The sequence below is a fragment of the Thermomonas fusca DSM 15424 genome, assembly GCF_000423885.1.
Lineage (GTDB): Bacteria > Pseudomonadota > Gammaproteobacteria > Xanthomonadales > Xanthomonadaceae > Thermomonas > Thermomonas fusca.
The window spans coordinates 57672-114848 of the sequence record NZ_AUIV01000014.1; the positions used below are offsets into that span (position 1 = coordinate 57672).

At 69.1% G+C, this 57177-nt stretch carries 49 protein-coding genes, 2 tRNA genes and 1 pseudogene (2 of these 52 running past the window's edge); 27 read left to right on the top strand and 25 right to left on the bottom strand.

The window, feature by feature from the left end; all coding sequences use genetic code 11:
- From thrA to G582_RS16040, 10 genes are all read left to right on the top strand, one after another.
- Positions 1-399: the 3' end of a bifunctional aspartate kinase/homoserine dehydrogenase I gene (gene thrA, locus G582_RS0108155; protein ID WP_028839415.1), read on the top strand. The gene continues 2088 nt to the left of window position 1, outside the view; only the last 399 of its 2487 coding nucleotides appear in the window; its start codon lies beyond the left edge, outside the window; it ends in the stop codon at positions 397-399.
- Between the two features lie 5 nt (positions 400-404).
- A complete protein-coding gene (locus tag G582_RS0108160; RefSeq protein WP_051247042.1) occupies positions 405-1328 on the top strand; it encodes a homoserine kinase in 924 nt (307 codons plus the stop codon).
- Positions 1325-2617: a threonine synthase gene (gene thrC / locus G582_RS0108165; protein ID WP_028839417.1), complete on the top strand. Its 1293-nt coding sequence runs from the start codon at positions 1325-1327 to the stop codon at positions 2615-2617. Before G582_RS0108160 ends, thrC begins: the two co-directional genes overlap by 4 nt.
- 96 nt (positions 2618-2713) lie before the next feature.
- Positions 2714-2790: transfer RNA gene (locus G582_RS0108170), tRNA-Arg, on the top strand.
- A gap of 115 nt (positions 2791-2905) precedes the next feature.
- Complete coding sequence (gene amaB / locus G582_RS0108175; RefSeq protein WP_028839418.1) at positions 2906-4438, top strand: L-piperidine-6-carboxylate dehydrogenase; 1533 nt, start codon at positions 2906-2908, stop codon at positions 4436-4438.
- 9 nt (positions 4439-4447) lie between these two features.
- Positions 4448-4747, top strand: coding sequence for a DUF4190 domain-containing protein (locus G582_RS0108180; protein ID WP_028839419.1), 300 nt, complete (start codon positions 4448-4450; stop codon positions 4745-4747).
- Positions 4748-4754: 7 nt separating this feature from the next.
- Positions 4755-5810 carry a quinone-dependent dihydroorotate dehydrogenase gene (locus G582_RS0108185; RefSeq protein WP_028839420.1) on the top strand — a complete coding sequence of 352 codons (1056 nt, stop codon included), beginning with the start codon at positions 4755-4757 and terminating at the stop codon, positions 5808-5810.
- Positions 5807-6862, top strand: coding sequence for a UDP-N-acetylmuramate dehydrogenase (murB, locus tag G582_RS0108190; RefSeq protein ID WP_028839421.1), 1056 nt, complete (start codon positions 5807-5809; stop codon positions 6860-6862). The genes G582_RS0108185 and murB overlap by 4 nt, the downstream gene beginning before the upstream one ends.
- Positions 6863-6900: 38 nt before the next feature.
- Positions 6901-7800: a DMT family transporter gene (locus tag G582_RS0108195; RefSeq protein ID WP_051247044.1), complete on the top strand. Its 900-nt coding sequence runs from the start codon at positions 6901-6903 to the stop codon at positions 7798-7800.
- 78 nt (positions 7801-7878) lie between these two features.
- Positions 7879-8445, top strand: a complete 567-nt coding sequence (locus G582_RS16040) for a hypothetical protein (RefSeq protein WP_038053440.1) — start codon at positions 7879-7881, stop codon at positions 8443-8445.
- A 9-nt stretch (positions 8446-8454) separates the two neighbouring features.
- Here the strand turns inward: G582_RS16040 and G582_RS0108205 are convergent, their stop codons facing one another.
- Positions 8455-11175 (bottom strand): serine/threonine-protein kinase, encoded by a 2721-nt coding sequence (locus G582_RS0108205; RefSeq protein WP_028839423.1) that lies wholly within the window; start codon positions 11173-11175, stop codon positions 8455-8457.
- Between the two features lie 91 nt (positions 11176-11266).
- Here G582_RS0108205 and G582_RS0108210 point away from each other — a divergent pair, with 91 nt between their 5' ends.
- Positions 11267-12169 carry a GGDEF domain-containing protein gene (locus G582_RS0108210; protein ID WP_051247020.1) on the top strand — a complete coding sequence of 301 codons (903 nt, stop codon included), beginning with the start codon at positions 11267-11269 and terminating at the stop codon, positions 12167-12169.
- A 15-nt stretch (positions 12170-12184) separates the two neighbouring features.
- Here the strand turns inward: G582_RS0108210 and ispG are convergent, their stop codons facing one another.
- Positions 12185-13438: a flavodoxin-dependent (E)-4-hydroxy-3-methylbut-2-enyl-diphosphate synthase gene (gene ispG / locus G582_RS0108215; RefSeq protein WP_028839425.1), complete on the bottom strand. Its 1254-nt coding sequence runs from the start codon at positions 13436-13438 to the stop codon at positions 12185-12187.
- A 118-nt stretch (positions 13439-13556) separates the two neighbouring features.
- Here ispG and xseA point away from each other — a divergent pair, with 118 nt between their 5' ends.
- On the top strand, positions 13557-14966 hold the full coding sequence (xseA, locus tag G582_RS0108220; protein WP_028839426.1) for an exodeoxyribonuclease VII large subunit: 1410 nt from the start codon (positions 13557-13559) through the stop codon (positions 14964-14966).
- Between the two features lie 40 nt (positions 14967-15006).
- On the opposite strand, the gene G582_RS0108225 is transcribed toward xseA, so the two are convergent.
- Positions 15007-17856, bottom strand: a complete 2850-nt coding sequence (locus G582_RS0108225; protein WP_211219327.1) for a GGDEF and EAL domain-containing protein — start codon at positions 17854-17856, stop codon at positions 15007-15009.
- A 124-nt stretch (positions 17857-17980) separates the two neighbouring features.
- Here G582_RS0108225 and G582_RS0108230 point away from each other — a divergent pair, with 124 nt between their 5' ends.
- The 3 genes from G582_RS0108230 (at position 17981) to G582_RS0108240 (ending at position 21311) form a co-directional block, all read left to right on the top strand.
- Positions 17981-18571: an RNA polymerase sigma factor gene (locus tag G582_RS0108230; protein ID WP_484600285.1), complete on the top strand. Its 591-nt coding sequence runs from the start codon at positions 17981-17983 to the stop codon at positions 18569-18571.
- Positions 18568-19479: a hypothetical protein gene (locus G582_RS17905; protein WP_028839429.1), complete on the top strand. Its 912-nt coding sequence runs from the start codon at positions 18568-18570 to the stop codon at positions 19477-19479. The genes G582_RS0108230 and G582_RS17905 overlap by 4 nt, the downstream gene beginning before the upstream one ends.
- A 71-nt stretch (positions 19480-19550) precedes the next feature.
- Entirely contained in the window at positions 19551-21311 is a 1761-nt protein-coding gene (locus tag G582_RS0108240) for an ABC transporter transmembrane domain-containing protein (protein WP_028839430.1), read from the top strand.
- A gap of 55 nt (positions 21312-21366) precedes the next feature.
- Here G582_RS0108240 and G582_RS0108245 read toward each other — a convergent pair whose 3' ends face one another.
- Positions 21367-21984 (bottom strand): YdbL family probable chaperone protein, encoded by a 618-nt coding sequence (locus tag G582_RS0108245; RefSeq protein ID WP_028839431.1) that lies wholly within the window; start codon positions 21982-21984, stop codon positions 21367-21369.
- 34 nt (positions 21985-22018) lie between these two features.
- Positions 22019-24040 carry a translocation/assembly module TamB domain-containing protein gene (locus G582_RS17230; protein ID WP_051247024.1) on the bottom strand — a complete coding sequence of 674 codons (2022 nt, stop codon included), beginning with the start codon at positions 24038-24040 and terminating at the stop codon, positions 22019-22021.
- A gap of 33 nt (positions 24041-24073) precedes the next feature.
- Between G582_RS17230 and G582_RS0108255 the strand changes: the two genes are divergently transcribed.
- Complete coding sequence (locus tag G582_RS0108255; RefSeq protein WP_028839432.1) at positions 24074-24766, top strand: Hpt domain-containing response regulator; 693 nt, start codon at positions 24074-24076, stop codon at positions 24764-24766.
- Positions 24767-24838: 72 nt separating this feature from the next.
- Here G582_RS0108255 and pgi read toward each other — a convergent pair whose 3' ends face one another.
- From pgi to pcnB, 6 genes are all read right to left on the bottom strand, one after another.
- A complete protein-coding gene (gene pgi, locus G582_RS0108260; RefSeq protein ID WP_038053443.1) occupies positions 24839-26347 on the bottom strand; it encodes a glucose-6-phosphate isomerase in 1509 nt (502 codons plus the stop codon).
- A gap of 5 nt (positions 26348-26352) precedes the next feature.
- Positions 26353-26733 carry an aspartate 1-decarboxylase gene (gene panD / locus G582_RS16050; RefSeq protein ID WP_038053446.1) on the bottom strand — a complete coding sequence of 127 codons (381 nt, stop codon included), beginning with the start codon at positions 26731-26733 and terminating at the stop codon, positions 26353-26355.
- 109 nt (positions 26734-26842) lie between these two features.
- Positions 26843-27703 (bottom strand): pantoate--beta-alanine ligase, encoded by an 861-nt coding sequence (panC, locus tag G582_RS0108270; protein WP_028839434.1) that lies wholly within the window; start codon positions 27701-27703, stop codon positions 26843-26845.
- 55 nt (positions 27704-27758) lie between these two features.
- Positions 27759-28574, bottom strand: a complete 816-nt coding sequence (gene panB, locus G582_RS0108275; protein ID WP_028839435.1) for a 3-methyl-2-oxobutanoate hydroxymethyltransferase — start codon at positions 28572-28574, stop codon at positions 27759-27761.
- Positions 28575-28640: 66 nt separating this feature from the next.
- Positions 28641-29144 (bottom strand): 2-amino-4-hydroxy-6-hydroxymethyldihydropteridine diphosphokinase, encoded by a 504-nt coding sequence (gene folK / locus G582_RS0108280; protein WP_028839436.1) that lies wholly within the window; start codon positions 29142-29144, stop codon positions 28641-28643.
- A 20-nt stretch (positions 29145-29164) separates the two neighbouring features.
- Positions 29165-30520, bottom strand: a complete 1356-nt coding sequence (gene pcnB, locus G582_RS16055) for a polynucleotide adenylyltransferase PcnB (RefSeq protein WP_051247026.1) — start codon at positions 30518-30520, stop codon at positions 29165-29167.
- Between the two features lie 116 nt (positions 30521-30636).
- Between pcnB and G582_RS0108290 the strand changes: the two genes are divergently transcribed.
- Positions 30637-30712: transfer RNA gene (locus G582_RS0108290), tRNA-Glu, on the top strand.
- A gap of 197 nt (positions 30713-30909) precedes the next feature.
- On the opposite strand, the gene G582_RS0108295 is transcribed toward G582_RS0108290, so the two are convergent.
- The 9 genes from G582_RS0108295 to G582_RS0108335 all read right to left on the bottom strand — a co-directional run bounded on the left by G582_RS0108295 (position 30910) and on the right by G582_RS0108335 (position 41958).
- On the bottom strand, positions 30910-35259 hold the full coding sequence (locus tag G582_RS0108295) for a DEAD/DEAH box helicase (RefSeq protein WP_028839437.1): 4350 nt from the start codon (positions 35257-35259) through the stop codon (positions 30910-30912).
- Positions 35260-35391: 132 nt separating this feature from the next.
- A complete protein-coding gene (gene cfa, locus G582_RS0108300) occupies positions 35392-36528 on the bottom strand; it encodes a cyclopropane fatty acyl phospholipid synthase (protein WP_028839438.1) in 1137 nt (378 codons plus the stop codon).
- Between the two features lie 39 nt (positions 36529-36567).
- The gene (locus G582_RS0108305; RefSeq protein WP_051247030.1) at positions 36568-37404 is read right to left on the bottom strand and encodes a DUF3298 and DUF4163 domain-containing protein; all 837 of its coding nucleotides are present in this window, start codon (positions 37402-37404) and stop codon (positions 36568-36570) included.
- A 166-nt stretch (positions 37405-37570) separates the two neighbouring features.
- Positions 37571-37780: a cold-shock protein gene (locus G582_RS0108310; RefSeq protein WP_028839440.1), complete on the bottom strand. Its 210-nt coding sequence runs from the start codon at positions 37778-37780 to the stop codon at positions 37571-37573.
- Between the two features lie 221 nt (positions 37781-38001).
- Positions 38002-38718: a pseudouridine synthase gene (locus tag G582_RS0108315; protein WP_028839441.1), complete on the bottom strand. Its 717-nt coding sequence runs from the start codon at positions 38716-38718 to the stop codon at positions 38002-38004.
- A gap of 30 nt (positions 38719-38748) precedes the next feature.
- Positions 38749-39021 (bottom strand): GNAT family N-acetyltransferase, encoded by a 273-nt coding sequence (locus G582_RS0108320; RefSeq protein WP_028839442.1) that lies wholly within the window; start codon positions 39019-39021, stop codon positions 38749-38751.
- A 23-nt stretch (positions 39022-39044) separates the two neighbouring features.
- Entirely contained in the window at positions 39045-39644 is a 600-nt protein-coding gene (locus tag G582_RS0108325; RefSeq protein ID WP_028839443.1) for a rhomboid family intramembrane serine protease, read from the bottom strand.
- 3 nt (positions 39645-39647) lie between these two features.
- Entirely contained in the window at positions 39648-41276 is a 1629-nt protein-coding gene (locus tag G582_RS0108330) for a POT-type proton-dependent oligopeptide transporter (protein WP_028839444.1), read from the bottom strand.
- 46 nt (positions 41277-41322) lie between these two features.
- The gene (locus G582_RS0108335) at positions 41323-41958 is read right to left on the bottom strand and encodes a glutathione S-transferase family protein (RefSeq protein WP_028839445.1); all 636 of its coding nucleotides are present in this window, start codon (positions 41956-41958) and stop codon (positions 41323-41325) included.
- A 113-nt stretch (positions 41959-42071) separates the two neighbouring features.
- Here G582_RS0108335 and G582_RS0108340 point away from each other — a divergent pair, with 113 nt between their 5' ends.
- Positions 42072-43850, top strand: a complete 1779-nt coding sequence (locus tag G582_RS0108340) for a M14 family metallopeptidase (RefSeq protein ID WP_028839446.1) — start codon at positions 42072-42074, stop codon at positions 43848-43850.
- A 4-nt stretch (positions 43851-43854) separates the two neighbouring features.
- On the opposite strand, the gene G582_RS0108345 is transcribed toward G582_RS0108340, so the two are convergent.
- On the bottom strand, positions 43855-44451 hold the full coding sequence (locus tag G582_RS0108345; RefSeq protein WP_028839447.1) for a YdeI/OmpD-associated family protein: 597 nt from the start codon (positions 44449-44451) through the stop codon (positions 43855-43857).
- Between the two features lie 64 nt (positions 44452-44515).
- Here G582_RS0108345 and G582_RS0108350 point away from each other — a divergent pair, with 64 nt between their 5' ends.
- From G582_RS0108350 to G582_RS0108375, 6 genes are all read left to right on the top strand, one after another.
- Positions 44516-44986 carry a guanyl-specific ribonuclease gene (locus G582_RS0108350; protein ID WP_028839448.1) on the top strand — a complete coding sequence of 157 codons (471 nt, stop codon included), beginning with the start codon at positions 44516-44518 and terminating at the stop codon, positions 44984-44986.
- A complete protein-coding gene (locus G582_RS0108355; RefSeq protein WP_028839449.1) occupies positions 44983-45426 on the top strand; it encodes a barstar family protein in 444 nt (147 codons plus the stop codon). The genes G582_RS0108350 and G582_RS0108355 overlap by 4 nt, the downstream gene beginning before the upstream one ends.
- Before the next feature lie 9 nt (positions 45427-45435).
- Positions 45436-45978, top strand: a complete 543-nt coding sequence (locus G582_RS0108360; protein ID WP_028839450.1) for a GNAT family N-acetyltransferase — start codon at positions 45436-45438, stop codon at positions 45976-45978.
- Positions 45975-46304 (top strand): non-heme iron oxygenase ferredoxin subunit, encoded by a 330-nt coding sequence (locus G582_RS0108365; RefSeq protein ID WP_028839451.1) that lies wholly within the window; start codon positions 45975-45977, stop codon positions 46302-46304. Before G582_RS0108360 ends, G582_RS0108365 begins: the two co-directional genes overlap by 4 nt.
- Positions 46305-46535: 231 nt before the next feature.
- A complete protein-coding gene (locus G582_RS0108370) occupies positions 46536-48626 on the top strand; it encodes a TonB-dependent receptor (protein WP_248642733.1) in 2091 nt (696 codons plus the stop codon).
- 8 nt (positions 48627-48634) lie between these two features.
- The gene (locus G582_RS0108375) at positions 48635-49264 is read left to right on the top strand and encodes a PepSY-associated TM helix domain-containing protein (RefSeq protein WP_028839453.1); all 630 of its coding nucleotides are present in this window, start codon (positions 48635-48637) and stop codon (positions 49262-49264) included.
- A 143-nt stretch (positions 49265-49407) separates the two neighbouring features.
- Here G582_RS0108375 and G582_RS16060 read toward each other — a convergent pair.
- Positions 49408-50015, bottom strand: a pseudogene (locus G582_RS16060) (HutD/Ves family protein).
- Between the two features lie 50 nt (positions 50016-50065).
- A complete protein-coding gene (locus G582_RS0108385) occupies positions 50066-50407 on the bottom strand; it encodes a ComEA family DNA-binding protein (RefSeq protein WP_028839454.1) in 342 nt (113 codons plus the stop codon).
- Between the two features lie 244 nt (positions 50408-50651).
- Here G582_RS0108385 and G582_RS0108390 point away from each other — a divergent pair, with 244 nt between their 5' ends.
- The 3 genes from G582_RS0108390 to G582_RS0108400 all read left to right on the top strand — a co-directional run bounded on the left by G582_RS0108390 (position 50652) and on the right by G582_RS0108400 (position 53791).
- Positions 50652-52160: a M20 family metallopeptidase gene (locus tag G582_RS0108390; protein ID WP_028839455.1), complete on the top strand. Its 1509-nt coding sequence runs from the start codon at positions 50652-50654 to the stop codon at positions 52158-52160.
- A 99-nt stretch (positions 52161-52259) separates the two neighbouring features.
- Complete coding sequence (locus tag G582_RS0108395) at positions 52260-52571, top strand: helix-turn-helix domain-containing protein (RefSeq protein ID WP_028839456.1); 312 nt, start codon at positions 52260-52262, stop codon at positions 52569-52571.
- Positions 52568-53791, top strand: coding sequence for a type II toxin-antitoxin system HipA family toxin (locus G582_RS0108400; RefSeq protein WP_028839457.1), 1224 nt, complete (start codon positions 52568-52570; stop codon positions 53789-53791). The genes G582_RS0108395 and G582_RS0108400 overlap by 4 nt, the downstream gene beginning before the upstream one ends.
- 58 nt (positions 53792-53849) lie before the next feature.
- Here G582_RS0108400 and G582_RS0108405 read toward each other — a convergent pair whose 3' ends face one another.
- Both G582_RS0108405 and G582_RS17910 read right to left on the bottom strand, forming a co-directional pair.
- Positions 53850-54245, bottom strand: coding sequence for a type IV pilin protein (locus tag G582_RS0108405; protein WP_028839458.1), 396 nt, complete (start codon positions 54243-54245; stop codon positions 53850-53852).
- Between the two features lie 32 nt (positions 54246-54277).
- Positions 54278-57177: the 3' portion of a pilus assembly protein gene (locus G582_RS17910; RefSeq protein WP_156880367.1), read on the bottom strand. It continues 763 nt past the right edge of the window; 2900 of the gene's 3663 nt are visible here — the last part of the coding sequence; the start codon falls outside the window, past its right edge; the stop codon is at positions 54278-54280.

Consider the following 57177-nt stretch of genomic DNA (forward strand, 5'->3'; position numbering starts at 1 on the left):
GAATCCGGCATGCCGCTGTCACTGGCCAACGTGCAGGTGGAAAGCCTGGTGCCGGAAGCCCTGCGCGGCGCCGACCGCGACGCCTTCATGGCCGGGCTGGAAACGCTGGACGCGCCGATGCGGGCGCGCTTGGAGGCCGCCCGCGCCAGCGGCTGCGTGCTTCGATATGTCGCGCGGTTGGAGCGTGATTGCAAGGCGTCCGTTGCGCTGCGCGAGCTTCCCGCCGACCATGCCTTCGCCCACCTGCGCCTGACGGACAACTGCGTGTCGTTCACCACTCGCCGCTACTGCGACAACCCGCTGGTCGTGCAAGGCCCCGGCGCCGGGCCGGAAGTCACCGCCGCGGGCGTGTTTTCCGACCTGCTGCGGCTGGCCGCCGCGCTGGGAGCCAAGCTGTGAGCGCCGTGCGACGCGAAGCGCGGGCGTTCGCACCTGGCTCGGTCGGCAACGTCGGGGTTGGCTTCGACGTGCTCGGCCACAGCATCGCCGGCATCGGCGATGTCGCCACCGTTCGCCGCATCGAGGCGCCGACCGTGCGGATCAGCGCCATCCGCGGCACCGTCACCGACCTGCCGCTGGAGGCCGCGCGCAACACCGCAGGGATGGCGCTGATCGCCCTGCGCGAGTCGCTGGCGCTGCCGTTCGGCTTCGAGATCGAGATCGACAAGGGCATTCCGCTGGGCTCCGGGCTGGGCGGCTCGGCGGCCTCCTGCGTGGCCGCGCTGGTGGCTGCGAACGCGCTGCTGGATGCGCCGCTGTCGGCGCAGGATTTGTATCCGCACGCGCTGGCTGGCGAAGCCGTGGCCAGCGGCGGTCGCCATGGCGACAACGTCGGGCCGATGCTGCTGGGCGGGCTGGTGCTGGCCACCGCGGAGCGACTGACCAAGGTCGAAGTGCCGGCCAGCTGGTACGCGGCGGTGGTGCATCCGCACGCGGTGCTGGAAACCCGCCGCGCGCGCGAAGCACTGGCCGGGGCCTATGCGCTGCAGGAGTTCGTGGCGCAGAGCGCGAACCTGGCGCAGGTGCTGCTGGGCTGCGAGCGCGGCGATGCGTCGCTGGTGCGCGCGGGCCTTGCGGACGTGCTGGTGGAGCCGCGCCGCGCACCGCTGATCGCGGGCTTTGCCGCGGTGAAGCAGGCCGCGCTGGACGCGGACGCGATGGGTGCCAGCATTTCCGGCGCGGGGCCCAGCGTGTTCGCCTGGTGCGAGGACGCGGCCAGCGCTCAGCGCGCGGGCGCGGCGATGCGGACCGCGTTTGCCAACGCGGGCATCGACAGCGATCTGCATCTCACCGCCATCGCCGGACCGGCCGCACGGGTGCTGGCATGAACGCATACAGCACACGCGGCCGCGCGCCGCTTGTTTCGATCGCGGATGCCATCGCCGCCGGCCTCGCGCCGGACGGCGGCCTGTACATGCCCGAAACATGGCCATCGCTCTCGCTCGCCCAGTTCGATGGGGCGGACACGCTGGCCGACATCGCCACCCGCTTCCTCGCCCCCTTCTTCGCCGGCGGCGCGCTGGAATCCGCCCTGCCCCGCATCTGCAGCGACGCGTTCGCCATCGAGCCGCCGCTGGTGGATTTCGGCAAGCGCGGCGACTTCCTGCTGGAGCTGTTCCACGGCCCCACTGCCGCGTTCAAGGACTACGGCGCGGCCTTCCTCGCAGGCTGCCTCGCGGCGCTGCCGCACGGCGACAAGCCGCTCACCATTGTCGTGGCCACCTCCGGCGACACCGGCGCAGCGGTGGCCGCCGCCTTCGACGGCCGGCCCGGCTTCCGCGTTGCCATCCTGTATCCCGATGGCCGCGTTTCACCGCGGCAGGCGCACCAGTTGGGCTGCTTCGGCGACAACATCTGCGCGCTACGGGTGGGCGGCAGCTTCGACGACTGCCAGCGCCTCGCCAAGACCCTGCTTGCCGATGCCGCCTACCGCGCCGAAGTGCCGCTGGGTTCGGCCAACAGCATCAGCCTCGGCCGGCTGCTGCCGCAGGCGGCCTATTACGCGCATACCGCCCTGCGGCACTGGCGCACCACCGGTCGCACGCTGAACTTCCTGGTGCCCACCGGCAACCTCGGCAACGCGCTGGCCTGCCTGCTGGCGAAGCGGATGGGCCTGCCGATCGGCGAACTGGTGCTGGCCAGCAATGCCAACACCGTGCTGCCGGACTTCTTCGCCGGCGGCGACTACGCGCCGCAGCCCAGCATCGCCACCCTGGCCAACGCGATGGACGTGGGCGCGCCCAGCAATTTCGAACGCCTGCAGTACCTGTATCCCGACGCTGCCGAATTGCGCGCCACCCTGCGCGCCGAAGCGGTGAGCGATGCGCAGATCCGCGCCGCCATCGTCCGTGTTCGCGACGAGCGCGGCCACGTCATCTGCCCCCACACCGCCTGCGCCGCCGAGGTGCTGGGCCGCCTGCGCACGCGTGGCGAACAGGGCGACTGGGCCGCTGTCGCCACCGCCCATCCGGCCAAGTTCCCGGAAGTGGTGGAACCGCTGCTGGGCGAGGTGATCGTCCCGCCACCGGCGCTGGCGGCGATGTTGCAACGGCCCAGCCGCGCGCAGGCGCTGGGCAACGATGTGGCGTTGCTGAAGGAATGCTTGCGCAATGGCTGAGTCGACCGGGCATTTCGCGCAACCGGTCTGGGCGAATCAACAGGCAAGGCCGACGGACTGGCGAAATCCGCCATGAATGGGATAATGGCCGGTCAAGGCCCCGTAGCTCAGCTGGATAGAGCGTCCCCCTCCTAAGGGGAAGGTCGCCCGTTCGAATCGGGCCGGGGTCACCAGGGAAAAGGAATGCATGGAGCGGAACGTGCGGCGGGTGGGGATTTCCCGTCAGCGCTCGTCTTTCCATTGATCCCTCGCCCTACCCATTCGAAAAACCCGCACCCGGAGTCCGTCATGTCCCATCCCGTCCTCACCGCGCTCGGCCTTGCCGCCACCGAATCCGGCACCTATCTCGGCAATGGCGAATGGTCGAAGACCACCGATGCCGGCGTGATCGAGCCGGTCAACCCGTCCAACGGCGAGGTGCTGGGCCGCGTGCACGCCTCCTCGCAGGCCGACTACGACCTGATCATCGAGCGCGCGCAGGCCAGCTACAAGGTGTGGCGCACCACCCCGGCGCCGCGCCGTGGCGAGGCGATCCGCCTGTGCGCCGACGCGCTGCGCGCCCACAAGGACGCACTGGGTTCGCTGGTCGCGCTGGAGATGGGCAAGTCGAAGCCGGAAGGCGACGGCGAAGTGCAGGAAATGATCGACATCGGCGAGTTCGCCGTGGGCCTGTCGCGCCAGCTGTACGGCCTGACCATGCACAGCGAACGCCCCGGCCACCGCATGTACGAGCAGTGGCACCCGATCGGCCTGGTGGGAATCATCAGCGCGTTCAACTTCCCGGTCGCGGTGTGGGCATGGAACAGCTTCGTCGCGGCGGTGTGCGGCGATATCTGCATCTGGAAGCCCTCGCCCAAGACCCCGCTGTCGGCCATCGCCAGCATGAAGATCTGCAACGAGGCGCTGCGCAAGGGCGGCTTCCCCGACATCTTCTTCCTGTTCAACGACGCCGGCAGCGATCTGGCCCAGGCGTTCGTGGACGACAAGCGCATCCCGCTGATCAGCTTCACCGGCAGCACCAAGGTCGGGCGCATGGTCGGCGAGCGCTGCGCGCGCCGGATGGGCCGCAGCCTGCTGGAGCTGGGCGGCAACAACGCGATCATCCTCGATGAAACCGCCGACCTGAAGCTGGCGATCCCCGGCATCGTGTTCGGTGCGGTCGGCACCGCCGGCCAGCGCTGCACCACCACCCGTCGCCTGATCGTGCACGAAGCCGTGTACGACGACGTGCTGGCCAAGCTCATCACCGCCTACAAGCAGGTGGAAGGCAAGATCGGCGATCCCACCGATCCGGCCAACCTGATGGGCCCGCTCAACAGCAAGGACGCGGTGGACGCCTACCTCGACGCCGTCGCCAAGGCCAAGGCCGCCGGCGGCAAAGTGGAAACCGGCGGCGCGGCGATCGACCGCGCCGGCAACTTCGTCCTGCCCACCATCGTCACCGGCCTGACCAACGACGCCGAGATCGTCCAGCACGAGACCTTCGCGCCGATCCTGTACGTGATGAAGTACAAGGATCTCGACGAAGCCATCGAGATGCAGAACGCGGTGCCGCAGGGCCTGAGCTCGTCGATCTTCACCACCAACCTCAAGCGCGCCGAAGCGTTCCTGTCCGCGGCCGGCAGCGATTGCGGCATCGCCAACGTCAACATCGGCACCAGCGGCGCCGAGATCGGCGGTGCGTTCGGTGGCGAGAAGGAAACCGGCGGCGGTCGCGAGTCCGGTTCCGACGCCTGGAAGGCCTACATGCGCCGGCAAACGAATACCATCAACTATTCCGACTCACTGCCGCTGGCGCAGGGCATCAAGTTCGACCTCTGAGGATCGCCAATGAATGCACCCATCCGCCAGACCAGCACGCTCGCCGTGGTGAGCCTTGTCTTCGGCATCCTTGGCTGGACCCTGCTGCCGTTCCTCGGCAGCCTGGTCGCGGTGGTCTGCGGCCACATGGCGCGGGGCGAAATCCGCCGCGCGCAGGGCAACCTGGAGGGCGACGGCATGGCCGTCGCCGGACTGGTGCTGGGCTACATCGTGATCGGGTTGAGCCTGCTGGCAGTGCTGGCGGCGATCCTGTTCTTCGGCGGACTGGCCGCGCTGATCGGCCTGGCCGGCATGAACGGATCGTTCTGACCGGCACGTGTACGGACTGACCCGCCCGCTGCTGTTCGCCTTCGACGCCGAGCGCGCGCACGGCCTCGGCCTGGCCTCGCTGGAGGCGGCCTACCGCTGCGGCCTGTCTTCGCTGCTGGCGACGCCGCCCAAGCCGCTGCCAACCAAGGCGCTGGGGCTGACCTTTCCCAACCCGGTGGGCCTTGCCGCCGGGTTGGACAAGAACGGCGCGCATGTCGATGCGCTGCTGGCGCTGGGTTTCGGCTTCGTCGAAGTGGGCACGGTCACGCCGCTGCCGCAGCCCGGCAATCCGCGCCCGCGGATGTTCCGACTGCCGCAGCAGCAGGCGGTCATCAACCGCCTCGGCTTCAACAACCAGGGCGTGGACGTGCTGGTGCGCAACGTCGAACGGGCGCAGCGCAAGACCGGTCTGCTGGGCATCAACATCGGCAAGAACAAGGACACCCCGAACGAGGACGCAGTGGCCGACTACATGGTCTGCCTGCGCCGGGTGTACCCGCTGGCCGACTACGTGACGGTCAACATTTCCTCGCCCAATACCGCCGGCCTGCGCGAGCTGCAGGAAGAGCAGGCCCTGCGCAAGCTGGTCGGCACCCTGCGCGACGAGCAGGAAAAGCTGGCCGTGCGCCACGGCAAGCGGGTGCCGTTGCTGGTGAAGATCGCCCCCGACCTGTCTGAAAACGACATCGATGCCGCCGCCCGCGTGCTGGGCGACCTGGCGGTGGATGGCGTGATCGCCACCAACACCACGATCTCGCGCGAAGGCGTCGAGGGGTCGCGCCACGCGCAGCAGGCCGGCGGCCTGTCCGGAGCGCCGCTGATGGGCCAGGCCACCACCGTGCTGCGAATGCTGCGCACGCGCCTGCCCGACACCATCCCGCTGATCGGCGTGGGTGGCATCCTGCATGGCGCCGACGCCGCCACCAAGCAGGCGGCCGGCGCACTGCTGGTGCAGACCTATACCGGCCTGGTCTACCGCGGCCCAGCGCTGATCGAGGAGTGCGTGGACGCGCTGCGTCGGCGCAAGGAAGCCCCCAGCCGCGGCACCCTGCCACCCGAATGAACGTCGCCCGCGGCAACGGCTATCGCATCGCCGAAAACGCCCGCCTTGACGCGCGCAACACCTTTGGCGTGCGCGCCACCGCGTCGATGCTGGTGGAAGCCACCGACGCCGCGGCGCTGCCGGAGTTGTTCGGCTACGCGATGCTGCGCGACGCATCCACCCTGGTGCTGGGCGGCGGCAGCAACCTGCTGTTTGCCGGCGATCCGCGGGGTGCGGTGCTGACGCTGGACACTCGCCGCATCGATGTGATCGAAGACGACGGCACGCACGCCATCATCCGCGCCGATGCCGGCGTGATCTGGCACGACCTCGTGCTGTGGACGCTGGGCCACGGCCTGGCCGGGCTGGAAAATCTGGCGCTGATCCCCGGCACCGTGGGCGCGGCACCGATCCAGAACATCGGTGCCTATGGGGTGGAAGTGCGCGAACACGTGCACGCGGTGGAAGCCTTCGACCGCGACGGCGGCGGCTTCGTCCGACTGGCCGCGGCCGACTGCGCTTTCGCCTACCGCGACTCGCTGTTCAAGCATGTGCCCGACCGCTACGTAGTGAGCGCAGTGGAGTTCTCGCTGTCACGCACATTCCAGCCGCGGCTGGGTTATGCCGGCATCGAGGACGAGCTGCGCGCGATGGGTATCGACGGCAGCCCGCGCGCCGCGCAGGTGGCCGAGGCGGTGATCCGCATCCGCCGCCGCAAGCTGCCGGACCCGGCCGTGGTCGGCAATGCCGGCAGCTTCTTCAAGAACCCGATCGTGCCGGCCGCGCAGGCCGAAGCACTGCTGGCGGCGCATCCGGCGTTGCCGATGTTCCGCGGCGCGGACGCGGATTCGCGCAAGCTCTCCGCCGCCTGGTTGATCGACCAGTGCGGCTGGAAGGGCCATCGCGACGGCGACGCCGGTGTCTCCGCGGATCATGCGCTGGTGCTGGTCAACCACGGCCAGGCAAGCGGGTTGGAGCTGCTGGCGCTGGCGCGCAGGATCGCCGAATCCGTGCAGCTGCGCTTCGGGGTGGCGATCGAGCCGGAGCCACGGATCATCGGGGCGACCTGGTGACGGCACCACGCAACACCCACGCGCGCGCCGCCCTGCTGATGCTGGGCAGCACGCTGGGGTTCGGCCTGATGGCGATCTTCATCCGGCTGGCCTCGAAGACCATCCCGACCTGGGAAGTGGCGTTCTTCCGCAACAGCTTCGGCTTCCTCACCCTGCTGCCGCTGCTGGTGCTGCCGGCGCTGCGCCAGCCGCGGCCGGCCGCCGCGTTCGCCGCCAGCGTGCGCACCGACCAGCTGCCGCGCTACGTGGTGCGCACCGCGATCGGCATCGCCAGCATGTTCTGCGGGTTCTGGGCGATCGCCCACCTGCCGCTGGCGCAGGCGGTCTCGCTGGCGTATTCGTCGCCGATCTTCGTCACCATCGCCGCCATCCTGATGCTGGGCGAGCGCGTGCGGGCGCGCCGCTGGACCGCGGTGGCGCTGGGTTTCCTCGGCGTGCTGGTGATCGTGCGGCCGTGGTCGCATGCGTTCAGCATGGGCTCGTTGGTGGCGGTGTCGGCGGCGGTGCTGAGCGCGCTGGTGGCGATCCAGATCAAGCAGCTCTCGCAGGTGGACAAGGCCGACACCATCGTGTTCTGGACCTATGCGCTGTGGGTGCCGATGTCGCTGCTGCCGGCGCTGTTCGTCTGGGTCTGGCCCAGCGGCATCACCTGGCTGTGGCTGGTTGCCACCGGGCTGATGGGCACGGTCGGCCAACTGCTGTGGACGCGCGCGCTGAAGCTGGGCGACGTGTCCGCGCTGACCCCGATCAGCTTCATGCAGCTGCCGGTGGTCACCCTTGCCGGCTGGGTGCTGTTCGACGAGGCGCTGGACGCCCCCACCCTGCTGGGCGCCGGCATCATCCTCGGCTCCACCTTCTACATCGCCCACCGCGAGGCCAAGCTTGCGCGCCAGCAGCGCAGCAATGCCCCCAGCGAGGCGGTGGAGCCCGGCAACTAGCGGACCGTGCATTCCGGCACGGGTGAGCGCCGGCGCGGGGTGCTATTTCTTCAGGGTCTCCCTGCCGGATGAACCGCGATGCGCCCTGCCCTGCTGCTCCTGCTCGCCGCGCTGGCCGTGCCGGCCTCCGCCCAGAACGCCGCGACCGCCACCGCGCCGCCCGCACAACCGGTGAATTTCACCGTGCCCGCCGCGGCGGCGCAGGACGTCGCCAGCATCGATGCCATCATCAAGACGCTGTATGCGGTGATCTCCGGGCCGGTGGGCCAGGCCCGCGACTGGAACCGGCTGCGGTCGCTGTTCGTGCCCGATGCCAAGATGATGCCGGTCGGCGTGCGCGCCGATGGCGGTGCCGGCATGCGCCTGCTGCGGGTCAATGACTACGTGGCGCTGTCCGGCCCGATGCTGGTCGAACGGGGCTTCCGCGAAACCGAGCTGGCGCGCCGCACCGAACAGTTCGGCCACATCGCCCACGTGTTCAGCACCTACGAGGGCAAGGTCGAGGGCGGCGCGGCGCCGATGCGTGGCATCAACAGCATCCAGCTGATGCACGACGGCCAGCGCTGGTGGATCGTTTCGCTGATGTGGGAAGCGGAGAACCCGAAGCTGGCACTGCCCGCGCAGTACCTGCCAGGGGCGCGCTGAGCAACGTCGTCAGCGCACTGCCTGCCGCGCCTCTTCGCGCTCGGTGTCGATGATGTCCTGGCGCTTGGCCAGCCGTGCCTCGTCCAGGGTCTTCGGATCCGCCCGCAGCAGCGGTTCGACGTAGCGCGCACGCAGTTCGCCAGCCGCGCCGGCCTGCCCGCGCTTGCGCAGCAGGCCTTCCAGTTGCCACGCGGCATCGATGGTGCGGGCATCCTCCGGCCCCAACGCCACGTCGGCCAGGGCCAGGAACTCTCGATAGCTGGCGATGGCGAGTTCGGACTGCCCCACTTCGTCCGCGGCCTGGGCGCGGATGATGTAGCCCATCAACAACTCGCGATGCCGCTCCCCCAGCACCTGCCGGGCGGTCGGCAGGTAGCGTTCGAGCTGCGCCAGCGCGTCCTGCGCACGCCCGGCCTGGTACAGGGTGGCGGCGCGGTTGAGCTGGATGACCATGGTGTCCGGGTGCGACGGGCCCAGCAGGCGCATCCGCGCGTCGGCCACCTGCTCCTGCAGCGGGATCGCCCGCGCGAAGTCGCCGGAGCGGGCGTAGACGCTGGACAGGTTGAGCAAGCCGCGCAGCGTCTGCGGATGGTTGGCGCCCATTACCCGGATGCGCGCGTCGACCACCGCCTGCGCGATGGGCAGCGCCTGCGCGTTGTCGCCACTGTCGCTGAGCATGTTGGCGAGATTGCCCAGCTCGCCCAGCGTGGACGGATGCTCGGCCCCGAGGCGACGGGTCTGGATCGCCGCCAGCTCGCGCTGCATCGCCACCGCACCAGCCTTGTCGCCGGTCATGATGCGCATGATCGCGAGGTTGTGCTGGGCACCGAGGGTATCGGCATGGTCCTTGCCCAGGGTGGCGGCGCGGATCGCCACCACCGTTTCCAGCAGCTTGCGCCCTGCATCCGGCTCGCCCATCCGCCCCAGCAGCGTTGCCAAGCTGTTGGTGACTTCGGTCGTGGCCGCGTCCCGTTCGCCCCGCAGGCGGATCGCATCGGCGCGCAACGCCTCCAGCAGCGCGCGCGCGCGCGGGCGATCGCCCAGCGCGGCGATGGCATCGGCCTGGTCAAGCCGCAGCTTGATCCACAGCGGATCCTCGGCCGGCAGCGACGCCGCATCGCGCAATGCGGTGTCCGCCAGTGCCAACCCCTCCTTCGTGCGGGCAGCCTCCAGTAGCGCCCGGACTTGGGCTTGGCGTGCCTTGAGGGTTTGCGGCGCCGAGGCGCCCAGCGCCTTGGTGCGGTAGTCGGCCACCTGCGCGAACCCTGCCGCGGCTTCGGCCGGCAGTCCCAGTGCCAGGCGCACCCGCGCCACCGATTCGCCCAGGTCGGCGGCCAGCGCCGGATCATTGGCGAAGTCGTGTTCGATGGCGCGCTCGGCGTTGGCCAGGATGCTGCGGTCGATCACCGAACGTGCGACATCCGGCGTGCTGGTGCGCGCCAGGCCGCGCTCGAACGCCGGCACGTCCCCGCCCGCCTGGCGGGCGACCTGCGTGCGCAGATCGCGGCCGATATCCACACCCATCGCTTCGATGTCGATCCCCTCCAGCATCGACTGCTGGAACGCCGCCACCCTTTCCAGCTGCGCATTGCGCTGCTCGGCAATGGCGCGCTGGGCGCGGGCCTGCAACAGGCCGTAGACCGACAGCGCCAGCCCGCCGACCAGCGCCAGCACCACCGCAGTGGCGGCGATGATGCCGGTGCGGTGGCGCTGCGCGAACTTGCGCCAGATGTAGCCGCGGCCGTGCGGCGCCGCCTGCAGCGGCTGGCCGTCGAGGAAACGTTGCAGGTCTTCAGCCAGGGCGGCCGCGGACGGGTAGCGCTCGCTGCGTTCGAAACGCATTGCCTTCGCAACCACCCAGTCCAGCTCGTTGCGCAGCACCCGGCGCATCCGCGGCAGCGGCTCCTGGCGTGCCTGCGCGATGCGCCCCGCATCGGCCGGCGAAAGCGTGGACAGCTGCTCCGACGGCAGCCGCAGCGAATGCGCGCCGCTGGCCGCGGTCTCGCCGTTGGCATTCGGCCGTTGGCCCGTCAGCAGTTCGCAGAGCACCACCCCCAGCGCATACACGTCGCTTCGGGTATCGACCAGCGCCTGGTCGCCGCCGGCCTGCTCCGGGCTCATGTAATCCGGCGTACCGGCTGCCTCGCCATCCTGCCCTTGCGAGCTGGCGGTGGCGATGCCGAAATCGATGATCTTCGGCAGCGGCCTGCCGTCCACCTCGTCCACCAGCAGGTTGCCCGGCTTGAGGTCTCGATGGATCACGCCTTTCTGGTGCGCGTGCTGCACGCCTTCGCAGACGCGCACGAACAGGGCGATGCGCTCGCGCAGCGACAGCGCGTGCTGGTCGCAATAGGTGGTGATCGGACTGCCGGCGATGAATTCCATCGCGAAATACGGATGGCCATCGGCGGTGGTGCCGGCATCGTATATCTGGGCGATGGCCGGGTGCCGCATCCGTGCCAGCAGCTGCCGCTCGACTTCGAAATAGGCCACCCGCCGCGCGTCCATCCGCTGCGCACGCAGCAGCTTGAGCGCCACCGTGCGGCGCACAGGCTGCAGCTGTTCGGCACGATAGACATCGCCCATGCCGCCGCGCCCGAGCAGCGATTCGACGCGGTAATGGCCCAGCTGCACCCCTGCGGCCAGCGCTTCACCCGCAGGCACCGCTGCGCTCGGCGTGGCTTCCAGCAACTGCGTGCGTTCCGGATCGTCCGGCGTGTCCTGCGTCATTGGCACTCTCCCCTGCCGAGCAATTCTAGCCGCCTGCTGGCCTTGCCCCGCGCTGACGTTAAACTCGCGGGTCAGCCAGCTCCACACTGCCATGACCACGACGGACACCGGCTCGCACGACACCACCCAGCGCACGCTGTTCAGCGAGGGCCCGCTGCGCCCTGCGCCGCGGCCGGCTTGCGTGGTGGTGATTCACGGCGAGGGGCTGGGCCGGCGTGCCGACATCCATGAAGCGCCGGTGCTGATCGGCCGCTCGCCCGAGGCCGACTTGTCGCTGCAGCACAAGAGCGTCTCGCGCCAGCACTGCCGGATCTGGCGCGACGGCGATATCTGCCGCATCCAGGACCTGGACGCCACCAATACCACCTGCGTCAACGACGCCAGTCTCCGCGCGGAAACCGTGCTCGCCGATGGCGACCGCATCACCGTGGGCGAAAGCATCCTCAAGTTCATCGCCCAGGACAGCGTGGAAGCGCGCTACCACGAGGAGATCTACCAGCTGGCGGTGAACGACCCGCTGACCGATCTCTACAACCGCCGCCACTTCTGCGAGATGGTCGACAAGGAGATCGGCCGCGCCGTGCGCCACGGCCGCCCGCTGGCGCTGTGCATCATCGATGTCGACCTGTTCAAGCCCGTCAACGACCGTTATGGGCACATCAGCGGCGACGAGGTGCTGCGGCGAATGGGCGCGCTGGTGCAGGCGCATGCCCGCGGCGACGACGTGGCCGCGCGCATCGGCGGCGAGGAATTCGCCCTGCTGCTGCCCGAATGCGCGCTCGACGATGCGGTCGCACTGGCGGAACGGTTACGCGCCGCGGTAGCGGATGAGGTTTTCGCGCCCGGGGGCGAGCCGCAGCAGATCACCATCAGCATCGGCATTGCCGGGCTCGCCCCAGGCCGCGACGGCCGCAGCACGCTCATGACTGCAGCCGACGTCGCCCTGTACCGGGCCAAGAGCGAAGGCCGCAACTGCGTGCGGATCGAAGCCTGACCGGACACGGACGGGTCAGTCGGCCCGCGCGGCCCCGTAGTGCGACTGCACGTAGCCGTCGATCAGCGCAACGAACTCCTGCGCGATGTGTTCGCCGCGCAGCGTCACGGTCTTCTCGCCATCCACGAACACCGGCGCCGACGGCGCCTCGCCGGTGCCCGGCAGCGAGATGCCGATGTTGGCGTGGCGCGATTCGCCCGGGCCGTTGACCACGCAGCCCATCACCGCCAGGGTCATGTTCTCCGCGCCGGGGTGGCTGATCTTCCATTCCGGCATCTTCGCGCGCACATGCTCCTGCACCACCTTCGCCAACTCCTGGAAGAACTCGGACGTGGTGCGGCCGCAGCCCGGGCAGGCCGTCACCATCGGCGTGAACGCGCGCAGGCCCATGGTCTGCAGCAGTTCCTGGGCGACGATCACTTCCTGCGTGCGCGAGGCGCCCGGCTCCGGCGTCAGCGAGATGCGGATGGTGTCGCCGATGCCTTCCTGCAGCAGCACGCCCAGCGCCGCGCTGGAGGCCACGATGCCCTTGCTGCCGATACCGGCTTCGGTCAGCCCGAGGTGCAGGGGGAAGTCGCTGCGCTGGGCGAGGTCGCGGTACACCGCCACCAGCTCCTGCACGCCGGACACCTTGGCGCTGAGGATGATCTTCTCCGCCGGCAGGCCCAGCTCAACCGCGCGCTGCGCCGATTCCAGCGCCGACAGGATCAGCGCCTCTCGCATCACCCGGCCGGCGTCCCAGGGCTGCGCGCGCTGCGCGTTTTCGTCCATCAGCCGCGCCGCCAGCGCCTGGTCCAGCGACCCCCAGTTGGCGCCGATCCGCACCGGCTTGCCGTGGCGGATGGCGAACTCGATCAGCTGGGCGAACTGGGTGTCCTTCTTCTTGCCGAAACCGACGTTGCCGGGGTTGATGCGGTATTTCGCCAGCGCTTCGGCACAGGCCGGTTCGTTGGCCAGCAGGGTGTGGCCGTTGTAGTGGAAGTCGCCGATGATCGGCACGTTCACGCCCATCATCGCCAGCCGCTCGACGATCCTCGGGATCGCGGCTGCGGCTTCGGCAGTATTCACCGTCACCCGCACCAGCTCGGAACCGGCGCGCCAAAGTTCGCCGATCTGCTTGCTGGTGGTCGCCACATCGGCGGTATCGGTATTGGTCATCGACTGCACCACGACCGGCGCGCCGCCGCCCACCTGCACGCCGCCGATCTCGACGGGGCGGGTGAGGCGGCGGGCAAGCGGACCGAAGCGGTCTGGAGCGAATGTGGTCATGCGGGCATTTTAGCGACTGCGACGCACTTCCATGCACGGCTTGGCTGCGGGGCAAGCCGTGCAGCGACAAACCGCGTAGTGCCCACCGCGAAATAACGCATTTCGCTACGATGCCCCCATGCAACGCGACGCCAACATCCTCACCCCCAGCCAGCTGAACACGCTGGCGCGCGACCTGCTGGAAGGCAGCTTTCCCAGCGTCGTGGTGGAGGGCGAGATCGGCAACCTCGCGCGGCCGTCGTCGGGCCACCTGTATTTCACCCTCAAGGACGGGCGTGCGCAGGTGCGCTGCGCGCTGTTCAAGCCCAAGAGCCAGTGGCTGAGCTTCATCCCGCGCGAAGGCCTGAAGGTGCTGGCGCGCGGGCGGCTGACCCTGTACGAGGCGCGCGGCGACTACCAGCTGGTGCTGGACGGGATGGAGGACGCCGGTGAAGGCGCACTGCGGCGGGCCTTGGAGGAACTGAAGGCGCGGCTGCAGGCGGAAGGACTGTTCGATGCCGCCCGCAAGCGCGCCCTGCCCGCCTTCCCGCGCCGGATCGCGGTGCTCACATCGCCGTCCGGCGCGGTGATCCGCGACATCGCCAGCGTGCTGCGTCGGCGCTTTCCGCTGCTGGACGTCGAGCTGCTGCCGGTGCCGGTGCAGGGCGAAGGTGCCGCCGCGCGCATCCGCGGCATGCTGCAGCGTGCCGATGCCAGCGGCCGTTTCGATGTCATCGTGCTGGCCCGCGGCGGCGGCTCGCTGGAGGACCTGTGGGCCTTCAACGACGAGCTGCTGGCGCGCGCGATCGCCGACTGCACGACGCCGGTGGTCTCGGCGATTGGCCACGAAACCGATTTTTCCCTGAGCGACTTCGCCGCCGACCTGCGCGCACCCACGCCCTCGGCGGCGGCGGAACTGCTGGTGCCCGACGCCGCCGGCCTGTCGGTGCGACTGGCCGTCCTGCAGCGACAGTTGCGGGCGCAGCAGGCCAACGCCCTGCGGCAAGGCATGCAGCGGGCGGACCGCGCGCTCCTGCGGCTGCAGGCGCAGCGTCCGCAGGCGCGGCTGGAAGCGTTCGCGCGCCGCGCCACCCAGGCACGGCAGCGCCTGCACAACGCCATGCAGCGGCGGCTGGAACGCCAGCGCGCCGTGCTGCGCCACGCCGACGCGGCACTGCGCGCGCAGCATCCGCAGCGCCGGCTGGAACGGTTGCGGCAGCGGCTGGCGGAACTGCGGCCACGCCCGCGTGCGCTGCTCTCCCGCCAACTGCAAGCTCTGCAGCTGCAGCTGCAATCGCTGCAACACCGCCCGCGTGCGCTGCTGGTGCAGCGCCTGCAGCACGATGCGGTGCACCTGCGCGGGCTGGCGCGTTCGCTGCACGCAATCAGCCCGCTGGCCACGGTGGCGCGTGGCTACAGCATCCTGCAGCGCGAGGACGGCCAGGTGGTGCGCAGCATCGACGAGGTAGCCGCGGGCGACCGGCTGCGCGCGCGCGTGCACGACGGCGAGCTGGCGGTGCGGGTGGAGACCGCAATCCCGTCCCGCTGAGGCGGCACGCCGGCGCCCCGGCGCGGTGCGGGCGAAATCGTCAGGCTGCGGGCAGCGGCACCGGCGGGCTGAACAGGAAGCCCTGCGCATAGATGCAGCCCAGTTCCAGCAGGCGGTCGCGCTGGTGGCGGGTTTCCACACCCTCGGCGATCAGCTCGATGCCCAAGCTGGTGGCCAGCGCCACGATCGCGCGAATCACCGCCACGCTTTCGGCATAGCCGTCGCTTTCCAGCCCGGCCACGAAACTACGGTCGATCTTCAGGCTGGCAATCGGGAAACGATGCAGGTAGGACAGCGCGGAAAAACCGGTGCCGAAATCGTCCAGCTGCGCCAGCACGCCATGGCTGCGCAGCAACGCCAGGCTTTCCAGCGTGCGCGGGGCGTCGTCCAGCAGCGCCACCTCGGTGATCTCGATCCGCAGCCGCTCCGGCGCCACGCCCGCTGTCTCCAGCAGCGACAGCAGCCGGGTGGCGAAGTCCGGCGCGCGGAAGTGCCGCGGCGAGACGTTGATGGCCGCATAGCCGGGCAGCGGATGGCGCGACAGATCCTCGATCACCCGCGCATACAGCAGCCAGTCGATCTGCTCGATCAAGCCGCTGTCTTCGCCCACGTCGAGGAATTCGCCCGGCACCAGCAGGCCCTGCTGTTCGTGCCGCCAGCGCAGCAGCGCCTCCTGACCCACCGGCTCACCGGAATCCATCCGCACGATCGGCTGGTAATACGGCACGAAGCGCTCGGCCTGGATCGCGCGGCGCAAGTCGGTTTCCATGTCCAGGCTGCGGGTTGCCTCGCGGTGCATCTGTTCGTCGAACATCGCGCAGCGGTCGCGGCCGTCGCTCTTGGCGCGGTACATCGCGGCATCGGCGTCGCGCAGCATTTCCTCGCCGCTGCGATAGCGCGGGTGCCACAGCGCGATGCCGATGCTGGCGCTGGGAAACAGCTCGCGCCCGGCCACCCACAGCGGCGCATTGAGCGACGAGAGCACGCGCCGGCCCAGTTCCTCGGCCATGCCCGGGCCGTCCAGCCCTTCGGCCAGGATGGCGAATTCGTCGCCGCCAAGGCGCGACACCACGTCGTCGCCGCGGACCGTGCCGACGATGCGCCGGCCCGCCTCGACCAGCAGTTCGTCGCCCGCCGCGTGACCGGCGCTGTCGTTGACCAGCTTGAACCGGTCCAGATCCATGAACAGCACGGCGAAGCAGGCCTGCGGGTCGTCCGCCGCCGCCGTGATCGCACGCGCCAGCCGTTCCAGCAGCTGCAGCCGGTTCGGCAACCCGGTCAGCGCATCGTGCCTGGTCTGGTGGATCAGCCTGCGCTCGGCGCGCATGCGCTCGCCGATCTGTTCGACCAGTTCCGCATTGGTCTCGGCCAGTTCGCGGGTGCGCTCGCTGACCCGCTGCTCGAGGTTGGCATGGGCCTGCATCAGCCGGTCCTGCGCCTGTTTGCGCGCCAGGCTGCTGCCGATGTGGAAGGCCACGAAGGTCAACAGGTCCTGGTCGCGCACGCTGAAGTGGATGTCCGCGGAATAGCTCTGCACCGCGATCACCCCGACCACCTTGTCCTCGTGCATCAGCGGTACGCCCAGCCAGCAATGGGCCAGGCTGCCGTGGCTGCGCACCCTGCCCTGCGCCTGCAGCGCCTCGATGCGGGCGCGATCGGCCAGCAGCGGCTTGCCGTTGCCGAGGACGTATTCGGTCAACCCGGCAGCCAGCTTGCGCGGCGCGCGGTCGACGTCGCGTTCGTCCACCGAGTACGGGAATTCCAGCATGCTGCCATCGTCGGAAAGCATCGCGATGTAGAAGTTCTGCGCGTACAGCAGCTCGCTGACGATATCGTGGACCTCGGCGTAGAAGCTGTCCAGGCTGTCGCTGGTCATCGACAGCTCGGCGATGCGGAACAGCGCGCGCTGGATCTCCTGCATGCGCTTGCGTTCGAACACCTCCGCCTGCAGCTCCTCGTTGGCGCGCCGCAGTTCGGTGGTGCGCTCGGCCACCCGCGCTTCCAGCCGCCTGCGCGCATCGCGCCGCTCCAGTGCGGTCAGCACATGCTGGGCCACGTAGGCCAGCAGCACGCGATCATCGTCGCTGTAGACATCGGCCTGATGGTAGTTCTGCACCACCAGCGCACCGGCAATGCGCTCGTCGCGGCTCATCGGCACGCCCAGCCAGTCTGCGCTGTCCGGCCCGCTATCGTCACCGCGCGGGATGCCGAACTGCGCGCGCAGTTCCGCCGAGGGTCCGCGCAGAGTGTCGCCGCTGCGCAGCAGGCGCATGGTGAGGGTGTTTTCCTCGTCGGTGACCGGGATTTCCTGATCCGGGTCGTTGCGCCACGGATCCAGCTGGTCGACGAAATACAGGAAGCGCATCGTCCGGCGGATGTCGTCGTAGAGAACGATGTAGAAGTTCTCCGCATACATCAGCTCGCCGACGATCGCATGCACCCGCCGCAGCATCACCGGCAGGTCGAGGTTGCTGCCGGCGAGATCGGCGATCTCGTAGAGCGCCTGGCGCAGTTGTTCGGAGCGCTGCAGCGAAGCGATCCGCTGCTCCGCCAGCGCCTGCCGCACCGCCTGCTCCAGCAGCTGCCGCGCACCGGCGAGCCAGTAGCTGGCTACGCCTTCCGGCCACGGCTGCAGATGGCTGGCAACGATGGTCAGGTCCGCGCCGTCCGGGCCGCGCCATTCCTTCCGCAACAGGCCGGCGCCCTGGAATTCGCCGCCGGCCGAGTCGCTGCCCGCACCCAGCACCGACTGCCGCCATTCCACCTTCACGCACGCGCCCACGGGCAGCGTCTGCGCCAGCGTCCCGGCGATGCCGGCCAACGCGCCTTCTCGCCGCCGCTGGGCGGTTGTGACGGGCGTGGGCGGAATGGAGGCCGAGGAACCGTTCATCTGCGGGACATATTGCCTGCAACGGCAAACCCGCGCCATGCCGGCAAACCCCGCAGCGCCCGCATGGACGTTGGCGGTTTTCATGGACTGCCAACCGCTGCCTGCGCACCCCTTCCCGACAGCCGTGGCTGCCCGTAGGCTGGTGCCGGTGAATGCGCCGGAAAGCAGCGATGAATGCCTGATGCTGGCCTGGGTGGCCGGCGACGCCGGCGCGTTCGAGCAGCTCTATGCCCGCCACCGGCTCAGGCTCTACCGCTACCTGCTGCGCCAGCTGCGCGACAACGCCCTGGCCGACGAGCTGTTCCAGGACATCTGGCAGCGGGTGATCGCCGCCCGCGCGGGCTGGTCGGTGCAGGAAAAAACCGCGGAAGCCGGGTTCGCCACCTGGCTGTACACCATTGCCCACCATCGCCTGGGCGACCACTGGCGCAGCCTCAAGCATCGCCCCGCAGCACCGGTGGACGCCGAAGAGCGGCTGGCGCGGCTTGCCGATGCCGACACGCCCGAACGCGTATTGTCGGAATTCGAGCGCCGCCGCCAGCTGCAGCTCGCGCTGGACGGCCTGCCCGACGAACAGCGCGAGGTGCTGCTGCTGCGGCTGGAGCAGGAACTGACCCTGGAGGAGATCGGCGCAGTGACCGGGGTGGGCCGGGAGACGGTGAAATCCCGGCTTCGCTACGCCATGGACAAACTGCGCGCGAGACTATCGTCATGACCCGTCTGCCCCGCCCACCGCTGGATGCCGAGGAGCGCGCGCTGGCCGCGCAGCTGCCGCGTCCGCACGGCCGCGACGAGCCCGGCGCCGGCATCGATGCGCGCATCCTGGCCGCCGCGCACGCAGCCGCGACAGCGCCGGTCCCGGCCGCAAGCCGCAGGCGGCGCTGGCTGGTGCCGGCCGGGCTGGCCGCCTCGCTGTGCCTGGCGGTGGGGCTGGCCTGGCGGGTCCAGCTTGCGCCGCCGGACGCCGCGCCTGCGGCCGCCAGCGTCTACACGGAGCGGGCGCCTGCGGCAGCGCCCGTCGACGCATCGCCGGCACCGCCCGCAGCCGCGGTTGTGGCGGCGCCGGTGCAGGCGGCGCCGCAGCAGGTACCTGTAGCCGCGCCAGCGCCGCCGACTTCGCTCCGCCGGCCTGCTGCCGACGCGGCGCCGATGATCGAGGAGATGCCGTCGGCACCCGCCAGCACGGCGTCCACGACCGGGATCGCAGCGACCCCGATGGCCGCGTCCCCCGCACGGCCTGCGCCGCCAGCACCGCCCCCGCCGCCAACTGCCAGCGATGCCGAGCCCCGCGCCTTGGCAACCGAATCGGTCGCGGCACCTGCCGCTCGCGTCGCCTCGCCGCCGGCTGCTCCCACCGCCGCCAAGGCGCGTGCCGCCCAGTCGGCAGTGCCGGCCGAGGACGCCGTTTCGGACGCGCCGGAAGCGGACATTCCCCCGGCCACCGCGGATGCGCCGGAGGTGCGCGAGGCGTGGCTGCGCCGGATCGGCGAGCTGCAGCGCGAAGGCCGGATCGCCGAGGCCCGCGCCAGCCTGGCGGAGTTCCATCGCCGCTATCCGGACGCTGTGCTGCCAGCGGAACTGCGCGCACTGGAAGCGTCGGCGGCGGAACCGCCGTCGCAATAACCCAACGACCGCTTCACATCCGCCTGACCTGGATCGCGGCAACAGCGGGACGCCCCCGGTAAACTGCGCGCATGAACTCCCCCGCCCCGGCGCCGGCAAAGGCGCCCATCGGTTCGCTGCGCACGCTGTGGCCCTTCATCCGCCGCCATTCCGGCCTGTTCTCCGCCTGGCTGGTGGCGCTGGCCTGCTCGTCCACCGCCACCCTGAGCCTGCCGGTGGCGTTCCGGCAGATGATCGACCACGGTTTCAGCAGCGGCGCCAACATCGACCGCACCTTCGCCTTCGTGCTGGCGGTGATCGTGGCGCTGGCGCTGGCCACTGCCGCGCGCTACTTCTTCGTCACCCTGCTCGGCGAGCGCGTGGTCGCCGACCTGCGCAGCCGCCTGTACGCGCACCTGCTCGACCTCGACGCCGGCTTCTACGATCGCAGCCGCAGCGGCGAGCTGGTCTCGCGCCTGACCGCGGATGCCGAACTGCTGCGCAGCGTGATCGCTTCCAGCATGTCGGTGGCCCTGCGCAGCAGCGTCACCGTGATCGGTTCGATGGTGATGCTGTTCGTCACCAGTCCGAAGCTGGCGGCTTGGGCGTTGCTGGGCATCCCGTTGGCGGTGGCGCCGATCGTGATGGGCGCGCGCCGCATCCAGAAGGTCTCGCGCGCCAGCCAGGACCGCATCGCCGACGCCAACGCGCTGGCCACCGAAGCGCTGGGCGCGGTGCGCACGGTGCAGGCGCATTCGCGCGAGGCCTACGAACGCGGCCGCTACGCACAGGCGATGGCGAGCGCCGTGGCCACCGCGCGCAAGCGCATCGGCGCGCAGGCGCTGGTGACCGGGGTCGCCATCACCCTGATCTTCGGCGCGGTGATCGTGGTGCTGTGGTCGGGCGCGCACGACGTCATCGCCGGCCGCCTCAGCGCCGGCGCGTTGGGCCAGTTCGTGATGTACGCGCTGATCGGCGGCGGCTCGGTGGGCGCGCTGGCGGAAGTCTGGAACGAACTGCAGAAGGCCGCCGGCGGCATGGGCCGCATCCACGAACTGCTGCAGGAAGCGCCGGCCATCGCCGCACCGGCCCAGCCCAGGGCCCTGCCGGTGCCGGTGCGCGGCGAGATCGCGTTCGAGAACGTTACTTTCCACTACCCGCAGCGCCCCGACGCCGCCGCGCTGGCCGGCTTCAGCCTGCGCGTGCGCCCGGGCGAGACGGTGGCGCTGGTGGGGCCGTCCGGCGCCGGCAAGAGCACCGTGTTTGGGATGCTGCTGCGCTTCCACGATCCGCAGTCCGGCCGCATCGCGCTGGATGGCATCGACCTCCGCGACCTCGATCCCACCGTCCTGCGCGAAGCGCTGGCGCTGGTGCCGCAGGCGCCGGCGATCTTTGCCGCCAGCGCCGCCGACAACATCCGCTACGGCCGGCTGGAGGCCAGTGATGCCGATGTGCGCAAAGCCGCGGAATCGGCCGAGGCCGACGACTTCCTCGACGCCCTGCCGGACGGTTTCGCCAGCGAACTGGGCGAACGCGGCGCGCGCCTGTCCGGCGGCCAGCAGCAGCGCATCGCCATCGCCCGCGCGCTGCTCAAGGACGCGCCGGTGCTGCTGCTGGACGAGGCCACCTCGGCACTGGACGCGCACAGCGAGCGCGCCGTGCAGACCGCGCTGGAACACCTGATGGAAGGCCGCACCACGCTGGTGGTGGCGCACCGCCTGGCCACCGTGCTCAAGGCCGACCGCATCGTGGTGATGGACCACGGCCGCATCGTCGCCGAAGGCACCCACGCCGAACTGCTGGCGCAGGGCGGCCTGTACGCGGAGCTGGCGAAGCTGCAGTTCCTCGACTGACGGCGCCAAACAAAACGCCCGGCATTGCCGGGCGTCCTGCGTCATCCAGCCGCGTTTACTTCTGCTTCCAGCTGCCGCCGGACTGGTACCACCAGCCGGCCTTCGCGCTGGCGATCCACTGCTTGGCGAACACGCCGCGAATCTGCTCTTCCCACTCCGGATGGCCGTTTGCCACCGCCACTTCGCGATAGACCGCCTTGCGGTCGCGGTTGTCGTCGGCAACCGCCGAGTTCATCGCCACGCGATCCTTCAGCTCCACTTTCGAGGCGTCGCGCACGGTGATCAGGCCGTCGGCGGTGAAACCCAGTGCGCCGCTGTCGAAGCCCGCCCGCAGGGTCGCGTTGAAGCGGGCTTCCATGCGCGACTGGATGGCCTGGATGGCCGGCGTCTTCAGGCTGATGTCGGGCGCGGACTGCGCGCGCGCACTGCCGATGCCGACCAGCGCCCACGGGTCGATACCGGACAGGTCCAGCTCGATGCGACGCTCCAGCATCGCCATGCCGCCACCGGCCGGGGGTTCCTTGATCTCGACCTTGTCGGCTTCGTTGATGACCTTATCGACGAACTCCTTGGCCGCTTCCTTGGCTTCCGCCGCCGGGAAATACACGTTGATCGTCACGCATGCGCTGAGCAGCAGCACCGCCGCGACCGGCATGCCCATCCAGTGTTTCATCGCCTTGCTCCTTGGTTCGTCCAACTCGATTGCATCAGTCCACCACCGGCGCCACGTCGCCCTTGCCGGCCGCGATCAGGCGTTCCACCAGCGTCGGCCAGTCCACCGCGCGATTGAAGCCCACCACATCCAGGCGCGGCAGGCCGCTGCCTTCGACGATAGTAAAGGCGTTGCCCGCTGAACGCAGGCCCGACATCGCGCAGACCTGGTTCTCCAGCCGGCAGCCGATGCCGATGCGGCGGTAGCCGAAGTCGGAGAACAGGCCGATCAGCTGGCCCTGCAGGCTGGTGATGAAGGAGGCGTCGCCGACGCTGCTGATGTCCTGCACCGCGCGCTGGCTGATCCGCTGGCGCACGCCCGGCGCCTCGTCGGTGATGAAGCGCGCATCGAAGGCCACCGGCGTCCAGTCCACCAGCCGCAGGCCGTGGACGCGGCCATCCAAGCGCCCAGTGATGCTGCCGAAACCCAGCACTTCGGTCAGCCGCAGCAGGTCCAGATCATCCATCGCGATGTCGGCACTCAGGCTGGGCGCGGTGCCGAACGGGCGCTCCAGCGCCAGCGAGGAAAACGCCACCCGGCCGTCGAACAGGCCCAGCGACAGCCCACCGTCGAAATCGATGCGGTCGTTGGCGTAGTGCACGCGCGGCAGGTCGCCATCCAGCCTGCCCTGGAACGCCGGCAGGCCCAGCGCCTGCGAGACCTTGCCGAAATCGATGCCCGCCAGCCGCATGCCGAAGCGGATATCGGCGCCTGCGCCATGCTGTGGCGGCCGGATCACCACGTCGCGCAGGCCCAGCCGGCCACCCAGCATCGGCATCTCCACCGTGCCGTCCACGCGCAGCGCACCATCGGCGCTGGCGAACGGCAGCCGGGCGGCGCCGAAGACCAGGCCATACAGCTGGCCGCCGTCCCACTGCAGTGCGCTGGCAACCGGCGCGCCGGCGGAATAGCGCAGGTCGCCGCGCAGGCCGTCGAACACGAAACGCTGGGCGGGGTCGCGCAGATCCACGCCGTGCAGGTGCGCGTCGATGCCGGCCAGCTGGCCGCCGGCCATCCGCGCGTCGATGTCGATGGCACCGTGCAGGTCGACCTCGCCCAGCCCCATCAGGCCCATCCAGCCGGACAGGTAGCGCGGCCGCAGCGGCGCCATGTCGGCGCTGCGCGCGTGCACGTCCAGCGCCTGCAGGGCGCCGTCCGGCGCCAGCGCGGCGCTGGCGTTGGCCACCAGCGCATCGCCGTCGCGCCATTCGATCCGCGGCAGCTGCCAGCCGGCGTCGCCGCGCCGCTCCGCCTCCACCCGCAGCCCCACCGGCGTGGCCGGCAGCGCCACGTAAGTATTGCCGGCGAGGAACTCGCCGCCATGCAGTTCTCCGATCACCGCCACCTGCGCCAACCCGCCGCCGCTGCGGTAATCGAGCTGCAGGGCGCCGCCCAGCCCCTCGCCGACGATGCTGGAATCGGCATTCTCGAAGCTCGCGCCACCTAGCTTCAGCAGCCCATCCACCCGCAGCGGCGCGCGCACGGGCGTTGCCAGCCGCAGCTGCCCGTCCAGCGTGCCCGCCTTCAGCCGCCCCTCCGGCCATGCCTGCGCCAGCAGCGCCTGTGCCCAGGCCAGCGGCACCGCGCGCAGGTCGAAGCGGGTGAGATCGGGCGCGGCGACGGTGCGGTCCAGCGCCAACCGGGCCTCACCGCGCGCCAGCGAAGCGTGGGTGGTCACGGCGTCGAAGGCCAGCGCCAGCCGCAGCGGCGCGGCATGACCCTCGCGCAGTTCGCCTGCGCACTGCCAGCCGCCACGCGGGGTGCGTTGCAGCGGGCAGCGCCAGTGCAGGTCTCGGAAGCGGTAGCCGAGGTCCGGCGCATCCACCCGACCGGCCCACAGCTGCAGTTCGCCGGCCGCCGCGCCATCCGGCCAGTCCAGCCGCAGCCGCACCTGTTCCAGCGTCGCCACCCCGGTGGTGACCTTGGCCACCCGCGCCTGCGCCACCCGCGCCGACGCCGCAGGGGCGGCAAGCACCGCCAACAGGCACAGGCAAAGCGTTAGCATCGGGCGCGACATCCACGCAGCATACAAAGCCCCGATGGTGCCGCGATGAATCATTCCCCCGCCCCTGCGCTTCCGCGCCTGCTGCTGGTCGAGGACGATCTGGTCAACGCCGCCTTCCTCGCCGGCGCCAGCGCCGCGCTGCCCGCCGAGGTGGTGCAGGCAGGCAGCCTGGCCGAGGCCGAAGCGGCGTGCCGCGGTGCGGACTTCGACCTGTTCCTGTTGGATGCCAACCTGCCCGACGGCCGCGGCGAAGACCTGCTGCGCAGCCTGCGCGGCGCCGGCATCACCAGCGTCGCGCTGGCGCATACCGCGGATGTGGACGATGCGCTGCACACGCGCCTGTTGGCGGCCGGCTTCGTCGCGGTGCTGCGCAAGCCGCTGTCGGTGGCGACGCTGCATGCCGCGCTGCGTCGCTGGCTGCCGGCTGCCGAAACGCCGCGGCCCTGCTGGGACGACGCCGCGGCGCTGGCCGCGCTGGGCGGCCAGGCCGCGCACGTGCAGGCGCTGCGCGGGATGTTCCTCGACGAGCTGCCGGCGCAGCGCGGACGCATCGCCCTGGCGGTCGCGGACGGCGACGCCGCGACGATCCGGGCCGAACTGCACAAGCTAGTCGCCAGCTGCGGCTTCGTCGGCGCGGCGCGACTGGGCGATGCGGTGCAGGCCATGCGTGCGGCGCCGCTGGAGGCGGAGGCGCTGCGGGCGCTGGACGCTGCCGTTGCCGAGCTGTTGCCCGGGTAAACACCCGGCGCGGAACCGGGCGGGCTGCGACGTGTCGGGCAGGGCGCGCGCGCTGCCTGCGCCGCGCATCCCTCAGGAAGCGGCGCCCCGCAGTTCCGCCAGCAGCGCGCGGGTCACCGGATCATCGGCGTCGCGCTCACCGCTCAGCGCCGGCAGCAGAGCGTTGGCGACCTGCTTGCCCAGCTCCACGCCGAACTGGTCGAAGGCATTGATGCCCCACAGGACCGACTGCAGGTAGACACTGTGCTCATACAGCGCGATCAGCATGCCCAGCGATTGCGGGGTCAGCGCGTCCAGCAGCAGCAGCGTGCTGGGACGGTTGCCGGGATAGCGCCGGTGCGGATCTTCGCTGTCGCGGCCATTCGCCAGCGCCTCGGTCTGCGCCAGCAGGTTGGCCAGCAGCGCGGCGTGGTTGGCAACGTGCGGGTGGTCGGCCCTGGCCACGCCGATGAAATCCGCCGGCACCACCTGCGTGCCCTGGTGCAGGGCTTGGAAGAAGCTGTGCTGGGTATCGGTGCCGGCACCGCCCCACCACACCGGGACGGTGTGCCACTCGGTCTCGCGGCCATCCAGCCGCACCGACTTGCCGAGGCTTTCCATCACCAGCTGCTGCAGGTAGCTGGGCAACAGGCGCAGGCGATCGTCGTAGGGCAGCACGGCCTGGGTGGACGCGTGCAGGCCGTTGCGGTTCCAGATCGCGGTCAACGCATGCCAGACCGGCAGGTTGTCGCGCAGCGGCGCGTGCAGGGCGTGGGCATCCAACGCAGCCGCGCCTTCCAGCAGCGCCTCGAAGCGGTCCATCCCCAGCGCCAGCGCGATCGGGAAGCCCACCGCCGACCACAGCGAGTAGCGGCCTCCCACCCAGTCCCACATCGGCAGGGTGCGCTCGGGCGGGATACCGAAGTCGGCGACCCGCTGGGCATTGGTGCTGACGGCATAGAGGCGCTCGTCGTCCCCCAGCCAGGCGCGGACGATGCCGCCGTTCAGCAGCGTCTCCTGCGTGCCGAAGCTCTTGGAAATCATGATCGCGGCGGTGCGCCGCGGGTCCAGCCCGGCCAGCACGCGGCGCGCCGCGTTGCCGTCCACGTTGGACAGGAAATGCACCCGGAAGCGCGCATCCGGCTGCGCCAGCGCATCGACGATCAGGCGCGGTCCGAGGTCGGAACCACCGATGCCGATGCTGACGATGTCGGTGACGTCGCTGGCGGCCAGCGCGTCGACCAGCTCGCGCATGCGCAGCTGCGTGGACAGTGCCTGCGCCCGTGCCGCCAGCGCAAAGGCGGAACCGACGGCGGGCCCGCGCAGCGCGCCGTGCAGCGCCGCCCGCCCCTCGGTCACGTTGACCTCTTCGCCCGCCAGCAGCTGCCGCATCGCCGCGGCCAGGTCCGCGCGTTCCGCGATCGCGAACAGCGCATCCAGCGCTTCGCGGTCATACCGCTGGCGCGCGAAGTTGGCGTAGAGCGGGCCGCAGCGCAGGGCGAAATCGCCGGCGCGGGCGGGATCGGCGGCCAGCAGGGCCGCCAGCGTGGTGCCGGAAAGCCGGTCGGCCTGCGCCTCCAGACCCCCCAGCAGGCCAGCCATCCCGGTCAGGCCGCCTGCTTGGGCATGGAGTGGTTGGTGTGGGTCAGCCGGTTGTCGCGGTCCACGTACACACAGGTCGGCTTGTGCGCCGCGGCTTCCTCGGCATCGCACTGCACGTAGGCGCAGATGATGACCAGGTCGCCGACGCGGGACTTGTGCGCGGCCGCGCCGTTCACCGAGATCACCCCGCTGCCTTCCTCGCCGCGGATCGCGTAGGTGGAGTAGCGCTCGCCGCTGGTGACGTCGTAGATGTCGATGCGCTCGTATTCGCGGATGCCGGCGATGTCGAGCAGGCGACCGTCGATCGCGCAGGAGCCTTCGTAATGCAGCTCGGCGTGGGTGACGGTGGCGCGGTGGATCTTGCCCTTGAGCAGGGTGAGTTGCATGGTTTTCGACTCCGGTGGAACCGGCCGGATGTCCGGCCCGCGGGAAAAGTATAGGGCGCGCTTTCCGCGCTGCAACAAATGGCCTTCACGGCCCGGGCGGCAGCGCTTGTCAGGCGCGCGCGGCGAGCTCGAATTCGAGGTTGTCGATCAGCCGGGTCCGCCCCAGCCGCGCGGCGATCAGCGCCACCAGCGGGCCGGGCTGGCCGTCCACCGGCTCGCTGAAATCCGGGCGCCGCAGCACCGCGTAATCGGGCACGAAGCCGGCGGCGCGCAGGGCGGCGTCGGCCTCGGCCTCGACCTGCGCCCGCGGCGCGCCGGCCTGCGCGGCATCGCGCATCGCCAGCAGGGTGCGGTGGATCGCCGGCGCGGTCGCCCGCTCCTGTGCCGACAGGTACTGGTTGCGCGAGCTCATCGCCAGCCCGTCATGCTCGCGCACGATCTCGCCGGCCAGGATCTGCACCGGCATCTGCAGGTCGGCGACCATCTGCCGGATCACCGCCAGCTGCTGGAAATCCTTGCGCCCGAACGCCGCCACGTCCGGCTGCACCTGGTTGAACAGGCGCGTCACCACTGTGCACACGCCATCGAAATGGCCGGGCCGGCAGGCGCCTTCCAGCACCGCGCTGACGCCCGGCACCTGTACCTTCGCCGCCAGCTCCACGCCGAACGGATACATCGCCTCCACTTCCGGCAGCCACAGCACGTCGCAGCCGGCGGCTTGCAGCCCGCTGGTGTCGGCATCGGGGGTGCGCGGATAGCGGGTGAAGTCCTCGCTCGGGCCGAACTGGGTGGGATTGACGAACACGCTGGAGACCACGCGGTCGCTGTGCTGCCGCGCCAGCGTCACCAGCGAATAGTGGCCGGCATGCAGGTTGCCCATGGTGGGCACGAAGCCGACCCGCAGGCCCTCGCGCCGCCAGTTGGCGATGGTGGCGCGCAGTTGTTCGAGTCGGGTGATGGTCTGGATCACATGGGTCGCCTGGATGGCCGCCGGCTTTCCCGCTCGGGGAAGCGTGGCTGCGCTGCTAGCTGTAGGAATGCGCCTTGTCCGGGAATGCGCCGCTGCGCACCGCCTCGGCATAGGCGCGCAGGGCGCCGGCGATGGAACCGCCTTCGGCAAGGAAATCCTTGACGAACTTGGGCTTGCGGTGGCCGGTATCGATGCCCAGCAGGTCGTGCAGCACCAGCACCTGGCCATCGCAGCCGGGGCCGGCGCCAATCCCGATGGTCGGAATCGGGCTGGCCGCGGTGATTTCGGCAGCAAGCTCCGCCGGCACGCCCTCCAGCACCAGCAGGGCCGCGCCCGCATCGGCCACGGCCAGCGCTTCCGCGCGCAGCCGCTCGGCACCTGACTGCTCGCGCCCCTGCACCTTGAAGCCGCCCATCTTCAGCACCGACTGCGGGGTCAGGCCCAGATGCGCGCAGACCGGGATCTCGCGGTCGACCAGGAAGCGGATCGTCTCCAGCTTGTGGCCAGCGCCCTCCAGCTTGACCATCGCCGCGCCGGCCTGGATGAAGCGCACCGCCGCCGCATGCGCCTGTTCCGGCGTGGCGTCGCTGCCGAACGGGAAGTCGGCGATCTTCAGCGCGTGGCTGGCGCCGCGAGCGACCGCGGCAGTGTGATAGACGATGTCCTCCACCCGCACCGGCAGCGTGGATTCGTGCCCCTGCACCACCATGCCCAGCGAATCGCCGATCAGGATCAGGTCGATGCCGACATCGTCCAGCACCCGCGCGAAACTGGCGTCGTAGCAGGTCAGCATGGTCAGCCGGCGGCCCGCCTCTCGTGCCTGGGCGAGCTGCGGCACGCTCCAGGACTTCTGTTCGGCATGTACGCTCATCGCGGTTTCCGGCAGGTCGGGGGCGGCATTATCGCGCAGAACCCGCAGCGGGCCGCTTGCGCCGGGTCAAGCACCTTCGATTGCGTCCACGCCGGCGCTGTCGACATGCCGCAACGCCTCGCCCACGCTGCCGTGGCCGGGGAACGGCTGGTCGGCGGCGATCTCGGCCAGCGGCACCAGCGCGAACGCGCGCTCGTGCAGATGCGGATGCGGCACGCGCAAACCCGGAACATCGATCCGTTGCTGGCCATACAACAGCAGGTCCAGATCGAGCACGCGCGGGCCCCAGCGCGTTGCGGCCGCCTCGCCGTCGCGCAGCCGACCGGCCGCGCGCTCGATGGCCAGCAGCTGCGCCAGCAGCGCCTGCGGCGCGAGCCGGGTTTCCAGCAGCGCCGCCGCGTTGACGTAGTCCGGCTGGTCGGTGCGGCCCCAGGCCGGCGTGCGGTACAGGCGAGAGGTCGCCAGCAGGCGGCTCTCGGGCAGCGCCGCCAGCGCGCGGAAGGCAGCGCGCAGCGCCTGCGCGGGATCGCCGAGGTTGCCGCCCAGGCCGATGCAGGCCCTTGCCGGCATCGAGGCGGCTGGTTGTTCGCTCACGACCTGCGGCGGCGGCGACGGCGGCGCGGCGCGGCGGCGGCATCCGGATCAGCTTCGGCTTCCGCGTCGTCGTCCTCAGGCTCGCTCACGTCGTCGGCCTCGCTGGCGGCCACGGCGACCGCCGGCTGCAGCTGCACTTCGCGCCAGAACGCGACATCGTCGGCATGTGAATCCGACGCGGCCAGGCGCAGCTCGAGGAAGTCGATGGCGGCGCGGAAGCGCGGATGCGCCAGCAGCCGGAACACGCGCTTGCGCTGGCGCAGCGAGAACCGCGGCTGCATCAGCCAGATCTCCTGCATCGGCAGCGAGAAGCGTCGCGGCAGCGCGGTGCGCGCGACCTGGTGCATGGTCACCCGATCAGCGGCGCGGCGTTGCGCCTCGACAGCGTGCACGCCCTGCGCCTGCAGCTGCGCCAGCGCGCGGCAGTAAGCCGGCCACAGCAGCACCGCGAACAGGAAGGCCGGCGACACCGGCTCGTCGTTGGCCACGCGTGCGTCGGTATTGCGCAGCCCCTGCACCAGCATCCGCCGCAGCGCGCCGGACTTGTTGGAAGTCAGCGCCTTGGCGGTTTCCGGCAGCAGCGCCGGCAGCAGGCCGTGCGCTTCCAGGTGTTCGAAGCCGGCGACCGCATGGCCGGACAGGAACAGCTTGAGGGTTTCCTCGAACAGCCGCGCCGGCGAGGCGTCGGCAAGCAGCGGCGCCAGCCGCGGCAGCGGCTCGGCGGTGGCGGCCTCGATGGTGAAGCCCAGCTTCGCCGCCAGCCGCGCCGCGCGCAGCATGCGCACCGGGTCTTCGCGGTAGCGCGCTTCCGGCTCGCCGATCAGCCGCAGCAAGCGCGCCCCCACGTCGGCATAGCCGCCCACGTAGTCGCGCACCGAGAAGTCCTCGATCGCGTAATACAGCGCGTTGGCGGTGAAGTCGCGCCGCACCGCGTCGTCCTCGATGCTGCCGTAGATGTTGTCGCGCAGCAGGCGGCCACCGTCGTCGGTCTGGCGGTCGCCGTCGTCGTCGCCGCCGTTGGCGCGGAAGGTGGCGACTTCGATGATCTCGCGGCCGTAGACCACGTGCGCCAGCCGGAACCGGCGGCCGATCAGCCGGCAGTTGCGGAACAGCGCCTTGACCTGCTCGGGGGTGGCGTCGGTGGCGATGTCGAAATCCTTGGGCTCGCCGCCGATCAGCAGGTCGCGCACCGCGCCACCGACCAGATAGCCGCCGAACCCGGCTTCGCGCAGGCGGTACAACACCCGCAGCGCATTGGGACTCATCTGTTTGCGGGAAACACCGTGAACGTCGCGCGTGATCACGCGCAGTTCCGGGACGACGGGAAAGATTGGGCTTTCGGTTTGGGTCATGCGCTGCGATTGGCGGAAACGGGGCGTTGCCAGAGGCAGACGCAGCCTTTTATACTAGCAAGCTCGACGCGCCATCCGGCAATGTCGGGCCGGTCGTCCAACCGGCTGCACCCAATGCTCCCTTCGTCTAGAGGCCCAGGACGTGGCCCTCTCAAGGCTAAAACACGGGTTCGAATCCCGTAGGGAGCGCCATACAACGCAAAAAGCCCTCGCGCCGCAAGCGCGGGGGCTTTTTGCGTTGTACGTCCTTGAGGTTCGAACCCGTAGGGTTCGACGGATTCGCCGGGAGCGAATCCGGACAGCCGAAGGCTGCCCGTAGCGTAGCGAAGGGCGCGGCACAGGGATGTGCCGCGTCTATCCCGTGGCTCCAGATGACAGTAGCGCCCGCTTCAGCCTCGCTCCGCATGCAACCCCAACGGATCCGCCATCGGCCGCGATCCCGGTGCCTGCGACGCCCTGCCCCGCACCCCCGGCTCGCGCAGCAACGCCACCTTCGCCGCGTGCGTATCGGCGGGCGCCAACCCCGGCAAAGCGCGGAACTCACCGCCCACCAACGATGCCACCGGCACGCCGTCGCGCAGCAGCAACCGCGCGCCCGGCTGGCGCGGCACCTTGTCGCCGGCCAGCAGGGTACCGGCCAGATTGAGCGGGTCGCTGGCTGACACCGCGATCATCACGCCATCATGCGGACGCTTGCGGATCGCGCGCAGCGCCGCCACCGCTTCCGGCAGGGCGAACTGCTGGCCAACCACACCGGCCAGGAAGCGCCCGCCGCGGATCTCGCCCCGCGCTTCCAGCCGCTGGTACTCGCGCAGCAGTTCGCGCCAGGGCGGCAGCCACGCGGCTTCGCGTTCCAGCAGCCGCCAGCAGACCACGCCGTAGCGGCGCAGCAGCACGCGGGCGACGTGTTCGATGGCGGCGGGATCCTGCGCAGCCTCCGCCGCGGGCCGCACCATCAGGCTCCACCGCCCCGCATCCGCAATCCCGGTCAACGAAGCGCGGCGACCGTTGCGCGCATAGCTGGACGGCTTCTTCGCCGCCGGCAGCAGCAGCGCGCGCAGGCCGGAGAAGCTGTCGCAGCTGGCGCGGCCACGCGCAACCAGTTCGGCCAGCGCGTTCTCCAGCTCGGTTTCCAGCAGGCGCGCGGCGTCCAGCAGTTCCTCGAAGAACAGCGCACCGCGCTGGCGCAGGCAGTCCTCCACCTTCTGCGCGCGCGACGACAGCGGCGCGTCCTCGCCGGGCTGCTGACCGGCCGCCAACCCGGTCCACCGGCCCAGCTCCCGGCGCGGCAGCAGCACGATGGGCGCGGCGCGCACCAGCGTCGCCCCGCCCTCGCCACCCGTACGCAGGCGCGCCCATGCAATGCGCCCGGCGCCGCACAGGTCGTCCAGCCAGGCGATGGAATAGTCCTTGACCCTGGCAAGCAGCAGCTCGCTTTCCCACGCGCCGGCGGCGGCCTCGAAGCCCTCCAGCTGCGCCAGCACGCCGGCCAGCGCATCCGGGCCCTGCACGCGCGTGGCAGGTGACAGCCGCTGCCAGTCGCACAGGAAGCGCACGTAGTCGCGCACGTCCACCGGCTCGATCTCGCGCCGCAGCCGCGCCACGGTGTTGCGGTGGATGCGTGCCAGCAGCAGCCGTTCGCACCACTCATCGCAGGCGGCGTCGGGGCGGAAGCGGCCGCGCATGGCGTAGCCCTCCTGCTCCAGCGCCATCAGCGCGAAATCGACCTCATCCGCTGGCACCGCCAGGATGGCGGCGAGCGCCTGCGCGGTGGTGACCCCGGATGCGGACAGGCGGCTGCGCACCAGTTCGCGCAGGGCATCCTCGCGCGACCAGTCCGCGGCATAGCTGGCGGGGACCGCGACATCCGGCGCGATGGCCGCGTCCGGATGCAACGCGCGCAGCTGCGGCAGGCGCTCGGTGGCGGTCCACAGCCCTGCCGCGCCGGCATCCAGCACGGTGGCGCGCGCTTCTCCCGCCAGCCGCTCCAGCAACGGCAGCCAGCCCGATGCCTCGGCCTCGCCCGCCGTGACCACGCCCAGCGCCATCAGCGCGTCGTGCATCTCGTCCGAGGTCCCCGCCAGCGGCCAGGCATCCTCGGCCACCGCGTCGATCGCACCCGGATCGAGCCGGCCAAGGTCACCGGCCTGAGTGGCACCGCCGCGGCCGCGCGCGACCACCGCCTGGGTGCGTCGCTCCTCCAGCGGTGCGTCATCGAGGAAGGCATACGGCCGCGCGCTCAGCACTTCGGCGGTGAACGGCGAGGGCCCGGTCAGATCGCGCGCGGTCACCTGCACGTCGCCAGATTCCAGCCCGCGCAGCAGCGCCAGCCAGCCGTCCACGTCCATGGCCTCGAACAGGCAATCCTGCAGGGTCTGCGCCACCAGCGGGTGGTCGGGCACTTCGCGCTCGCCGACGATGTTTTCCAGGCACGCCACCTGGTCGGGGAACACCGTCGCCATCAGGTCTTCCGACTTCATCCGCTGCAGCTGCGGCGGGACCTTCTTGCCGCCGGTGAAGCGCGGCAGCGCCAGCGCGGTGGTGGCATTCCAGCGGAAACGCGCCGGGAACAGCGGCGCGTCCAGCAGCGCCTGCACCAGCACGTCCTTGGCGCTGGCCGAATGCAGGTAGCCGATCACTTCGATCAGCGGGAAGCTGTGGCTGGTGGACAGCGACAGGATGATCGCGTCCTCGGTGGCCGCCGCCTGCAGCTCGAAGTTGAACTTGCGGCAGAAGCGCTTGCGCAGCGCCAGCCCCCAGGCCTTGTTGATCCGGCTGCCGTAGGGCGAATGGATCACCAGCTGGGTGCCGCCGGACTCGTCGAAGAAGCGCTCCAGCGCGATGTGCTGCTGGGTTGGCAGCATGCCGAAGCCGGCCAGCTGCGCGGCGGCGTAGGCGACGATCTGCGCGGCGGCGGATTCACCCAGCGCCAGTTCGTCGCGCAGCCAGCCCAGCGCCGCGGCTTCGCCTTCGCGCTCCAGTTTTTCCTGCAGCAGCGCGCGGAAGCGCGACACGCTGGCCGACAGCTCGATGCTGCGCCCCGGCGCCTCGCCCAGCCAGAACGGGATGCTGGGCGGCTGGCCCTGCGCGTCCTCCACCCGCACCCGGCCGCTTTCCACGCGCAGGATCCGGTAGCTGGCGTTGCCGAGCTGGAACACGTCGCCAGCGATGCTTTCGATGGCGAAGTCTTCGTTGACGGTGCCGATCTGGATCGCCTGCGGCTCCAGCACCACCGCGTAGTCGCCGACGTCGGGGATGGTGCCGCCGGACTGCGTCGCGGTCAGGCGCGCGCCCTTGCGCCCGCGCAGCTTGCGGTGCACGGCGTCGCGATGCAGGTAGCTGGCGCGCTGGCCATAGCGGGTGGAAAAGCCCTCCGCCAGCATCTTCAGCAGGCCATCGAACTCCTCCCGCGGCAGCGACGCATACGGCCATGCCCGCCGCACCAGCGCGAACAGTTCGTCCTCGTCCCATTCGCGCGCCGCCACCTCGGCCACGATCTGCTGCGCCAGCACGTCGCGCGGCGCCGGCGGCATGATCAGCGCATCCAGTTCGCCGCGGCGCACGCTGTCCAGCAGGGCCGCGCATTCCATCAGCTCGTCGCGGGTGGCGGCGAACAACCTCCCCTTGGGCACGCCGCCGACCTGGTGGCCGGCACGCCCCACCCGCTGCAGGAAGGCGGCGATGCTGCGCGGCGACCCGATCTGGCAAACCAGCTCGACATCGCCGATATCGATGCCCAGCTCCAGCGAGGCAGTCGCCACCAACACCTTCAGCCCGCCGCGCTTGAGCCGCTGCTCGGCATCCAGCCGCAGCTCCTTGGCCAGCGAACCGTGGTGCGCGGCCACGTGCTCCTTGCCCAGCAACTCGCCGAGGTGGCGGGCCGCGCGCTCCGCCATCCGGCGGGTATTGACGAAGACCAGGGTGGTCGCGTGCTGCTCCACCAGTTCGGCGATGCGCGAGTACACCAGCTCCCACTGCGCGTTCGACATCACCGCCTCCAGCGGTACCGGCGGCAGTTCCAGCGCAAGATCGCGCTGGCGCGCGTGGCCGATATCGACGATGGCGCAATCGCGTGCGCCTGCACCTGTCAGGAACTTCGCCACTTCCTCGATCGGCTTCTGCGTCGCCGACAGCCCGACGCGCGTGGCCCGCCGCCCGGTCAGCGCGTCCAGCCGCTCCAGCGACAGCGCCAGGTGGCTGCCGCGCTTGTTCTGCACCAGCGCGTGGATTTCGTCGACGATCACCGTGCGCACGCCGGCCAGCATCGCCCGCCCGGACTCCGAGCCCAGCAGCACGTAAAGCGATTCCGGGGTGGTGGCGAGGATGTGCGGCGGCCGCTTGCGATGCAGGGCGCGCTCGGACTGCGGCGTGTCGCCGGTGCGCACCGCCGTGCGGATGGCGACGTCCGGCAGGCCCAGCGCTGCCAGCTCGGCGCGGATGCCCTCCAGCGGCGCGTCCAGGTTGATGTGGATGTCGTTGGACAGTGCCTTCAGCGGCGAGACGTACAGCACCAGGGTGGTATCCGGCAGCCCCTGCGACAGGCCTTCCCGCACCAGCGCGTCGATCGCGGTGAGGAAGGCGGTCAGGGTCTTGCCCGAGCCGGTAGGCGCGGCCACCAGGGTGTCGCGGCCGGCGGCAATGGCCGGCCAGGCCGCGATCTGCGCCTGCGTGGGCGCCGGAAACGCGTGCGCGAACCAGCCGGCGACAGCGGGATGGAGGCCGCCCAGGGCTGCATGCAGCGGCACTTGCTCAGGCATGCCGGCATTATCCGTCGCCCCGGGAGGCGTCGGATGAATGGCGTGCTGAAAGGCGAAGCGGATCTGCGCGTTCACCCCCGCAGGCTGCGGCGCGTGTGTCTCACCGGCTGCGACTCAGCGGATCTCCTGCAGTCCGCCCGGCACCCCGCGCGGTGACAGAAGCAGCTGCCAGAGCTGGTTGCGGCGCACCCGGAAGCTGGCCATCGATGCCGCCAGGTAGAACCGCCACATGCGCCGGAAGCGCGTGTCGTAGCGCGGCGGAAGGCGCTCCCAGGCGGCCTCGACATTGGCCCGCCAGGCCTGCAGGGTGCGGTCGTAGTCGGGGCCGAAACCATGCCAATCCTCCACCACGAATCGCCCCTCCAGCGCCGCGGCGATTTGCGCGGCCGACGGAATCATCGAATTGGGAAAGATGTAGCGGGCGATCCACGGGTCGGTGTGGCGGGTCGAGGCATTGCTGCCGATGCAGTGCAGCAGCGCCAGCCCGCCGTGCTCTCCTGCCGGGTCGAGGCTGCGCCGGGCCACGTCGAAAAAGGTGGCGTAATTGCGCGCACCGACGTGCTCGAACATGCCGATGGACAGCACCCGGTCGAACGCGTTTGGCTCGATATGGCGGTAATCCTGCAGCCGGATCTCCACCGGCAGGCCCGCGCACAGCTCGCGTGCATAGGCCGCCTGCTCGGCGGAGATGGTCACCCCCACTCCCTGCACGCCGTAGCGTTCGGCCGCGAATTTCAGCGCCTCGCCCCAGCCGCAGCCGATGTCCAGCAGGCGCTGCCCCGGGCGCAGCCGCAGCTTGCGGCAGACCAGGTCGAGCTTGGCTTCCTGCGCGGCGTCGAGATCCTGCGCATCGCGCCAGTAGCCGCAGCTGTAGATCAACCGCTTGCCGAGCATGGCGGCGTAGAGGTCGTTGCCCAGATCGTAGTGGCGCCTGCCGACCTCGCGGCTGCGGCGCTCCGCCTGCAGATTGAGCAGCCGCGCGCGAAGGTTGTCAGCCAGGCTGGCCAGGCCGTGCACGCGCTCGTCGAGCTGCGCCGCCAACAGCCGGGCCAGCATGCCATCCAGCGACGCCACGTCCCACCAGCCGTCCATCCACGTCTCGCCCAGCCCAAGCGAACCCTGCGCCAGCACCCGGGAATAAAAGCGCTGGTCGTGGATTGCCGGGTCGCATTCGCCGCCGCCATCCGGATGGATATCGGCGCCGGCCAGCAGCGCGGCCACGCGGTCTCGGAGCGGATGGATCGCAGGCATGTTCGCCTCCGACCGCCAGCTTAGCGCAGCCCGGTGAGGTCAGCCCTGACGGAACAGCGGGCGATATTCGGCGGCCACCAGCGGCAGCAGCACCCGCGCCGGCACGTCGACGGTGACGGTGCCCTCCACGTACGGGGCGACCTGGTACGGCGGGAACACGAAGCGCAGCGCGCGGATGCTGCCATCGGCGTTCATCACCGGCTCGAAGCGGGCGAAATTCGCCGCCGACGGCGCGGTGCCGTCATCGATCATCCGGCTGCGCAACGACATCTGCCCGGCACGGGCGTCGCCCTCCAGCGCCTCCTCATCCAGCGATGCCGACAGCCCGGTCATCAGCTGCTCGCGCACGTAGGCGGAAACCGGCGTCCAGCCGTCGGCGGCGGGGATCAGCTGCTCCGCCGCCAGCATCTGCTGCAGCTGCGGCAGCCACACGAAGCGCTCCACCAGCGGGGCGCCGTGCGCGCCCCCCGTGTAGGTACTACCGTCGGCGGCCACCGCCACCACCCGCGGGGTCGCAACCACCATGCTGAACTGCAGGCTGAGGTCGTACGGCGCGCGCGGTTTCGCCCCCTTGAGTCCGGCGACGGCCTGCATCAATTCGGCCCGCGCCGCTTCCGCATAGGCATGCAGCGCCTGCGCCAACGGCGGGTAGGCAGCAGCCTGCGACGGGTAGCTGATGCCGACGATGTAGCCCGGCGTGGTCTCGATGACGTCCTTCAATGCCGGCGGCGCGGCGGGCACGGCAGCCGTGGCGGTTTGTCCCGGTGCAGGCGCGGCAGCGGCAGGCGGCGTATCGCCGCGGTTGCAGCCCGCCAGCAGGACCAGCAGCATGGCGAAGACCGCGGCGCGTGAACTCGGACGAAGGGAATCGCTCATGGCGGAACAGGGGATTGGAGAAGTGGCCGGGGGACCGCACGCATAGTTTGGCATGCACACCGCAGGCATCCCTCACCGGGCCTTGCCCGCCCGCATTTTTTCAAAGCCCCGGAAACGACAAAGCCCGGCCGAAGCCGGGCTTTGCGTGCGCCAAGGCGCAGGCGAATTACTCCGCCTGCACTTCGTCGGCCTGCAGGCCCTTCTGGCCCTGCACGACCTTGAAGGAGACCTTCTGGCCTTCCTGCAGGGACTTGAAGCCGTTGCCCTGGATCGAGCGGAAGTGGACGAAAACGTCCGGGCCGCTTTCCGGGGTGATGAAGCCGAAGCCCTTGGCGTCGTTGAACCACTTGACGGTGCCGGTCTGACGATCAGACATGTTGTTACTCCATTGAACAGTTGGTCATGTAAACACGGCTGGCGATACCGGCCGCGACTGTCGAGCAAGGGGTAACGCACACGATGAGCGGATCACGACGGATCTACCACATCGGGTCACGATGTACCGTGATCCCGCTTGAAACAGTGGGCGAACCTTAACCTGTTTTTGACGGCAATGGAGCATTCCCGCGAAGATTTTTTTCGGCCAGTCGCGAATGCTTACCAGTCGGCGTGATCGGGCAGCAAACCGCGCAACTCGGGGTCGGTGAGGTTCCGCCATTGGCCAGGCTTCAGGTGCCCCAGCTTGACGTTGCCGATCCGCGCCCGGTGCAGTTGCTTGACCCGGTAGCCGAAGTGGGCGGCCATCAGCCGGATCTGCCGGTTCAGGCCCTGGGTGAGCACGATGCGGAAGCCGAATCGGCCCAGCCGGCCGGTCTTGCAGGGCAGCGTCGCCTCGCCGTGCACCGGCACCCCGCCGCGGGCCATGGCGCGCAGGAAATCGTCGGTGACCGCGTTGTTCACCGCCACCAGGTATTCCTTCTCCAGCTTGTTCTCGGCGCGCAGGATGCGGTTGACGATGTCGCCGTTGCTGGTCAGCAGGATCAGGCCTTCGGAATCCTTGTCCAGCCGGCCGATCGGGAAGATCCGCTGCTCGTGGCCGACGAACTCGACGATATTGCCCTTGACCGCCTCGTCGGTGGTGCAGGTGATGCCCACCGGCTTGTTCAGCGCGATGTAGATGTGCCGGCGCTTGCCCTTGGCGGCCACGCGGGCGGCCAGTGGATTGCCGTCGATACGAACTTCGTCGTCCTCCCCGACTTCGGCGCCAATGCGGGCGCGGATGCCGTTCACGGTGACGCGACCCTCGGCGATCAGGCGGTCGGCCTCGCGGCGGGAGCAGTGGCCGGTATCGGCGATGTGTCGGTTGAGGCGCATGGGGCGGGCATTCTACCCGTCCCAGCCGGCTCAGGCGCGCAGCGCGTCGAATTCCGGGTGTCGGCGCATCCAGGTGTCGGCGTAGGAGCACTGCGGATCGACCTTCAGCCCGGCATCGCGGGCATAGGCCAACGCCGCCCGCACCAGCTCGCTGGCGATCCCGCGGCCACCGATTTCGGGCGGCACGATGGTGTGGGTGATGGTCAGGCGGCCTTCGTTCTCGATGTAGTCGAGGCGTGCGGCGTGGCCTTCGGCCTGGGTGACGAACCGCTGTTCGGGGACTTCGTGGAGGATCTCGGTCATTGCTGTTCTCCGTGTTTGCGGGCCTATCCCAGCAGGCTGCGCGTGAAGTGGCCGGCAACGCCGGGCCGCAGCAGCAGGGTGAACAGCACGCCGTAGGCCGCGCCCCACAGGTGCGCGCTGTGGTTGACGTTGCCGCCGCCGCGCCGGTCCATCCAGATGCTGTAGCCCACGTACAGCAGCGCGAACAGGAAAGCCGGGATCGGCAGCGGGATCGGGAAGATGATCAGCTTCGACCACGGGTCGAACAGGATCGCCGCGAACAGCACCGCCGCCACCCCGCCGGAGGCACCGAGGCTGCGGTAGTTCGGGTCGCGCTGGTGCTTCATGTAGGTGGGCAGGATCGAGACCACGATCGCCGACAGGTAGAACAGCAGGTAGCCGAGCGGCGAAATCCATTCGGAAAACACCCGCTCCACCTGCATGCCGAACGACCACAGGGTGATCATGTTGAACAGCAGGTGGGTCCAGTCGGCGTGGATGAAGCCGTAACCCAGCAGGCGGTCGTACTGGCGGCTGCGGGTGACCGCCGGCGGCCACAGGATCAGCCGGCCCAGCAGGCGCTGGTCGTTGAAGGCGCGCCAGCTGACCAGCACGGTGGCGGCGATGATGGCGAGGGTGAACATGGCTCAGGCCGCCCGGTAGTTGTCCTGCATCGGATAGGTGCGCGCGTAGGCGGCGAACGCCAGCGCGGCCACGAACGCGAACGCGGCGAAGAAGAACATCAGCACCGCGTTCTCGCTGTAGCCGGTGGCGGCGATCTGCGCAGTGACGGCGTCATTGCGCACCGCGGCATTGGTCAGCAGCACCCACAGGCTGCCGAAGGTGCTGGTGAGGTACCAGAACGCCATGATCACGCCCTTCATCGCCACCGTGGCCTGGCTGTAGGCGAACTCCAGCGCGGTGGCCGAGACCAGCACCTCGCCGAAGGTCAGCAGCAGGTAGGGCCAGGTCTGCAGCGCCAGCGAGGTCTGCGCGCCACTGTCGATCTTCAGCTGGATCAGGCCGGCAAGGATCCAGGCGACGCCGGAGAACGCGATGCCCCAGCCCATCCGCCGCAGCGGGGTGGGCTCGAAGCCGATCCGGCGCAGCGCCGGGTACAGCAGCATGTTGTTGAACGGGATCAGCAGCATGATCAGCAGCGGATTCAGCGCCTGCATCTGCCCTGCTTCCTTGACCAGCCAGCTGGGCCACCACCAGGCTTCGTGCGGCACGGTCATCGCCTTGCCCTGGATCACCCAGGTGCTGGCCTTCTGGTCGAACAGCGACCAGAACGGCGTGGTCAGCGCGAACACGATCAGGATCCGCAGCACCGCGCGCACGCCGTCCACCGCCGCATCCGGATGCAGGCCGCGCGCACGCTCCAGCTGCATCGACACGCCGATCCCGCCGAACGCGATCAGCGCGCCCAGCGCCAGGCAGGCGGTGATGACGAAGTGGAAGTCGGCCGGCCAATACGGCACCGCGATGCCGAACGCCGCCTGCAGCGCCCAGCAAGCCAGCATCGCCAGCGCCAGCAGCACGCCGAAGCCGGCCACCAGCAGGCCGGCCCTGCCCTGCCCCGGCGCCTGCGCCAGCAGCGCGCTGCGCGCCACGTTGAGGAAGGAATGCGGGTCTTCGCCACGGGTGGGCGGCACCCGCACATATTGCTTGCGGCCCAGCCAGAAGATGAAGGTGGCGATGAACATCAGCACGCCGGGGATGCCGAACGCCACCGCCGGGCCGAGGTCGCGCAGGAACAGCGGCATCAGCAGCGAGGCGAAGAAGCTGCCGAAGTTGATCGTCCAGTAGAAGCCGTCGAAGACCAGCTTGGCCAGGTGCTTGTTGGCGGTGGTGAACTGGTCGCCGCAGAAACTCACCACCAGCGGCTTGATCCCGCCGCTGCCCAGCGCGATCAGGAACAGGCCGGTATAGAAGCCGCTGCGGCTGTCCTCGAACAGCGCAAGGCAGGCATGGCCGGCGCAGTAGATCAGAGAGAACCACAGCACCGTGTTGTACTTGCCGAAGTAGCGGTCGGACAGCCAGCCGCCCAGCAGCGGGAAGAAGTACACCCCGATGACGAAGCTGTGGAACACGTCCTTGGCGACGCCCTGCCGCTCCGCCTCCGGCACGTAGGCCAGGATCACGCTGCTGACCAGGAACTGCACCAGGATGTTGCGCATCCCGTAGAAGCTGAAGCGCTCGCAGGCCTCGTTGCCGATGATGTAGGGAATCTGCCGGGGCAGGCGGGCGGTCGGGGCGGCCGTCGTCTGGCTCATGCGTGGCTCTTTGCTGGGGTTGCGGGAAGCCTAACCGATGCGGGGCTTACGCCCACTCGGTCAGCCCCTCGCGTTCGTACAGGGCCTTGAAGGTCGGCCGCGCCTTCATCCGCTTCGCCAGCTCGGCCAGACGCGGCGCGTCGGTGGCCGGCGACGGCGAATTGCGCGACCAGCGCATCAGCATCACCAGGTAGAAATCCGCGACGCAGGGCGCCTCGCCCAGCAGGTACGGCCCGTGCGCCTGCAGGTGCGCGTCGATCCGCTGCCAGTGCGCACCCAGCCGCCGCGCGCAGTGCGCATGCACCGCCTCGGCATTGGCTTCGCCGGCCACCTCGCCCGGATACCACCACTGCCGCAGCAGCGGCTGCACTTCGTTGGCCAGATCGAACATCCACTGCAGGAAGTCCAGCCGCTGCGGATCGCCAACAGCCGGCATCAGCCCCGCCTGCGGGTGGGTTTCCGCCAGCCACAGCGCCAACGCCGCGGCCTCGTGCTGCGGCTTGCCATCGATCACCAGCGTCGGCACTACGCCGTTCGGATTCAGCGCCAGATATTCCGGCGACTTCTGCGCGCGGTTGGCGAAGTCCACCAGACGCAGTTCGTGCGGAAATTCCAGCTCCAGCAGCAGCCAGTGAACGAGGAAGCTGGCAGAACCGGGGGCGTAGTAAAGCGTCGCGGCCATGGCGGAAATCCGGTGGAATGCAGCCTCCATCTTCGCACGCCGTCCGTCACGACTTACGGCAGGCAACGGGCGGATTGCACTGGGCTACCATCGCGCGGTTGACCCGGAGACCCATGATGCGCCGCCACTTGCTCGCCCTTGCCCTGCTGTCCATCGCCACGTCCGCCCCGTCCGCCGCGCACGCGGCCAAGCCCGACCTGACCACCGTGGCCGAGCGCAGCGGCTACCGGCAGACCGGCCGCTACGACGAGGTGATCGCGCTGTGCGACGCCTACCAGCAGGCCTATCCGCAGGCGGTGCGCTGTTTCGACTTCGGCACCAGCCCGCAGGGCCGGCCGATGAAGGCGCTGGCGGTGTCCACCCGCGGCGCGCTGACGCCCGAGGACGCGCGCGCGCAGAACCTGCCGGTGGTGCTGGCGCAGGGCGGCATCCACGCCGGCGAGATCGACGGCAAGGATGCAGGCTTCGGATTGTTGCGCGACCTGCTGCGCGGCAAGGCGGGCAAGGGCCTGCTGGACAAGACCGTGCTGCTGTTCGTGCCGGTGTTCAACGTCGACGGGCACGAAAACTTCAAGGCCTGGAACCGCCCCAACCAGCGCGGGCCAGAGCAGATGGGCTTCCGCACCACTGCCCAGCGCTACAACCTCAACCGCGATTACGTGAAGGCCGACGCGCCGGAAATGCGCGCGATGCTGGCGCTGGTCAACGCCTGGGACCCGCTGGTGGCGCTGGACCTGCACGTCACCGACGGCGCCAAGTTCCGCCATGACATCTCCATCACCGGCGAGCCGATCAACTCCGGCGACCAGGCGCTGCGCGCAGCCGGGCGCGGTTTCCGCGACGGCATCATCGAGAAGCTGAAGCAGCGCGGCTCGCTGCCGGTGGCGTTCTATCCCAGCTTCGAGGAAGAGGACGATCCCACCTCGGGCTTCGCCGATGGCGTCAGCACGCCGCGCTTCTCGCACGGCTATTTCCCGCTGCGCAACCGGGTCGGCATCCTGGTCGAAACCCACTCGTGGCAGCCCTACCCCAACCGCGTGCGCGCCACCTACAACACCGTGCTGGCCGCGCTGGAGCTGGCTGCCGAACACGGCCCGCAGTGGCGGCAGCTGGAGCTGGAGGCCGACGCCCGCGCCGCCGCCCTGGCCGGGCAGCCGGTACCGCTGGACTACGCCACGACCGATGCCAAGCGCTTCATCGAATTCCTGGGCTACGCCTATACCCGCACGCCATCGGAGATCTCCGGCGCCAGCATGACCCGCTACGACGAGCGCACCCCGCAGCTGTGGATGCTGCCGCTGCGCGACACCGTCGTGCCCGGGCGCAGCATGCCGGCGCCGATGGGCGGCTACGTGGTGCCACCGGAATACGCGGCGCGGGTGGGCGAGCAGCTGCGCGTGCACGGCATCGACTTCCGCACCCTCGCCGCCGCTGCGCCGCAGGCCGCGGTGGAAGCCTTCGAAGCCGACAGCGTGAAGTTCGCGCCGATGCCGGTGGAAGGCCACCAGCGCGCGACCCTCACCGGCACTTGGAAGCCGGCCACCGCCGATCTTGCCGCCGGCGCCCTGTTCGTCCCCATCGCGCAGCCGAAGGCGCGCCTGCTGATGGCGATCCTGGAGCCGCAGGCGCCCGACTCGATGGCCGCCTGGGGCGCGTTCAACAACAGCTTCGAACAGAAGGAATACATGGAAGCCTACGTGGCCGAAGAGCAGGCGCGGCTGATGCTGGCGCGCGACCCGGCGCTGAAGGCCGAATTCGAGAAGAAGCTCAAGGACGACGCCGAGTTCGCCAAGAACCCGCGTGCGCGCCTGGATTTCTTCTACCGCCGCCATCCGGCCTGGGACGCGGGCTACAACCGCTACCCGGTGCTGCGCACCGACGTGGCGCCGTGAGGGGCTAGCACGCCTCGTATTTCCAGTTGCGGCGCTTGCCTTCGGCCATCCATTCGATGGCCTGCGCCAGGCGCCTGGCGCGGGTGTCCTCGCGCCTGGCCCCGACGATCCATTCGATGTATTCGCGCCGACACCCCGGCGGGAAGGCGGCGAAAGTCGCTTGCGCCGCCTTGTTGTTCTTCAGCGCGGCGGCGAGATCTTCGGGTGTTTCCGACGGCGGTTTCGGCGCGGCCTTGCGCGCGCGGGATTTCACCCCGGCTTCGTTGAGCTGCATCGCCTTGCGCAGGTGCATCAGCATGGTCTTGTCCGGCGGCAGGTCCTGCAGCGCGGTCATCTTGCCGTAGCTGCCCATGCCGTCGCGCGGCTCGCCTTCGCCCACCACCAGCGCGTGCTTCCAGAACCCGAACGAGGCGTGCTGCTTGAACGCCGCCATCCCGCACAGGATGCCGCCGGCATGGCTGAAACTGGGCATGCCCCATTTGATCGATTCCTCGACTTCGGGACAGACCGCGTGCACCAGCTCGCGCACATGGCGCAGGATCGGCTGCGCGAACGGCGCGGCGCGTTCGATGTAGGCGTCGATGCGGGGATCGCGGGCCATGCGCTTGCCTGCCTGGGAAGTCCGCGCCATTCTGCACCCACCCTTCCATCGGCGACACGCGCCCATGCGGCTACGCAATCCGATCGTCTGGTTGTTGCTGGCCATCGCGCTTGCAGCAGGCTGGCAGCAGTGGCGCTCGCAGCAGCAAGCACCGGCGGCGACGCACGATTTTCCTGCCGCGCATGCGCCCGCGCTGCCAACGGCAGCCGGCGCAACAACCAGCGCGGATTCGTCTGCCAGCAACAACCCGGCGCTGCCCGCGTTCCTGCCACCGGAAGCCCGCGCCACCCTCGGCCTGATCCAGCGTGGCGGGCCCTACCCGTACCGGCAGGACGGTCAGGTCTTTGGCAACCGCGAAGGCCTGCTGCCGCGCCAGCCGCGCGGCTGGTACCGCGAATACACCGTCGATACGCCAGGCCTGCGCCATCGCGGCGCGCGCCGCATCGTCACCGGCGGCAACCCGCCGCACGAGTGGTACTACAGCGGCGACCACTACCGCAGCTTCCGCAGTTTCGACGCCCGGGTGCAACCATGACCGGCCTCGCCCAGATGCTGGAAGACCCGCGGCAGGCGGGGGTGTACTTCGTCCTCGACGAGGACATCGCCCTGCTCGACATCGCCTGCGGCGGCGCCGGCCTGCACACGCTGCGCATCGACCTGCAGGGCTGCGACGGCAAGGAGGCTTTGCTGCAGCGGCTGGCCGAGCGGCTGGCCACGCCGGCCGGCCAGGGTTGCAACTGGGATGCGCTCAGCGACCAGCTGCGGGACCTGTCGTGGTGGCCGGCCTCCGGCTACGCCCTGCTGCTGCCGCACGCGGCGGCATTGCGCGATGCCGACGAAACCAGCTTCGAAACCCTGCTGGACATCCTCGATGAAGCCAGCGTGGACTGGCAGGCCCGTGACATCCCGTTCTGGGCGTTCCTGGCCCTGCCCGACCGCGACCCCGCGGATGAACCGGAGCCGCCCGCACGCTAGCATGTGCGGATGCAGACACCCGCCTTCCGCAGCGCCACCCCCGCCGACATCGACGCCCTCGTCGCCCTGGTGACCTCCGCCTACCGCGGCGATGCCAGCCGCGCGGGCTGGACCACCGAAGCCGACCTGCTGGACGGCAGCCGCATCGAACCGGACGTGCTGCGCGCCGACCTGGCGCGGCCGCGCAGCCGCGTGCTGCTGGCCGAGGCCGACGGCGGGCTGCAGGCCTGCGCGCACGTGGCCGACGAGGACGGCGCCGGCTATTTCGGCATGTTCGCGGTGCGCCCCGGGCTGCAGGGCGGCGGCTTGGGGAAGCAACTGCTGGCCGAGTGCGAACGCATCGCCCGCGACGAATGGCAGCTGCCGGTGATGCGCATGACCGTGATCGACGTCCGCGCCGAACTGATCGCCTTCTACGAGCGCCGCGGCTATCGCCGCACGGGCGAGTTCAAGCCGTTCCCCTACGGCGACACCCGTTTCGGCCAGCCCAAACGCGACGACCTGCGCTTCGAAGTGCTGGAAAAACCCCTGCACGCGGAGGCGACGGCATGAGCGAGACCTGGACCTTTGTGTGCACCACCGCCGAGCTGCTGCCGGGGGAAATGAAGGTGGCGTTCGATGAGGTCACCGGCACCCCGATCGCGGTGTTCAACCTCGACGGCATGTTCTACGCGCTGGAGGATCAGTGCACCCACGAGGACTTCGAGCTGTCGGCCGGCCATTTCGACGCCGCCTCCGGCCAGGTGGAGTGCGTCCTGCACGGCGCGAAGTTCGACGTTCGTGAAGGGACCGCGCTGTGCGCGCCGGCCTACGAACCGGTGGCGAAGTTCCCGGTGAAGGTGGAAGACGGCGCGGTGTTCACGCGCGACGACCGCTGACCGCAAAGCAGCTTCTCGCGCCCTCTATTTTGCAGCGCCGCAGCCGCGCAGCGATCCCCCGGACGGGCGGCTGACGCGCGTTCGACCGAGGGTTGTTGAACTGTTTTGATTGCCAATACGAATCGTTCGCATTAGCATGCGCGGGTCGCAGCATTCAGCTGCCTATCTGTCCCCGAGGATTCGATGTTCCAGCACCCGCGCCTGCGCTTCCGCCGTCCGTCCCCTGCCCCCTTGACCCTCGCCATCGGGCTGGCGCTGTGCGCGCCCGCTTTCGCATCGGAAGTCGAGGACGACGCCAGCAAGCGGGACCCCGCCAAGGACGTGGATGCGGTGATCGTGGTCGGCCAGCGCTACCTGCCGGACTATCAGGTGCGCAATACACGCGGCGCCACCAAGACCAACACGCCCCTGCTGGACGTGCCGCAGGCGGTCACCGTGGTCACCGACAAGCTGGTGGCCGACCAGGCCGTCACCAGCCTCAACGAAACCTTCCGCTACATGCCCGGCGTCGGCACCGCGCAGGGCGAAGGCAACCGCGACACCCCGGTAATGCGCGGCATCAGCTCCACCGGCGACTTCTATGTCGACGGCATCCGCGACGACGTGCAGTACTTCCGCGACGTCTACAACCTGGAGCGCGTCGAGGCCCTGAAGGGCCCCAGCGCGATGATCTTCGGCCGCGGCGGCAGCGGCGGCGTCATCAACCGCGTCACCCGCATGGCCGACGGCATGAACCACCGCAGCGGCACCCTGCAGCTGGGCTCCAACCAGCGCCGGCGCGGCACCCTGGACTTCGGCCAAGGCTTCGGCGACACCGCCGGCTTCCGCGTCAATGCCGTGGTCGAGGATTCGGAAACCTTCCGCGACGACGCCTACCTCAAGCGCTACGGCGTGAATCCCTCGCTCAACTTCGATCTCGGCAACGCCACCCGCGTGGTGCTGGCCTACGAGCGCTTCCACGACGACCGGACCACCGACCGCGGCGTGCCTTCTTTCCAGGGCCGCCCGCTCGAGACTGATCCGTCGACCTTCTTCGGCAACCCGAAGCTGAGCCGAACCGAAGCCGGCGTGGACGCCTTCGACGCGATCGTCGACCACGCCTTCGGCGAAGGCCTGAACCTGCGCAACCACCTGCGCTGGGCCGATTACGACAAGTACTACCAGAACGTGTTCCCGAGTTCGGTGGATGCCACCGGCACCAGCGTGACGCTGGCCGCCTACCGCGCCGACACCACCCGTCGCAACCTTTTCAACCAGACTGACCTGGTCTGGGAAACCCGTAGCGGCGCGCTGCGGCATACCGTGCTGGCCGGCATCGAGCTGGGCCGACAGGTCACCGACAACTTCCGCCAGACCGGTTACTTCGCGCCCGGCACCAATGTCGTGCCGATCTCCAATCCCAACGTGGACGTGGCGATCGACTTCCACCAGAGCGCCACCGATGCCGACAACCACGGCGTCGCCCGCACCTCGGCGGTATACCTGCAGGATCAGATCGAGTTCTCGCCGCAGTGGCAGGCGATCGTCGGCGTGCGCTTCGACAACTTCCGCGTGGACCTGCGCAACAACCGCAACGGACAGTCGTTCCGCAGCGACGATGACCTGCTGTCGCCGCGCGCGGGGCTGGTCTACAAGCCGCTGGAAAACGTGTCCTTCTACGCCAGCCTCAGCAAGGCATTCCAGCCGCGCGCCGGGGACCAGCTGGCATCGCTAAACGCCAGCAATGCCTCGCTCGAGCCGGAGCGCTTCCGCAACCGCGAGATCGGCGCCAAGTGGGACATCCACAAGGATCTGCAGGCCACCCTCGCCGTCTACCGGCTCGACCGCAGCAACGTGGCGGTGACAGACCCGGCCGATTCGACCCGCATGCTGCTGGTCGACGGCCAGTTCACCGAAGGCGTCGAACTGGGCCTGGCCGGCCGCATCACCGACCGCTGGCAGGTCATGGGCGGCTACGCCTGGCAGTCCGGCGAGATCACCACCACCCAGTCGGCCACCGCCATCGAGGGCAACAGGTTGGCGCAGCTGCCGCGCCATTCGGCCTCGCTTTGGAACCGCTACGACTTCAACGACAGCTTCGGCGCCGGGCTCGGCGTGGTGTACCGCGGCGAGATCTACGCCAACGTGGACAACAAGGTGGCGCTGCCGGCATTCACCCGCGTCGACGCGGCGGTCTACTGGACGCTGTCGCCGTCGCTGCAGCTCCAGCTCAACGTGGAGAACCTGGGCAATACCCGCTATTTCGCAAGCGCCCACAGCAACAACAACATCAGCCCCGGGGCGCCGCGCAGCGCATGGGTCAGCCTGAACTTCCGCTACTGAGCCGCGGGATGAGCCACGACACCTCGGCACGTCGGCGCAGCAATGCAAGCTACCGCTGGATCCGGCAATTGCACTTGTGGATCGGCGCCTGGGGGGCGCTGGCGGCCATCCTCTACGGCATCACCGGGCTGGTGATGAACCACCGGTTCGGCGACGGCGCATGGCCGCAGGGCGACAGCAGCGAAACCGCGCGCGTCGACCTCCCGATCCCGGCAGAGGCCAGGGCAACGCCCGAGCAGTTGTCACTGTGGCTGCGCGACCACAGGCAGCTGGATGCGCAGGTGATCCGCAAGGGCGGACCGGGGGGCGGCGGCGCCAAGCCGGCGCCCAAGTGGACGCTGAGCGGCGGCAGCGCGGGCAATTCGTGGACGATGGACTATGTCCCCGGCGACGCAAGCGCCACCCTAAAGCACAGTCGGCACTCGCCGCTGGCCGCCTTCAACCGGCTGCACAAGGCGGTGGGAGGTGGCCTGTTCTGGATACTGCTGGCCGACAGCTTCGCCATTGGCATGCTGCTGCTGGGCCTGTCCGGCATCTGGATGTGGGCGCGGGGCCGCAGCCTGCGCGCGATGGCCTTCAGCGTGATGGGGCTGTCCACGCTGGCATTCGTCGCCGTGCTTGCACTGGCGCTCGGCTGAGCGCCTCTCGCTCCGTTGGGAGAAGAACCAGAAAAAGAGGTGCGGCACATCCCTGTGCCGCAGCGACGTCAATTCCTTTGACGCCGCCTTTGACCTTGAAAGTCCCCAGGGGATGAGGGTTGATCAAAGCCGCCTGGCTTTGATCAGACCTCGCCCTGCTCTACAACCCGCGCCAGCAGGAGTTCGCCGGCCCCGTCCAGCGCAAACCGTGTGCGTACACGATGGCCGCGAAGGATCGCGGTGTCGCCCGGCGCCATGACGCCGGGCCCGGCTTGACCGGGAAATGCGCCTGCCCGGCCAGCAGATGCGCCACCCAGGTTTCCCCCGGGTCGGCAAACAGCACCATCGCCCCGGCCAGCGGCCGCCGCCAGAGCTGGACGTCGGCATGACCGCGCTTCCACATCAGGTTGAAGTCACGGCTGGGGCCGTCGACCAGTTGTCCCACCAGCGGGCGCTCGCCGGCGAACCGCTGCATCCCGCAAGGCGGCAACAGATCGCGCACTTCGCCATCGTCGAAACGCAGGCGCATGCCCTCGCCTTCCAGCAGCACCAGCGCGCGCTCCACGCCCGGAAATGTCGAAAAGGGGGCGTCGGTTTCCACTTCCGCGAGAGACACCCGCCAATTCCAGTCGTCGGCATCCGGGCACCGGAAGACTTCCGAGGTCCACCCCGCACCGTTCTTCCAGCGCATGCGCCGGTAATCCTGCGCGCGCAGGACCGTGGTTGCCGGCGCCGTCGCCATTCCCGTCATCGCCGCAGTATCGCCGGCCAGCGAAGGGCCGGCGACGACGCTCTCTGCATTCATCGGCGCACGACCCGCTGCGGCGCCACCTTCCGGACCGGGGCATTCGCAGTCTTGGGAGCAACCCGCGGCGCACCCACCACGATCCGGTCGCGGTTCCTCTCCACGGTCTTCAACCCGATGCCCTTGACCAGCGCCAGCTGCTCGGCGCTGCGGAAGGCGCCATTGGCCTTGCGGTAATCCACGATCGCCTGGGCCTTGGCTGGGCCGACGTTCACCAGCACGCGGTCGATGGTGCCGGCATCGGCGGTATTGATGTTGACGGTCTCGCCGGCAATGGCGGCGCCAGCAAAGGCGAAGCACAGGACCAGCGGGGCAAGCAGATTGGTCAGCGACTTGATGTTCATGGCGTGGTTCCTCCGGTTGGGATCTGGGCCGGACCACGTTGCGTGATCCGGTGCCTGCAGATTGCCCACCGCGACAGGGACAGCCTATCGGCGGCCGCCCCGACGCGCGTCGGGATTACCACCCGGTTTTGGGTAGGAAAAGTCTGATCCCGATCATGCCGATGGCTGCGTGGGCCACAGTCGCCCTGCACTGCGGCGCTACAATGCCCGCTTCAGATCACGCTGGAGACAGGCCCCGATGCACACCGCCACGTTCGACGCCAACCAGGTCCGCGACTTCGTCGGCGCCAAGTGGGATGCCGAAATCGTCCCGCAGCTGGTCGATTACATCCGCATCCCCAACAAGTCGCCGATGTTCGACGCAGACTGGGTGCAGAACGGCCACATGGATCGCGCGGTGGCGCTGATGGAGGCCTGGGCGAAGGCGCAAGCCATCCCCGGCATGCAGCTGGAAGTGGTGCGGCTGGAAGGCCGCACGCCGCTGATCTTCATCGACATCCCCGCCGCCAACGGCGGCCGTAACGACGACTGCGTGCTGCTCTACGGCCACCTCGACAAGCAGCCGGAAATGACCGGCTGGGACGAGGGCAAGGGCCCGTGGGAGCCTGTGCTGGAAGGCGACCGCCTGTACGGCCGCGGCGGTGCCGACGACGGCTACGCGATCTTCGGCTCGCTGACCGCGGTGATGGCGCTGCAGGCGCAGGGCGCGGCCCATGCGCGCTGTGTGGTGCTGATCGAGGCCTGCGAGGAATCCGGCAGCTACGACCTGCCCTTCTACGTGGACCACCTGGCCGAGCGCATCGGCAAGCCCTCGCTGGTGGTCTGCCTGGACTCCGGCTGCGGCAACTACGAACAGCTGTGGTGCACCACCTCGCTGCGCGGCTTGGCCGGCGGCAACCTCACCGTCAAGGTACTCAGCGAAGGCGTGCACTCCGGCGATGCCTCCGGCATCGTGCCGTCCAGCTTCCGCATCATCCGCGACCTGCTCTCGCGCATCGAAGACGAGGACACCGGCCGCGTGCTGATCGACGGCATGCATGTGGACATCCCCGCCGAACGCCGCGCACAGGCGGCCAAGGTGGCCGAGGTATTGGGCGACGAGGTATTCGACAAGTTCCCGTTCCTGCCCGGCATGACCCCGATGGGCAGTGACCGCACGGAACTGGTGCTCAACCGCACCTGGCGGCCGGCACTGTCCATCACTGGCGTCGATGGCATTCCACCGCTGGCCTCGGCAGGCAACGTGCTGCGTCCGCATACCGCCCTCAAGCTCAGCCTGCGTCTGCCGCCCACCTTGGACGGCAAGCGAGGCGGCGAGCTGCTGCAGGAAGCCCTGCTGAAGGACCCGCCCTACGGCGCCGAGGTCAGCCTGAAGCTGGAGAAGGCGAGCACGGGCTGGAACGCCCCTGCACTGGCGCCGTGGCTGGAAGCGGCCATCGACCAGTCCAGCCAGGAGTTCTTCGGCAAGCCCGCCATGTACATGGGCGAAGGCGGCACCATCCCGTTCATGGGCATGTTGGGCGAGAAGTTCCCCGGCGCGCAGTTCATGATCACCGGCGTGCTGGGACCGCATTCGAACGCGCACGGACCGAACGAGTTCCTGCACATCCCGATGGGCAAGGCGGTGACCGCCTGCGTGGCCCGTGTGATGGCCGAACACAATGCGGCCAGCCTGCGGGGGGAGACCACGGGCGTGGGGGCGGCGGCCGGCAATTCTTATGCGGATACGCCGGGCGGGTGCTGCTGACGAGGGCAGACCACACTGAATCCGCTCACATTTGCGGGCGCTATCAAATACCATTAGAATGATCATTGTCATTCCCATGAATGAACAATGGACACAATAATGTCTATTGCGCTCGCCACACCCGCGGAAATCATGCGCGTACTCGGTCAGCGCTTGCGCGTACAGCGCCTTGCCCAGGAACTGGCACAACGCGATCTTGCGCAGATGGCAGGGCTGTCGCTGGGAGCCGTGCGCAAGCTGGAGCAGGACGGGCAATCGTCGCTGGACACCCTTGTCCGCGTCACCCAAGCACTGGGGCTGACGGATGAGCTGGATCCTCTATTCAAGCTCAGACGCCACTCCATTGCCCAGATGGAACAGGCGGCCGCTACCCACCAGCGGCAGCGCGCCCCGAAGCGGAGCGCGCGATGAAGTCGCTGGCCGTGCAGTACTGCGGTTGGGGCGAAGACTGGCCGCTGGGCCGCTTGGCGGATGACGGCAAGACCCTCTTGTTTGAATACTCGGCGGTGGCGCTGGCTCAGGAACTGGAACTCTCGCCCCTGCACCTGAAGCTGCAAGCGGCGGCCCATGGTGGCTTCCCTTCTTTCCAGCACCGCCTACCCGGCCTGATCGCCGACAGCCTGCCCGACGGTTGGGGCATGCTGTTGATGGATCGCTTGTTTCGGCAGCAGGGCATCCGCTATCCCGGCCCGCTTGATCGCCTGGCCTTCATCGGCGACCGCGCGATGGGCGCGCTGCGCTTCGTGCCGGCCCAGGACATCAACGCCCCGGAGCCGGACTGGACGCTGTTGGCATTGGCACAAGAAAGTGCCCGCGCCCTGGCCGGCGATGCGGGCGTCGCCCTGCGCGAACTGGCGCTGACCGGGGGCTCCCCGCAGGGCGCACGCCCCAAGGCGCTGGTGCACTACGACACGGCCTCGGGCCATGTCAGCACACGATCCGACGGCTTGGGCACGCCGTGGCTGGTGAAGTTTCCGGCGCGGGACGAGCACAAGGAAGTTTGCGCCATCGAGCAGCTCTACGCCGAGCTTGCGCGCGACTGCGGGCTGGAAATGCCCGCAAGCGCGTTGTTCGACCTATCGCCGGAATCAGCAGCCTTTGGCGTGGCGAGGTTCGACCGCGAACAAGGCCAGCGCGTCCCCGTGCACAGCCTGGCAGGACTGCTCCAGATCGATTTCCGGCTTCCGGGCGCGACCGACTACACCACCTTCCTGCGCGCCACCCGTCTGCTGACCCGCGACCAGCGCGAAGTGGACAAGGCGTTTGCCCGCGCCGTCTTCAACGTGCTGTTCCACAACCGCGACGACCACCCGAAAAACTTCGGCTGGCGCCTGGGCCGTGACCGCCGCTGGCGGTTGGCTCCCGCCTTCGACCTGACATACAGCGAAGGCCCAATGGGGCAACACCATATGGATGTCTGCGGGGAAGGCGCGGCGGTGCAGCGCCGGCACTTGATACAACTAGCGGACGAAGGCGGCGTGGCAGGGGCAACCGCGGCAGCCACAATCGAGCGAATGCGGGAACAGGCGTCCGGCTTCCTTCATCGCGCCAGCGCATTCCCGATCCGGCGGGAAACCGTGAAGCATATGAGGGCCGCTGTTGCGGCGTGTGAAAGGCGTTTGGCATCTTGAGGGCTAAAACCAACAAACCCGCCGGAAGGCGGGTTTGTTGTTTGAAGCGTCGAGCAATTTACCAGCAGCCGGAGGTAGTCGGCGATTTCGTACCGGCCTGGTTCACGGTCAACGTGCTACAGGAATCACCAGACTGCTTTCCTTGCGGCGCAGCTGAGATTAAGTACTCCTTGGCTTTGAGGCCGGCCGCTGGCGCTGTCACGTTATAGAACTCCAGCGCTTTTGGCTCGCAAATGCCGGTATTCGCCACGAACCCTACATAGGTCATGTTCGTGGTGTAAAACCGCTCAGCCTGCTGCGCTATCGCAAGAGCGCAGGCCGCACCCGCGGTGCGCCGTGCCTTTCGCATATGTTCGTTGTACGCCGGCAGCGCAATGCTGGCCAGAATTCCGATGATGGCAACCACCACCATCAGCTCGATCAGCGTGAAACCGCTGGCGTGCGAACCGCGCATGGAAAACTCCTTTGCCTGGCTTGTCATAGTGCTCAGTCCTTTCTGATTTCACGCCAGGAGACGGGGCTCCACACCTTGCCAACGATACCGCCCGAACCGGGCTTCTCGCCTGCATTGGTGCCACCCACGATCAGCTTGCCGTCCAGGAAAATCGGCAAGGTCGGCATGCCTACGCCGAAGTTCACCGACCCCACGGGCACTCCACCAACGCTCTGGTCCGTGGTGTCCCCGTCCTTGTCCAGGTCGAAGAAGGACTTGCCCGCACTGGTCCCCGTGAACGCATCCAGGGCATTGATGTAACCGGACCCGGACGCCTCGCAGGCATCGCCTTCCGGAATCATGCTGGCCGTGACCAGGATGTTCGACACCAACTGGGCGTCCTGTACGATCCGCTCGCCCTTGCCCGGCAGATCCATGTACCAGCCGTTGAAGCTGGTCGCCAGATCGGTCTTGGCCTCGAAGGTCCGCACGGGGTAGCCGTCCTGGGTGGCACCGGTATTGATGATGGAGCGCTTCTTCAACTGCCCGTAGGTCACTGCGGAGCCGGTATCGATGATTCCGTACATACCTTGCGTTCCGGGCGTCTTGTCGTCGGCCTCGGTGGCGGTCATGTAGCTGCCGGTGCCGAAGAACACCCACCGCTTGTAGGTTCGGGGATCGGTAGCCACCGTGACACCGCCGGTAATCGGCTGGATGGCGCCAGTGCCATTGGCAGTCTTGGCGGTAAACATCCGGGTGACCGTCCAGCTGGCGGGCGAAGCGCTGCTCATGTCGAACTTCCACACATTGCCCAGACGGTCGCCAGCATAGGCGTAAGCGAGCGTGCGGCCATCCTTGCCCAAGATACCAGTAGGCGCCGACAGTCCGTTGGGATTGGCCGCATCGCCTGCACCGGTATCCAGCTCCTTGATGACCGCGCCGGTTGCCGCATTGATCACAAACAGCACGGCCTTGTTGTCAGTGCTGTTGACACCATTACCGACAATGGCCGCGACGGTGCCGCTGCCAACCCGGGTCAGAATCGGCCGGCCGGTCACCAGGCCCATGTTGGGATTGGAGCCGCCCAACTCCCACGTGATGTTGCCCGTGCCGAAGGCGCCAGGATTGGTCACGTCAAGGCCGAACAGACCCTTGCCGCCGCGACCCATGCCCCCCACCAGATAGTTCTTGCCCGGTGTGAGTTTGCGATTGGTGACCACCACGGGACCGTCCACGAACCACTTGTGGGTGTAGTCACCGCGGCTAAGCTGGCTGAGATCGCCAAGGTTCACCAACCCCGGGACATAGGCGAACTGCTCGACACCAGTGTCGGCATCGAAAGCGTGCAACATGCCGTCGTTGGCGCCCACGTAGAGGGTCTTGGTGTCGTCGACGTACGCAGGCGACGAATTGACGATATCACCCAGCACCGTGCTCGCACGATTCCGCAGCAGCCCGCCATTGCGTTCTTCCAACGCACCATCGCCCTTGATATAGGCAGCATTTTCGGCGCCGGTGACGGGATAATCGACAGGACCACCCGGCCTGGCCAGCGCGCCAAGCTGCGTGGAAGTCGGGAAGGTGTCGCCAGAGCCACCATTGAACGTGAACACGTTGCGGCTCGCCACGGCCGGAACCGTTGCCGACCACGCCTGTACGGAGGGCTCGCTGTTTGCATCCAGCGTCCACGCCTTCACGGCGCCCGTCCAGAGACCGGACACATAGCTGGCGTTGAATACCTTGCCGCCCGTCTTGACGGAGGCCGCATTCGTGGCCACGTTCGAGAAGGAGCTGGTTCGCTGGGCGATCGCAGCCAACGCCTTGGCCAGGCCACTTGTGAATTCCTTGGGGTTACTGGCTGAAACGAAGGATCCGCGGCCGTTGACCGCTGCATGCAACAGATCGTCGATGTTGGCGGCAAGGTCGTCACCCGGCTGCGGCCACGCGGGGTTGGCCGGCACGTCGCCAACACTGGACCAACCCATCGACGTTTTCAGACCGATGGAAATCCCGAAGGTCACCATATGCTGCCAGAACGCCGGATCAGCCTGTGTGGTGGGAACGTTGTTGGTGAGGCCGCGAAGATCGGTCTTCCAGTAGTACATGGCCACGTCGGCCAATGTATTGGAGTCCGCACCGGCATACGGCGCCCCCGGGCTATATTGATAACTTTCGCCCTTGGGTCCGGTAATTTCACTGCCGGCCGTATTGTCGGCGTTTCCGACCGAAGAACCGGCCCCGTTCCAATAACCGTCGGTGGTCAGGATCGAGAAGTTCTGGCGGCAGGAGTACTGGTTGGAACCGGCCTCGGGTCCATAGGGACCTGAGCTCGTCGTGCCCTGGAAATACTTGCCCGCATCCTCCAAAACTTTACGCAATGGAGTACCGTCATTGGCGCTTGCCGCAAACAGCCTGCGATACCAAGTCGTGCGGCTGGTCGTTGCAGGCGTCACATTGTCGACAAATCGCCCGTCGTTCCCATCCCCGACGGGGATGTCGAAATTGGTGCTTCCGTTCTGGTGCAGGCTGCGGTAGCCAACGCGGACCTTGTTACCCAACGGGCGGAATGCTTCGGCGGCGCCGGCCTTTGCCGCCTTGATGCGGGTGCGGTGGAAGGAATACCAAGTAGCGAAATTGGCTTTTTCGTCATCCACCGAACGACCGGTGGGCGCAGTCGGTGTGGGGGGGGTGGCGGACGTGCAGTTGATCCACCCCCAACTACCAGCGCTCCCGCCGTCACAGCTGTTGGTCCGACTCCAAGCGCCCCACAGATTATAATCCGCATCGCTGTTGGTATTATTCCAGCGCTTGGCAACTATGCTGTAATTCCCAGACACAGCTGAATTTACCGAACAGGTACCAGTATCTCCCGCGTTCACCTGTCCGGAACAAACCAGGGAGCTGTCAGGCGCATAAATCCAGTACAAGACGCTTCTGGAATTGTTCGGGGATT

Bases quoted from the DNA above. Each gene is read 5' to 3' on its own strand.
- thrC (WP_028839417.1), top strand. From the start codon at position 1,325: ATGAACGCATACAGCACACGCGGCCGCGCGCCGCTTGTTTCGATCGCG.
- amaB (WP_028839418.1), top strand. From the start codon at position 2,906: ATGTCCCATCCCGTCCTCACCGCGCTCGGCCTTGCCGCCACCGAATCC.
- G582_RS0108180 (WP_028839419.1), top strand. From the start codon at position 4,448: ATGAATGCACCCATCCGCCAGACCAGCACGCTCGCCGTGGTGAGCCTT.
- murB (WP_028839421.1), top strand. From the start codon at position 5,807: ATGAACGTCGCCCGCGGCAACGGCTATCGCATCGCCGAAAACGCCCGC.
- G582_RS0108195 (WP_051247044.1), top strand. From the start codon at position 6,901: ATGCTGGGCAGCACGCTGGGGTTCGGCCTGATGGCGATCTTCATCCGG.
- G582_RS16040 (WP_038053440.1), top strand. From the start codon at position 7,879: ATGCGCCCTGCCCTGCTGCTCCTGCTCGCCGCGCTGGCCGTGCCGGCC.
- G582_RS0108205 (WP_028839423.1), bottom strand. From the start codon at position 11,175: ATGACGCAGGACACGCCGGACGATCCGGAACGCACGCAGTTGCTGGAA.
- G582_RS0108210 (WP_051247020.1), top strand. From the start codon at position 11,267: ATGACCACGACGGACACCGGCTCGCACGACACCACCCAGCGCACGCTG.
- ispG (WP_028839425.1), bottom strand. From the start codon at position 13,438: ATGACCACATTCGCTCCAGACCGCTTCGGTCCGCTTGCCCGCCGCCTC.
- xseA (WP_028839426.1), top strand. From the start codon at position 13,557: ATGCAACGCGACGCCAACATCCTCACCCCCAGCCAGCTGAACACGCTG.
- G582_RS0108225 (WP_211219327.1), bottom strand. From the start codon at position 17,856: ATGAACGGTTCCTCGGCCTCCATTCCGCCCACGCCCGTCACAACCGCC.
- G582_RS17905 (WP_028839429.1), top strand. From the start codon at position 18,568: ATGACCCGTCTGCCCCGCCCACCGCTGGATGCCGAGGAGCGCGCGCTG.
- G582_RS0108240 (WP_028839430.1), top strand. From the start codon at position 19,551: ATGAACTCCCCCGCCCCGGCGCCGGCAAAGGCGCCCATCGGTTCGCTG.
- G582_RS0108245 (WP_028839431.1), bottom strand. From the start codon at position 21,984: ATGAAACACTGGATGGGCATGCCGGTCGCGGCGGTGCTGCTGCTCAGC.
- G582_RS17230 (WP_051247024.1), bottom strand. From the start codon at position 24,040: ATGTCGCGCCCGATGCTAACGCTTTGCCTGTGCCTGTTGGCGGTGCTT.
- G582_RS0108255 (WP_028839432.1), top strand. From the start codon at position 24,074: ATGAATCATTCCCCCGCCCCTGCGCTTCCGCGCCTGCTGCTGGTCGAG.
- pgi (WP_038053443.1), bottom strand. From the start codon at position 26,347: ATGGCTGGCCTGCTGGGGGGTCTGGAGGCGCAGGCCGACCGGCTTTCC.
- panD (WP_038053446.1), bottom strand. From the start codon at position 26,733: ATGCAACTCACCCTGCTCAAGGGCAAGATCCACCGCGCCACCGTCACC.
- panB (WP_028839435.1), bottom strand. From the start codon at position 28,574: ATGAGCGTACATGCCGAACAGAAGTCCTGGAGCGTGCCGCAGCTCGCC.
- folK (WP_028839436.1), bottom strand. From the start codon at position 29,144: ATGCCGGCAAGGGCCTGCATCGGCCTGGGCGGCAACCTCGGCGATCCC.
- pcnB (WP_051247026.1), bottom strand. From the start codon at position 30,520: ATGACCCAAACCGAAAGCCCAATCTTTCCCGTCGTCCCGGAACTGCGC.
- cfa (WP_028839438.1), bottom strand. From the start codon at position 36,528: ATGCCTGCGATCCATCCGCTCCGAGACCGCGTGGCCGCGCTGCTGGCC.
- G582_RS0108305 (WP_051247030.1), bottom strand. From the start codon at position 37,404: ATGAGCGATTCCCTTCGTCCGAGTTCACGCGCCGCGGTCTTCGCCATG.
- G582_RS0108310 (WP_028839440.1), bottom strand. From the start codon at position 37,780: ATGTCTGATCGTCAGACCGGCACCGTCAAGTGGTTCAACGACGCCAAG.
- G582_RS0108315 (WP_028839441.1), bottom strand. From the start codon at position 38,718: ATGCGCCTCAACCGACACATCGCCGATACCGGCCACTGCTCCCGCCGC.
- G582_RS0108320 (WP_028839442.1), bottom strand. From the start codon at position 39,021: ATGACCGAGATCCTCCACGAAGTCCCCGAACAGCGGTTCGTCACCCAG.
- G582_RS0108325 (WP_028839443.1), bottom strand. From the start codon at position 39,644: ATGTTCACCCTCGCCATCATCGCCGCCACCGTGCTGGTCAGCTGGCGC.
- G582_RS0108330 (WP_028839444.1), bottom strand. From the start codon at position 41,276: ATGAGCCAGACGACGGCCGCCCCGACCGCCCGCCTGCCCCGGCAGATT.
- G582_RS0108335 (WP_028839445.1), bottom strand. From the start codon at position 41,958: ATGGCCGCGACGCTTTACTACGCCCCCGGTTCTGCCAGCTTCCTCGTT.
- G582_RS0108340 (WP_028839446.1), top strand. From the start codon at position 42,072: ATGATGCGCCGCCACTTGCTCGCCCTTGCCCTGCTGTCCATCGCCACG.
- G582_RS0108345 (WP_028839447.1), bottom strand. From the start codon at position 44,451: ATGGCCCGCGATCCCCGCATCGACGCCTACATCGAACGCGCCGCGCCG.
- G582_RS0108350 (WP_028839448.1), top strand. From the start codon at position 44,516: ATGCGGCTACGCAATCCGATCGTCTGGTTGTTGCTGGCCATCGCGCTT.
- G582_RS0108355 (WP_028839449.1), top strand. From the start codon at position 44,983: ATGACCGGCCTCGCCCAGATGCTGGAAGACCCGCGGCAGGCGGGGGTG.
- G582_RS0108360 (WP_028839450.1), top strand. From the start codon at position 45,436: ATGCAGACACCCGCCTTCCGCAGCGCCACCCCCGCCGACATCGACGCC.
- G582_RS0108365 (WP_028839451.1), top strand. From the start codon at position 45,975: ATGAGCGAGACCTGGACCTTTGTGTGCACCACCGCCGAGCTGCTGCCG.
- G582_RS0108375 (WP_028839453.1), top strand. From the start codon at position 48,635: ATGAGCCACGACACCTCGGCACGTCGGCGCAGCAATGCAAGCTACCGC.
- G582_RS0108390 (WP_028839455.1), top strand. From the start codon at position 50,652: ATGCACACCGCCACGTTCGACGCCAACCAGGTCCGCGACTTCGTCGGC.
- G582_RS0108395 (WP_028839456.1), top strand. From the start codon at position 52,260: ATGTCTATTGCGCTCGCCACACCCGCGGAAATCATGCGCGTACTCGGT.
- G582_RS0108400 (WP_028839457.1), top strand. From the start codon at position 52,568: ATGAAGTCGCTGGCCGTGCAGTACTGCGGTTGGGGCGAAGACTGGCCG.
- G582_RS0108405 (WP_028839458.1), bottom strand. From the start codon at position 54,245: ATGCGCGGTTCGCACGCCAGCGGTTTCACGCTGATCGAGCTGATGGTG.